This window comes from Nostoc sp. (assembly GCF_036917575.1).
Lineage (GTDB): Bacteria > Cyanobacteriota > Cyanobacteriia > Cyanobacteriales > Nostocaceae > Nostoc.
On record NZ_JBALDC010000030.1, the window covers coordinates 1 to 57,671 of the forward strand.

Sequence of the window (57,671 nt, forward strand, 5' to 3'; positions counted from 1 at the left end):
TTGCTAAATGAAGGAGGTCTTGTTATTAAATGGGAGCGTAAGATTAAAAACAAAGGTAATGCTGTTTATTAAATTTAGCTGCGTAGCAGCTTAGTAATGAGTTGAGTACCCTTAAGATTTTCTTTACGAATCAGCTCTCAGGAGATTAGCGATCGCATCTTATAAACTTGTAAATTATCCCGGTTGATAGTTTAGGCTGCTTTTAATTTACTATAGTAAACAGCATAACCCTTATAAAATAAGGGTTATTGAGAAATAATTAGTTAAAAGGCGGCACCCGGATTTGAACCGGGGGTGGAGGTTTTGCAGACCTCTGCCTTACCACTTGGCTATGCCGCCACAGCAAGAAACCCTGAACTACTTTAATGTTTCTAAACAGATATTTTAGTAGGCATTTAGTAGCCATAGGACGCTAGTTAAACCATGATAGCATAGGATTCTGAGGTAGAGATAGTGGGTTAACTGGATGTTTCTGGTAGTCTTTAGGCGATCGCTAAAAGGTAGCGATTACAAGTTGACCAAACCACAAACTACTCTTGGCAGATTAAAAAAATTTTGGGTTGTAACTCCTCACTCCTCACTTGTTACACCTTTACTTCATCGGCAAAACTACCCCAACGCAGAAAGTGAAATGGGCCGGCGATAGAACCCCAGAGACGTTCATTGGTGTCTAAATCCCTTCCCCGGTCGAGGCTGAAAAATTCTTTAGCGTCAATCTCAAATTCGTTATCTAGATAAGTATTTTTGCCGTCGCGAAACACTATGCAGCCTTTGCCAGGTTCAACTCTGCCTTTGAAGCTTTTACCTGTCCACTCTACAACCATGTTGCAGCCTGACATTTTTTCTAATTGGTCAACAGACAATTCTTTAAGGCGTTCGGGTTCGCGAGATGCACCGTAAAATTTCTCTTCTTGTTTAACGGTATAGTGTTCAATCGCAATGTGGTTTTCTGCCGGAATCAACTTCATTACCCGCATCCGGTAGGGTTGATTGAGTGCAAAATCATAAGCTTGTTCGAGAAATAAACTTACTCCTGAGAACAACTCTAAGGGAAGGGGACGGATACAGACGCGGATATGAGCATAAAAAGGCGGATTTTCAAAAGCTTGTTCTTGATTGCTAAAGTCAGCTGCCATCCAACGGGCTAAAGTGGCGATATCAGTAGAATGAGTCATTACAAAACGATTGACTAGTTACTTAAATATTATCTAGGATTATTTTGACACTCCCCTGACTCAAAAATCCTGGCTGCGATCGCAATTTTGAAATTATATCTACGATAGATGCTCTAACTAAAGAAAATTTGGCTGCTTCAGTACAAGTTAAACTGCTGACATTTTGTACTTAATAACTAAAACTTGTTAGGCATTTATTTTTGCAAAATTTGTACAGTGCTTATTACCTGTGTGCTGAAGCCACATAGCTCTCATGTAGGCTTTTCTTGTAAAGCTGGAGAATAGTTAGTCAATAATAGGGCATGGGGATAATCGCTAATTATCTCATGCAATTCACTCAAGGTAAAGTAAAGTACCCATGCTCAGGCACTTAATTGCGATCGCTACTGCCACTATACTCTTTAACAATTCCTTTGCACTGGCAGAGAGTAAACCGCCGAAACCACCCGATCAATTTCCTCCCAGTCCTTTAGAGATTACCACACCCGATCCGCTGTCACCACGATCGCCCAAGGATAAACAACCGTTAACTCCCCAAGAACGGCAAAAGTTAGAACCAGCGTTAGATGCATTAAATCAAGATGCGGCAGCGAAACTGCAAGCAGGTGAACCGATTGCGGCGTTTGAAATTTGGAACCGAGAATTACGTTTGCGGCGCTTTTTAGGTTCATTAGCAGAGGTGCAAGCATTATCACGAGTTGGGGCGATCGCTTGGAAGCAAAACAACAGCCAAGAAGTACAATATATTACGCAACGATTGCAAGCAATTCAAAAGCAAGCCCAATCTCACAAAAAAACTACCCCAATCGATTTAGAATTGTGGCGATCGCTAGGTGAAGCTTACAAAAATGTGCGCTCGTCTAAACTGGCCATAGAAGCTTACGACCAAGTTTTGCTAGTGGTGCGACAACAACAAGATCAAATAGCGGTATTAGAAACCCTCAAAACAATTGGAGAACTGCATTTGAGTTGGTTTGATTATCGCAAAGCTGCGCCAATTTATGAGGAATTGTTGAGTTTCGCTACATCCCAAGGCGATCGCGTCAACGAGGTAAGATATCTGCAACAGCTGGCTTATATTTACGAGCAGACAGACCAACCGCAGCAGTCTTTGAATGTACTTAACAAACTAACAGAAATTTATGCCAATGAAAATAATCTTACGAAAATATTAGAATTAAAGCTAGCGATCGCTTCAGATTACGAATCTCTAGCCAAGAAAGATCCTAACTTACTGCTAGAAGCTTTTAAAAATTATCAAGAGGCTTATACCACTGCTTGGCAATTAAAGGAATACGTTCGTGCTGGTGATGCTTTGCAGAAGTTAATTGCGCTATATCGTTCCCAAGGACAAACACAGGAGGCTTTGCAGGCTAGCGAAATTTTGGTGCAGATACAGGCGCAAGCCGCCAACTTTTACGGAATGATGCAAGCTTATGACCAAATTGGGCAATTATATGTAGAACGCAAAGAATTTCCTCAAGCACTAACAGCTTTTCAACAAGGGTTAAAACTGGCGCAACAACTCAAACATCAAGAAGCATACTTTACTGGACAAATTGCAAAACTGTCGAAAGCAAATTAACTGAAATTTCTGCGATCGCTTAACATAAAAATACCCGCCACGCTTACCCACAAGGTGAAAAGCTATGTCAGAAACTACCCTAGCTGCACCAGATATTCAACTCCCACCCACCCAAGCAGAATTACCCGATGATGACGGTATCCCGATGGAAAGCGCACGACACAAAGCCCAGATGGATTTGCTGATAGATGCTCTGATACCTTGGTTGGAAGAACGAGAGGATGGGTTTATCGGCGGTAATATGTTTGTTTACTACAGTCTGGCCCAGGTGCGAAACAAAGACTTTAAAGGGCCAGACTTTTTTGCTGTGTTGGGAGTCCCGAAAGGAGAACGTCGCAGTTGGGTGGTTTGGGAAGAGGAGAAAGCACCAGATGTAGTTATTGAGTTGCTTTCTGACAGCACAGCCCAAGCAGACAAAAACTTAAAAAAGCTAATTTATCAAAATCAAATGCGGGTTCCAGAATATTTCTGGTATGACCCTTTTAACGCTAATGATTTGGCTGGTTTCTCTATTGAAAAAGGAGCTTATCAACCGATTGCAATCAATGCTCAAAATCAGTTGGTGAGTCAATCTTTAGGGTTAGCATTGCAGTTGTGGCAGGGAAGTTATAAAGGTATTGATGCTACTTGGTTACGCTGGGCAAATTTGGCAGGGGAATTGCTGCCAACTCCTGAAGAAAAGCAACGCCAAAGGGCAGATAAGGCAGAATCACAGTTATTACAAACTGCACGCAACTTACTTGAGTCTGGGATGACAGTGGAACAAGTAGCGAGGTTAACAGGTTTGAATGTATCTGAGATAAATACTCAAAAGGATGGATGATTTGTGAAATTTGTTTAAGCGATCGCTCCACCAACGCAATCATACAAGCGAGCGCACTGGTCATACTTGCAGTATTTTTCTGAAAGTAGCAGAGTATCAATTGAACAGCGATATCTACGACGAGCTATGACGCTGCGCGAATGCTATCGGTGTCGCATTTTTGTTGATGAAAGAATAGGGATGTTTAACAACAAGTTAAGGAAGCGTCTACGCATCTAATCGGGGACTTGCACAATGTCAGCAATTGCATTTCCCAAACGAGTAAAGTGATTTGGATTCAAAGTAAACAAAGTGTCTACCTGTGCTTTTAAAGCAGCTTGAGCAATTAAAGCATCAAAAATACCGCCACCTGGAAGATTTAAGGTTGCCATCTGAGCGTAGGCGTAGCCCATCGAAGATATCGCAGCCTGATAGTCATTGAAAAGCAGTGGAACTCCCTCTAAATACTGTGACATATCTACAATAATCATCTAGGCTTGTTGGGGACTAATACGCGTAGGATATCTAGATCAATACCAGGCGACTTGTTCTTGAAGGCTTAAAAGTCTTCCTCCTAATTCTTGGGGAATCTCCAAACCAAACTGCAACCGGAAAAACTCTAAAACTTCGGCGGCGAGATTGGTTTCTCTGTCGTTAAACCAGGCAATTCCCCCATAATCTTGTTGATATCGTCTGGCGTATTGGGTGGCTAATTCAGTTTTGCCCACACCACCCATTCTGGCTATTGCTACATAGTCTTTGCGCTGCAAGTCTTCACGCAGTATTGTCAGTTCCGTTTCTCGCCCGACAAAATGAACAGAACCGTGAGGGATAGATTTTGTGGGAGTTAACTTTGTCCGTTCCCCGTCAGACGACTTTAGTCAGTTAAAGGTGACTGGGGCGTTAAATGTGTTGCCCTGAAAGACATTTTTGATTTCATCTGCTAACTTCTGATAGTTGATGACACTTAAGGACTGTTGCAATTTTAGAGAGTCAGCTTGTTGTTGTAAAGATTGAATAAAATTGGTATTTTTTTCAGCTTTGGCTGCTTGTACCAATTCTTGTGCAGCTTGAGCCACTTCCGGGTTAGCTTTAGCTGCTGATTCCACTTCCAGTATAGCTTTGCCATAATCAAGTGGTTGCTCTGGTGCTTTCTCTATAGCAACTACAGTATGGGGAGACTGTTTTTTGAGGGTGACGAGAAACTTACCAGTCTTATCCAATAAAGTTTCTGTTAGCTTTTCGGTTGTTTTTTCTAAGGCTTTGGTGGCTATTATAGTGCCAACAGCGATCGCCGCAGTTTCAAGTATCATAATCCTGCCTTAACTATGTGTATCTTATTTACTTATTAACACACCGCTTTTGTGATAAATTCCGCAGCTAAGTTAAAAAAACTTAGATTTAACCCAGTGTTACAGATTTTGCAGAGTTCCGCATTATTTGCTCAATTCATTGCCTGTGATATCTAGGTTTTTGGAGTTGAAACCAGTTGCGGTTACTAACATTGCTACTAACATCGCGCTTTAAGTTACTAAAATAACCAGTTTAGTTACCACGACGACGATTTTTGTTACAAACATGATTCTTTTCGTTACAATATTGCGAGTTTGTTACTAAAATAACCAGTTTAGTTACCACGACGACGATTTTTGTTATAAACATGATTCTTTTCGTTACAATGTTACGAGTTTAGTTACCACGACGGCGATTTTCGTTACAAATATCATAGTTCTCGTTGATATTGCTGAATCAGTGGTTACACTCGATACCAATATCTGTGGATTTTACCCAACCAAAATTAGGCTTTAGTAGGGCAAGCTAGCTTTAGAACACATAAAAAGAAGATAATTATGCCTCGGCAAAAGCGTACATATCGCGTTCTAGAAAAAGCTGAATTGAGAATCGCCGGACTCAAAGCAATCGATCCTCGCATGGATTTTGGGGATGCTCGGAACTTGCAAAATCTTACACAAATAATTCAGCAGTACCGTAGCAAAATAGATACTTATAATACCACTCTAGCTATGATTGACTCTTACACAAATGAGATGAAAGAGTTAGAAAAAAATTTGAGTGAGTTAAGTGAAAAAATGCTCCTGGGAGTTGCCTTTAAGTACGGCAAGGACAGCCATGAATATGAAATGGCGGGTGGTGTTCGCAAAAGCGATCGCGTCCACAGAAGCTTAGTCAATCGCTTAAAAGCTAGTACAGATGAAGTCTCTAATAATACCCAAACTGTATGATATCATCAATAGACTCTTAACAAAAGTCTTAATTTGACCAAATAATTACTAATTCGTAATTAAGAAAGTCTAATTTAATCTGGCTCCGTGGGTTTGGATCTGTATCATTATTTTTAGGAAATGGTATCAGTCGTGGTTAAAATACGTGTTTGCAATGATTCATATTCTAATTCAGCGACCTTGAATCACTTAGTTTGAAAGATATTTTGTACCATTTTTTTGTCTGTATTCGCCGACGCTTTATCTAACTCTGCAATCTCACCAGCGTCTAATTGCCAACCTAATGCACCAAGATTCTCCTTTGCTTGTTCCACGCTCTTTGCTCCAGGGATGGGAATAGTTCCTTTACAGATGCACCAATTAATTGCTACCTGTGACATAGTTTTGTTTCTGAACTGTGCCACCTCTCGCAAACATTCCAAAAGCGATTTGCTAGCAGAAGCCGCTTTGCCTCTACGCATTCCTGATAACATTTGCTTAAATAACAGACCTCGAATACCTTTAGGCAAAGGGCCTTGCTCAGAGTATTTCCCTGTCAATAGTCCCAAAGCTAGAGGACTGTAAGCAATCAATTTGATGTCTAACTCATCACAAACGTCTTTGAGATGGAGTTGAGTAACAGAATATGTAGACAACAGAGAGTATTGAACTTGCAGAGTTGTAATCGTAACACCTCGTTGGGCAAATTTTTTATGCACTCGCTGAAGCCGTTTCGGCCCATAATTGGATAATCCCACGCCCTTAACCAGTCCTTGCTCATACAAATCGGCAAGACCATCTAAAAGTCCTTCTTCTTGCCAAGGAGCATAGTTTGCTGTTGACCAGTGCATCTGTACCAAATCGACATTTCTTCCCAAGCGTTGGGCAGATGACTGACAAGCCTTTATCATTGATTCACGCGTCCATCTCCACGGGTAAGCAGCAAGCTTAGTTGCAATACAAATATTTTCTTTGCCTAAACCTACATATTCTTGGTTGAATCGTCCTAGTAGTAACTCACTACGACCATTCAATCTCCCAGTACCGTAAGAATCACCTGTATCAAATAAAGTTACACCGTTGCTTACACAAAGGTTAAAGACGGCTTGCAACTGCTCATCCATACTTTCGTCATATCCCCAAAGCAGTTGGTTTCCCCAGGCCCAAGTGCCGCAGCCCATGCTTGGGAGGGATAGTTTTTGGAGAGTCTGCATCTTTGCTGTTTGTAGATTGCCTTATTAATTATCAGGCATATATAGCAGTCCGAAATTATTCATTAAAGAAAGGCAGGGGGCAGGGGCAGGTTTAACCGAAGCACAAAAAAGGCAGACACTTTGTCTGCCCTTAAGACCTTAGAGTTAAATTTTTGGTTTTAGTCTTTAATAACGGCCACCACCACCACCGCCACCATAGTTTCCTCGTCTACCACCAGAGGAACCGCCGTCTGTCTTGGGTTTGGCTTTATTAACTTTTAAGCTTCTACCCATCCATTCAGCATTATCAAGGGCATCAATTGCCGCTTGTTCTTGCGCATCTGATTCCAATTCCACAAAGCCGAAACCTCTCATCCGACCTGTTTCTCGGTCGATAGGCAATTGAACATTTTTTACAGTTCCGTATTCTGCAAAGACTTGCCGGAGGTCATCTTCTTTAACCTCATAAGATAGATTACCGACGTAAATTGACATAGAATGTCTCCAGAATCAAAGGATGTAGAGATTTAGATCGGGAGAGGTCTGTAATACAAGTATATATAAAAACAAACTGTACAGCCGAATTTCATCTTCCACGCATACTTTAACATAAATTGAGAAGTTATGTTATTAAGCAAGAGTATACTTAATCTGTCAATCTAAATACTCGAATAGTTGGCAACACTTGTTTAAAATTAACTTACCAGCGATCGCATGAAATTCGCAGCAATCAAAAAGTTTCCATAACTGAACTTATTTTTCTTCAAAGAAGATTAATTAGTAATTTTTAAATTCCGTTCAATCAAAATTTATAGAGAGAGCAATTTCATAAAAGCAGTGCGATCGCTTGTAACGTAAAATTAATATTCCATCCAGCATTTGCTAACAGCTTGACACCCATGTTTTGCGACTACCTCATCCAAATCCTGACTGCCCGTGTGTATGATGTTGCCCAGGAAACACCACTGGAGTCTGCTCCAAATTTATCTGCGCGGCTGAATAATCAACTTTTGTTGAAACGTGAGGATATGCAGTCAGTGTTTTCTTTTAAACTGCGGGGTGCTTATAACAAGATGGTGCAACTACCAGCAGATATATTGGCACAGGGTGTAATTGCTGCATCTGCGGGAAACCATGCTCAAGGAGTCGCTCTTGCAGCCCAACGCTTGGGAACCAGAGCGATTATTGTTATGCCAGTAACCACACCTCAAGTAAAGGTAGATGCAGTGAGAATGAGGGGCGGAGCTGTGGTGTTATATGGAAACACTTATGACGATGCTTATAGCTATGCGCGTGAATTGGAAGTAGAAAAAGGATTGACTTTTATTCATCCCTTTGACGATCCCCATGTGATTGCTGGACAGGGAACAATCGGGATGGAAATTTTACGGCAATATCAACAACCCATCCATGCAATTTTTGTGGCAATTGGCGGCGGCGGATTAATTTCTGGGATTGGGGCTTATGTAAAACGGTTGCGTCCCGAAATCAAGATTATTGGTGTTGAACCGATTGATGCTGATGCCATGTCTCAATCACTCAAAGCCGGACATCGAGTACGCTTGTCCCAAGTAGGGTTATTTGCTGATGGCGTGGCGGTGCGGGAAGTAGGTGAAGAAACCTTCCGTTTATGTCAGCAGTATGTAGATGAAATTATTTTGGTGGGTACAGACGATACTTGTGCTGCGATTAAAGACGTATTTGAGGATACGCGATCGATTTTAGAACCGGCTGGTGCATTAGCGATCGCAGCTGCCAAAGTCTATGCCGAACGAGAACAAATCGAAGGACAAACTTTAATTGCTGTCGCCTGTGGTGCAAACATGAATTTTGATCGCCTCCGCTTTGTTGCAGAACGCGCAGAGTTGGGCGAACGTCGCGAAGCAATCTTTGCAGTCACAATTCCAGAGCAAAGGGGAAGTATTCGCCAGTTTTGTGAATGTATCGGCAACCGTAATCTTACAGAGTTTAATTATCGCATTGCCGACGAAAAAACAGCCCATATTTTTGTCGGCGTGCAAATTCAAAACCGTGCTGATGCTGTCAAGATGGTAGAAACCTTTGAAGCTCATGGATTTGAAACCCTTGATTTAACGGACGATGAGCTAACTAAACTACATCTGCGGCACATGGTAGGTGGACACTCTCCCCTAGCTAACAATGAATTACTCTACCGTTTTGAGTTTCCCGAACGTCCCGGCGCATTGATGAAGTTTGTTACTTCCATGAGTCCCGACTGGAATATTAGTCTTTTTCACTACCGCAACAACGGGGCAGACTACGGACGAATAGTTGTTGGTATCCAGGTTCCCCCCCATGAGATGAAAGATTGGCAAGCTTTTCTCGACCGCCTGGGCTATCGCTATTGGGATGAGAATAAGAATCCAGCATACAAGCTGTTTTTGGGATAGGTGGGACTGGGGACTGGGGACTGGAGGAGATGGGGGAGAGTGTGGGAGCAGGTAATAGGGAGCAAACAATAAAGGTGCAGAGAGAGGCAAAGGAGTAGAAAAACAATCCCTAATCCCCAATCCCTAATCCCCAATCCCTAATACTCCAATCCCCAATCCCTAATCCCCAATCCCCAGTACGCAATACCCCAATCCCCAATTTAACGAGAATTCCCCTTAGATATCAGATTTGAATCCCAAGTATAGAAGCCGATTTGATTAGGAACCCTAGCGAATCTACCTATCCGATAACCTCTAGATAGTTCATTCAGTACCTTATTTTTGATCTCTCTAATTTGCTCAGAATCTAGTTCTCCATAAATTCCGGTGATGACTTCAGCAACGCTGAAAACTTTACCTGGATTTTGTTTTAACAGAGAGGTAAGGGCATCAATTAAGAATTGACCCTCAAAGGCTTTGAGCATCGGTACTGTTTTTGTCGGGGGGACGAAAGGCTTCTTATTTTTGTTCTTGGTACTCCTAGAAGCACCATTGCGATTACTTGGGGCTACCAAACTTAAATCCAGAGTATAACAACCTGGCTCATCGGGAATAGTTACCCAGTAATTCCTTTCTCTACCTTGAGTGAGAGAAGATTGCACCCTACCTTTAACTACTTTGAATAGATGGTAATCTAACTCTCCATAAAGCGATCGCACGATAAAATCAATATGACAAACAATGCCTATGTGCTCTTGCAACAGCTGTTTTATGGCTTCCATTCGCGAGATAGCGTGCTGATACTGAGGTAGCATCGGGATTTCCCCTACCTTCATTGAACTATCGTTGTTCTCTGGAGCAATGTTTGGATCTGTTGATGTCGTTAGAGATTGATTCTCTTCTGTATCAACAGCAGCAGAAAAGGAATTATTTATCTCAACTCGGTCTGAGTCTTTTTCTACTGACTCTAAAGACTCCACTAAGTTGATTTCGTCGATGTTATTAAGAGGTGATAAAAGCCGCAGAGAACCTTCTGGGGAAAGATTTGAGGTTTCATCAGCCGCCGTCAGACTTGATATCTGCTTACTGTCATCAGAAAAAGACCAGTTAGACAACAACGCTTCTACATGATCGAGCTGCGATCGTGCCTGCACAAAGAGGCGTTCATACTCTTCTGTCTGGCGAGCATAATAGTCTCGTAATTCCAACAGTGGTGAGAGAAAGTTGCCTGGAGGCGGTTCTAATTGTCCATTTTGAATCATAGGGCTTTAATCAATTTAAATCCATGTCACTTTTATAAGACATTGCTCTGGGTTTTGCTTTGTGAGATGCTGGCTGGGATTTCTTAGGCGGTTGGGGAGGGCGACATCTCTCACAATATAAAGGTCGAGGGCCGAAAGTCTCACGTTTTGTCAGATCGTTACACTCTTTACAGACAAACTGGAAAACACGAGTATGAATCTGTCTTTGATGGGCCCTGACAGTATATTCTCTAACATCAATGAATTTACTTGCCATAATCAGGAATTGTGAATTGCCGTCGGATCAATGTCATATCAATATAGCTATTCAAGCAAATCAAACCGCATCAGTGTGTGTTTATGTAGAAGTTTTATTGAAATCAGTGAATCTGACGCCTAGCGTAAAGTGCAGATGAGCAACTTGAAAGTTAGCTATTGACTATATCTCTCAGCATATAATTGGAGATGAGCAAACACTACTATTATTCTTTAGGCGCAGCGATTTACATTGCCCTCATTAGAGAAATTGGGGATATAATAAAGTGTAAAATTATTCACGTTATCGCCAGTGCGTTTAATTTCTCATCATAAAATTACCGCACTCCTAACTCTTCTTCCTCATAGTAGAGGGGTGGTGCTTAACGTGGCTATTTCCATCTAAAAAACAACCGCCTCCTAAAAACAGGAGGCGGCGCTCGTCGCTAATCAAAATATAGGACTCTATTTGATTGTGTAAAAAAACTTGCCCTCAACTTGAAAAGACTGATTCTCTACTCCCTGACGGGAGCAAATAAGTTCAAAAATCAAATAGGACTCCTATATATGATTCTTGTAATAGACTACTGCTGACTAGGAGCAGCAGGCGGTGCAGCAGGTTGCGATTGACGTTGTTGGCGTAAACCGCGCAAAGAGTCCCGCAACTTGCTCTGACTAGTGTTTTCTCTTGGCCGCCGATTTGTGGTTGCTTGTGGTTGTTGTGAAGAATTGGTATCGGCTCGTTCACGCCGGATACGGCGTAGGGACTCTCTGGCACTTCCTTGAGTGCGATTTATCCTCGCTTCAGATGATGAACCGGAAGTAATAATTTCTCGCCTTTGAGGTTCTAACCGTCTACTCAATCCAGATATTGCTGGTCTTGTGGCTGTAGCTTGATTAGATGGGGGTGTCAACTCTCTGCGCCTACGTCTGGGATTTTCTTGTACGGAGTTGGCAGCAGCTGCTACCTGCTGGGTTCTTTCTTCTACTTCTCTTTTTCTTTGTTGTTGGTATTGGCGGTATTGCTGGGAACCTTCTTTATAAGCCGAAGAGTTTACTCGCACCCCTTGTCTGCCACCTTGTGCTGAGTTAAACTTCCATTCACGCGCTTGTCTCACCTGTTCTTCATCCAATTCACGGTTTCCACTGGAGCTGGTTACCCGCACATTAGTGACATTACCTTGATTATCAGTATCGAAAGCCAAACCTGTACGGCCTTCGATTCCTCGCCGTTTAAATGACTCTGGATACTTGAAACCACATTTGCGGCAGGCTGGACTACCATTACCATTATCTGAACTGTTAACTTTTGGAGGTGTTGGAGGTATTGGCGCTGTTGCTACTGTTGGACGGTTTCCTACTCCATTACCTATACCACTGCCAGAGCCAGAACCAATTCCTGAACCTCTACCACTGCCTATCCCTGAGCCTATACCACTGCCGGAGCCAGAACCAATTCCTGAACCTCTACCACTGCCTATCCCTGAGCCAGTACCTGTACCTGTACCTGTACCTGTACCTGAACCTGTACTTAAAGCAACGCCAGAGCCAGAACTACCAGAGTTATCTGTCAGGACTGAACTTCCACCGCCGCCGCCACCACCACCGCCGCTTTGAGGAGCAACAGTTTTCACAGGAACTTCCGGCTTAGGAGCAATTTCCCTATTTGTTGGTTGTGGGTTTTGAGTAGTTTGTTTTGGTTCTTGAACTGGCTGAATTGGAGTAGTTTGTTTTGGTTCTTGAACTGGCTGAATTTTTGGTCTTTCAAGCAATTCTTGTACTGGTTTTTGTACTATTGGAGTTTCTATAGACTGTTTTTCAACAATTTTGGGTTCTTCTGGAATTTTTTCAATTGGTTTTTCTGGTTCTGGAGTCGGAGCATCAATGATTGCCACCTCTATTGGTTCTTCTTCTCCTGTGGGCACTCTTATCAAATAATTACCTATGCCTGAGGATAGTACGCCGATATGCAGCGCCAGTGAACCTATCAGACTGTAAGTCAGAAAAGACTTGAGAGCCTCAACTTCTTTGGAACGTTGATCGACAGTAGTGCCGGAAAAGCTCATAGCTATTGCTACCTATTCTCACTAGTTTAGTCATCTTAGAATGCATGGTTGCAAATATCAAGTAAAATTTAAAATTATTTTGGGCAGTGTTATAAACAGCATACTTAACAAGAAAAATATCTTTGAAACCAGAAATGTTGATTATGATGATTTCTAGATAAAATTAATTATGTTTTGCCTTAATTAAATTAATTTATGTAAAACAAAAAAAGATTAAATAAAAATAATGAGAATTAGGTTTGAAAAAATTACCATTATATTTTAAACTTTCTTGAGAAAAAGTTTCATTTTGCCCTTGATTCTGGTAGTCTGATTTTGTATTGTTGATGACGTTTAGAGGCACTACATGGGAATTCAGCATTTATTTGAAGCAGGCGGTCTGGTCATGTTCCCCCTGCTGGCGTTTTCGGTGTTTGCAGGGGCATTAATGATTGAGCGGGCGAAGTTTTGGATACAGATTGGTAAGCGTCAAAACCGGGTGGTGCGAGAGGTTTTTAATCTTTATCGACTTGATAATCTCGTTAGTGCTGTGGATAAGCTGCAAAAAAATGTAGATTTACCCATAGCACGCATTTTTCTGGCTGGACTACAGCTAGAAAGACCGACTCCAGAAAAATTTCGTTTGGCTTTGAAAAGCGAGGCACAAGCCGAAATCCCTACGCTCAAGCGGTTTCAAGCTGTATTTGACACCATTATTGGTTTAGCGCCTCTGTTAGGACTTCTCGGCACAATTTTAGGATTAATTCGCTCATTTGCTGGATTAAATGTTGGTGATGTCGGAGCTACTAAAACTGGTGCAGTTACTGCTGGTATTAGTGAAGCTTTAGTTGCTACCGCCACAGGATTGATTGTAGCTATCTTCGTGCTTATAGGAGCTAGCATCTTCCGGGGATTATACCAGCGACAGATAACAATGATTCAAGAGTACGGTGGACAGATGGAAATACTGTTCCTTGATCGCTACGAACAACATAATCGCTACGAACAACAGGAGAAGTCCTATGGATCTAGATGATAATGAACCAGATTTACCACCATTTATAAATGTAGTACCTCTGATAGATGTAATGTTTGCCCTTTTGACATTTTTTATCATGTCAACGCTGTTTTTAACACGCTCAGAAGGGTTGCCAGTAAATCTACCGAAGGCAGCGACGGCGAAGGAACAGCAAATTCCCACTAAAGTTACCATCACTGTAGATGAAAAAGGTCAGGTAAGCTTAAATCGCGATCCAATAGCAGTTAATGATTTAGCAGCGCGAGTGCGGACTTTAGTTGGTTCCAACCAAGAGACATTAGTGGTTATTAATGCCGATCAAAAAGTCTTGCACGGTGAAATAGTGGGGATAATGGATCAAGTACGTCAGGTGAAGGGTGCAAGGCTAGCGATCGCTACTCAAAGATAACAAGTATAAATACTATTTATCTCAATATTTTAAGATGTTTAGACCTAGGCTAACATCTTTCCATCCATTAAAATCGCTTGCTTCAAATTCACCAACCATTTCAATAACACTAGCAGCCAGAATTAACGTAACTCTTTATTCTGGCTCTTAACTGCAAACTCCTTCTTTTCTAATACACATTTCCAGCAATCTATTATATGTTGCCCAGAATCTTTGTTATACACAATTCATAAATTTTGCCTATCTGATTTTCACTAGATGTTTAATTTTAACGGCAGTAACTTTTATTAGTGTAGGTTTTGGCAACGTCAAGTTTAAGCCGAATGTTTCCATTTTAGTGTCTACAATCACGACATAATCCAAACTGACTTGATAAATTGCTAATTACACGAACAAAATAAGGCACAGCAAATTTATACAAGTAAGTAGATTATCTGATGACTATTCCAGAGTCTATTAAAAAATTTCATTACATGGATACAAGAGACCTCTTGCAAAAGTCCTAAATGCGTGAGAAATGAGGCGATTGAGCAAGCTAAATTTTATAGTAATCATTCTAAAACACTATTTTTTATTGTCACTATCGGATATTTATTTGGATTATAGAAAATGGGAAAATATCTTTTTCACAAGCTCAGTTAAATGCTGTTAAACAGGCTTTAAGACTACTTTGTGAACAAAGTCGCTTTGAAATGCGCTATATTTATCCAAATCGATAAAGCTACATAATCTGCTGTAAATCCAATACAAATCCAGGTAATACATTTTCTCCTGATAAACTAGCAGGATTGTCTAATACCTCTACATCTTTACCTGGACGATAAATTTCGACTTGCTTATTTTTCCGATCGATTAACCAGCCTAATTGAGTGCCATTTTCGATATACTCCTGCATTTTCTCTTGCAATTCTTTCAAGGAATCAGTATGAGAACGCAACTCTACTGCAAAATCAGGACAAATCGGGGCAAATTTTTCTTGTTGTTCTGGGGTTAAAGCATTCCAGCGCTCAATTTTCACCCAAGAAGCATCAGGAGAACGTTCTGCACCATTGGGTAGGGTGAAGCCAGTTGAAGAGTCAAAAACTTCGCCTAAACTACTCTGAGAGTTCCAAATGTCTAATTGAGTGGTAATTTTAACATTACGTCTGCCAGTGTCACTACCTGTAGGTGGCATAATTAATATTTCCCCTGATGCTGTGCGCTCAAATCTATAATTATTATTTTTCTGACACATCTGGAAAAATTGCTCATCAGTCAAGTCAATTTTCAATTTGACTGTAGAAGGGAAAGTGGTTGTCGTAGCGTTCATAGGCTATTTTAAGCATCTTACTTTTTAGTGTAGTGCTGTGTGGGGTGCGATCGCACTTTATACAACTTGCAACAAAACGTAAGGTACGAACGTATACAGGCGTAGTATGAATAATGGAATTATAGAAATAATTATTGGCAAAAAGTCAATTTTCAGACATAGCATACATATAGTTTTATCTTCTTAAAAACTTTGATCGCTAACCATAAGATAGTGAGAGGGCGATCACCAGTTTTGGCTGTAGAATTAACATCAATGTTACAGACATTCTGCATCCAATCAAAACCTGACTTTTTGCAAGAGCGATCGCAATCAAAGTAACTTCTGGTTAAATGTTACTAATGCTCTATAGCTTGATACTTTAAAGGGTAGAAAAATCTAGATGCTTTGGTTCTCTCAATGGCTAGTGTTAGGAACTATATTTGTTATCTTAACTTTTAGCACACCTTTATTTGCCAGTCAGTCTATGAATCAACAAGATATCCAGATATTAATAGAAAAAGCTAAAGATGCATGGATTGCTCAAGATATCGATGCTCTTGCACAAATGTTTACGGTTGATGGAGAACTAATTGTGCCTGGTCAATACTGGCGTGGGCAAGAAAGAATTCGAGAAGAACTTACCCATTTTAAACAACAGTATTCAGATATTAAAATACAAATCCACCGAATAATCATTGGAGAAAATCAGGCAGCAGTAGAATGGTACTATGAAGATACAGAAAAGGCAACAGGTCTTTGTAATAAAGCAGATGATGTAATTGTTGTAGATTTCAAAGATAGTCAAATTAGTCGTTGGCGTGAATATTTTGACACACAAACGCCAATTAACAGATAGTTGCATTATGCATGACACACCAATATTCTTAATTCAAAATAAATTAAGGATATTGGCATGGCAAAATTGCAAAATTAACTTGTAATGTAAAAAAACATTAGGACGTTTACCACCTCAGACCGCTCTGATAAAGAATTTAACCTCACCTTGGTGATAATGAAGTGGAGGAAGCGACAAAAACTCCACACCGTCAAAGGTTTAGATTTATTTACATTGTTCAAACATCTGCGGTCGCTCTCCTTCGATGTCTGATAAAGGGCCACTGCGGCATAACACCCATACAATGTTGTTTGTTTACATAAACTAGAATAGCTAACAGTTGGATGAAAAACTCTCTCTCCCAAGTATAAACAATAGCTAGCCAAGAGAAAGAGCTATATTATTTATACAAGTTAGTCTAAAGTAAGATTTTAATTCTTTTTAACTTTAGCTACTCATTTTACGTCGTTGGGACTGTGTTTGGTTAAACTGCTTTTGTTGTGGTGTTAATTGGTTGTAATCACTTGAAGATTGCATATCCCATTGTAATTCTGCTAGTAATAGTAAATTAACGGTCATAATTAGACCCGTTGAGAGAAACTGCATCACACCGCAGTACGGCAAAACTAAAATTCCCAGAAAATGAATACACCCCATCAGAATAAATGTGCGTGAACGCATTCCTACCCCGGTGCAAAGGTAGCCAATGGCACTCAATCCTAACCACAGTGGACATAAACGGCTCAATACCTCTCCCCATCCCAAAAAAATGCTCAGATCGGTCAAGATTAAACCTATTATCATTAAAATCGCCCAGCTATAAATAACCCAGCGTAGCTGCTCTACAGTTGCCCAAAACCAAGTTAAACTTACCATACCAACTGTACCGAATAAGGTAAGCACTGACCACAAAATTGCTTGGCTACTCCAGCTAATGGGTAGAAACTGGGCGGTTATAAAAATTCCAGATGAAATTAGTCCCCAGAGAATAAATGCTTGATCGACACGAGTATAAAACTTTGAAAAGAGGATGAAATTTCCAATTTCGTAGTTTAGACAGACTAGACCTTGAATATCTTGAAAATCTAGCTCTTGCTGTTTTTCACGCACGAACGGCTCAGAGGAATTGAGAAAAGTCATCGAAAATCTATTACTCTTAGTAGATGAAGAAATTATTACTCTATCTAAAGATAGATTATTATTGAAATATAAACAAGTAAACAATAGTTGAAATATTCTTGAGCGAAAAAGATTCTAGGAATCAATACTATTTAATATTGGTGATTGAGGGCTAGGGGAAAGGTTACAGAGAATAATCTTTACCCTCTAAGCTATACCCTATTCCCTTGTTCAGTCCCGACTTTAACGCAAACAACGAATAGCTTCTAATAAACCTCTAGCTTTATTCAGCGTCTCTTCGTATTCTTTCTCTGGCTCAGAATCAGCTACCAAACCTGCACCAGCTTGTACGCTAACCGTATTATCATGTACTACCATTGTGCGAATTGCGATCGCAGTATTTAATTGTCCTTCAAAATCGTAATATCCATACACACCTGAATAAACACCCCGACGACTAGACTCTAACTCGTGGATAATTTCCATCGCCCTAATCTTGGGTGCGCCGCTTACCGTACCTGCTGGGAAGGAAGCTTTCAGTAAATCCCATGCTGTTTTACCAAGTGCTAATTTACCCACAACATTGCTAACAATGTGCATCACATGGGAGTAGCGTTCAACCACCATTAATTCATCGACTTTGACGCTACCACTTTGACAAACACGCCCCAAATCATTCCGCCCTAAATCTACAAGCATCACGTGTTCGGCAATTTCTTTGGGGTCTTGGAGTAAATCCTCAGCAAAGTCCGCATCTTCTTTAGTGGTTTTACCCCGTGGACGCGTCCCAGCAATTGGGCGTACCGTTGCTATTACTCCACCATCTGCATCAGTTTCGGCTTTGACCATCACTTCCGGACTAGAACCGATGATTTGCCAATCTTGGAAGTTAAAGTAAGCCATGTAAGGTGAAGGATTTATCTGACGTAGCGACCGATAAAGGGCAAAAGGGTCGCCTGTGTATCCTGTTGATAGTCGCTGGGAAATTACTACTTGAAAAATATCACCTGCTTTAATGTAATCTTTCGCCTTCTCAACGCTGGCACAAAAATCAGGGCGGGTAAAATTACTCTGATACTCCTGATACTCCTCTGCGCCTCTACTCACGCCAGTCACCTCAACGGGGAGAACCCCCGCACGGCGCTCGCTCCCCTGCTCCTCTGCTCCTCTGCTCCCTGGCGGTTTCCATTCCAATCGAGTTTTTTGTGGCGATAGAGGTAGAGATAGCTTTTCCAGCATTTGGGTGACGCGATCGCTAGCTTGTTGATATGCTGCTTTTAAATCTACATTCGGGTCGCGTAAATCAGCATAAGCGACCGCCCAAATTTTCCGCTTCACCTGGTCAAAAATCAACAAGTGGTCTACCTGCATCCACAACCCATCAGGGATATTTCGCTCATCTGGTGGATAAATTGGCACACGCGGCTCAATCCACTGAATCAATTCATAGCCCCAAAACCCAAATAAACCGCCAATCCCTGGCGGTAGCTGTGGTAATTTCACTGGGTGATAAGGTGCTAAACACTCGGCTAAAGCTGTAAAAGGGTCGCCTGCAAAAACCACCTGCGAACCATCGCGGTTTTTTTGAGTCGTGCGATCGCCCCTTGCTTCCAAAACCCACACCGGATCGCAGCCCACTAAACTATAGCGTCCCAGCTTTTCACCACCTTCTATCGATTCCAACAAAAAGCTATAGGGCTGACCTGCACAGACTTTATACCAAGCAGATACGGGCGTATCTAAATCCGCTACCCATTCTTGATATACCGGAATGAAGTTGCCTTGTAGAGCTAGCTGAGAAAATTCGGAGAAATCGGGGAATACCATAAATTGCTTAGGGATGGGGCATTGGGCATTGGGGATTGGGGCATGGGGATTAGGATTGGGTATCAGAAGGATTTCCTAATACCCAGTTTTTAGTTCCCAGTCCCCAGTTCCCAGTCCCCAATCCCTAGTCTCTATACGTCGTGGGTAGCTTTACCACTAAACTTGATTTGTGCTTGACTGGGGTTTTCCCCGATGCTGCGTGGGACATAACGCACTTTTTCACGACCTTCATTCACCTTTTCAGGGAAGACGCCATCAGCTGGGTGAAGCAAGGTAGTTTCTCCGTTGGGTAAAATCCGGTAAATTTTGTAATCTGTGATTTTGAGTTTACGGAGTTGCTGACCGCCCAAAAAGATGCCATATTCTTTACGAGCTATATGCAAGAGGTTTTCACCTTTCCGCATAATAGCAGCACCACCTGTAGGCAATTCAAATACTTGCTCTTTTGGGCTAGTCCAAGTGATAGCGTACTTTTCTTCAACTACTGCTTTGTTTAACAAACCACCAGTGCTGCCAGCAAATAGCGGGGTTTGTCCAGAGAGTGTTTCTGCCATAAAGATGATTCTCTCAACGTTTTTAGGGAATCCTAACACCGCAACCAGGATCATATTGCGATCGCGTCATAGACTGTAACAGTTTTTAGTCATTTGGACTTTGTCATTTGTCCAAAGTCTAATTCTTAAAATTTAATGCTCCATGACGGCAGTTGCTCCACTTGGGGAGCCACCGACGTGGGCGGGTTTCCCAACTTGAGGGGAGTGGCGTGAAACCCCTTGGCGCTAGCCTCTCCCTTTGGGAGAAGACCCCACTGCCTTCCCCATGCTCAATGTCCAATGACAAAGGACTAATACCTATTTACTCTTGACTTTTGTCCGCTTTTCCTCTTGGCTACTCTGAACTATCGGGATAGTGAAGTGAAACTGACTACCCTGATCTTTGCCAGTTGACTGTGCCCAAATTTCTCCACCCCAGGCATTAACAATTTGACGGCAAATTGCTAAACCAAGTCCAGTTCCGCCAGCAGTGCGGCGCAGTGATGCCTCTTCTTGATAGAAGCGGTCAAAAACTACTTCTAAACGATTTGGTTCAATGCCGCGTCCAGTATCAGCGACAGTCACTTCGACCATTTGACGGCTGTTGTCAATCGCTTTAATCGTGATTTCTCCTTGAGGTGGCGTAAATTTCAAAGCATTGTCTATGAGTTTTGCCAGTACCTCAACTAGCCAATCACCGTCAGCTCTGACCAGAGGTAGGTTTTCGGCAATTTGATTCTTGATTTGGGGCGGCTTTTCTGTTGAGGAACGCGTGCGATTTCGGCTGAGGGCTAAATCCACACATTCTTGTAAGGTAAGAGATTCTGGATGCCATTCCACCCGGCCGCTTTCCAAATTGGAAAGTGTAAGGAAATCTTGTACCAGTTTTCGCATCCGTTCCGAGTCGGAAAGAGCGGTGTTGAGCATCACCTGCTGCAACTCCAAGGGCATATCCGGTTCGCTAGCGAGACTTTCCAGGCACACTTGAATTGTGGATAGGGGGGTACGCAGTTCGTGTCCGGTGATAGCTATGAGGTTGCTGCGGGTGCGGTCTAGGGCTTCTAGTTGCTGGTTAAGTTCTTCTAGATTAGCGTAAGCTTCCGCTTGGATAAGAGCTGCTCCGACTTGGGTAGCGATCGCTTCTATCAAATCCAATTCCCCAGGTTGGCACTCGTGCGGTGGCATCCGGCAGTAATGTAACTCCACAATCCCCAATAATCGCCCTTGATAAAATACTGGTTCCATCAACCAAGAACGAATGGCAAACTTTTTGGCGATCGTAGAAAGTCCTGGCGATTTAGTAACGCGAGGGTCACTGAGCGTATCGCTGACACAAACACCTTCGCCTTGTTCCACAATGTCCCGAAATAGAGAATTTTTCTCTAACTCCCAGGTTTGTCCACAAACAGATAAAACACCAGGATTCAAAAACTCGTGTTCAATTATCGCTTGTTTATCTGTAGCTTGAGCGCGGTAAATTAAACACCGACAAGCTTTTAGGTGTTGCCCTAATTCTTGTGCCGCCACCTGGAGAACTTCGTGAGGATCGAGCGATCGCCGAATCGCAGTACTAATTGAGTTGACTAATCGTTCTTTTCGTGCTTGGGCAGCAATAGAACGGTAAGCTTTGTGTAATTTGTATTGACTAGCTTGCAAATAAGTTACTAAGCGCTGCACAAAGGGATCTGTATCAATGTCACAGGCATATTCATTGTACTGTTCTCCTCCAGACTGGTTTCGCGGCTCCCCGATGCCAAACCTCTGACGTGCCTGTTGAATTTTACTTATTAGTTCTGGTCTGTAAACTAAAATTCTATCTAACAGCAATTCGGCTGCTTTGAGGCTAACTCCCCTTTCCGATGTCCAAATTCCCTCAAATCTTCGGGCGGTGTCTATATCCAGATTAGGGCTTAGTTCCGGTAGTTGCTTGTTTTTAGCAATAGAACCAAGATTTTCTCGGCAAACCAGACAAGTGGCATAATTATCAGCAATCACTACCAAATGCCATTCCTGACTTAAACCATCCGTTGGCTCAAAAGCCACTTTTTCGTAATGTTCCGAACTGTTGGTGAAATCCGTTTCTGGAGCAGATAATACGTATATTTGATTGCTTCGTAAAGCAAGTCGCTGGTAGCGATGAGCTTCTTGGCGGTAGAATCGCTCTCGTTGGAAACTAGCAATTACTAGGGGTTGAGCTAAAGTCGCAGCCAAAATTTGATCTTCCATCGCGTGGGAGAGCGCCGTTAGTGAAGCCTTAAAATATAGCTGGGGCCGCAAGTAGGGTAGGGACTTTAGCAGATCACTCAGCACAAAAGTCGAAATGCTCATGAATTATTGTTAAACGCTCAACCTCGATCAGATCCACGTCACAGCTGCATTGTACAAATTCCAAGGGACTCTCAAGTTAAATAGACAGTTGCAATATGTAAAGAACGCTAAAAAGCGCTTTTCGCCAAAGCAGTCGTAACACTTTGTTACCAACTAAGGGGCGTGGGTACAATTTGATTTGTTAATTAACCAAAATTAGGGTGTAGGGTGCAGGGTGTGGGGGAGAAAGAGAAAATTGTATTTTTGTGCATGTTGCTCTTGGAGCCACCTTGGAATAAAAGCCCCCAACAAAATCTCCGATTTAGTGGTCATAAATCTTGTAGTGGGTTCAAGCCTCCACCAATCACCCGAACCTGCAATCCTACACCCCATACCTCATACCCTTCTTGTTGATAACCTATTACGCCCAATATACATTCTCGACACTTGATGCTTTTGCTTGCACAGGTAAAATCTTTCAAAAATAAGTATTAAAACATTAATTATTGTATGGTTTTAACTACTATGTTCGATAATAACCACAGACGATCGATTTACAGTCGATGCGTCGGCCAAATAGCCTGTCGTAGACATCACCTACTTTGCCGACGTTGATTTATACTAACTAAAGAAATTTTCTTACCCAAAAATCATGATTGTGACATTCACATAACTTAATCAATGATTAGTAATTAAACTTAATCATTTAATTATCATAAATTAGTCTAATCAAATACTAAAGATATTTAAGACAAAATCGTATTCTAATAAAGAAGCAAAAACTGTAAGCTTCACATTTTTACTGAGTATACTATATACCTTGTGTCTTTGAAAGTTCAACGGCTAAGAAATTGCCTCAAAACCCTCAGTTTTCAGTCTTGACCTCACACTCATAAAATATAAATTTTATCGACAAAGGCAGTTCTTGCTAAAAGCATGTCTATCTCCTGCCTCTATCAATAAGATTTGCTTATGTTTATATGGATATGAGCGCTGCTATTTTGTCAGCAATATGTCAGGATTATTTTGGCTCAAATAGCTCAAAGGAGTTTTTAAGAGCGTCTTTTTTCGGAAGTTGTGAGGATGAACAAAAAGCAGAGAGAATGGGGCAATGAGAAAACCGTATATTTACGGAGGTTTTCAGGTATTTAGACCAAGACTAAGACAAGGAGTAGGGAGTAGTGTAGTTCAATTACTTGAAAAGCGCTGTAAAAGCAGGGCAAGATTGCTGATCTGACTCTGCACTTTCTATCTTTCTACGATAGGCTGTCCTTTGTTTAAACTACGTGTCTCGACTAAATAAATTTAATTGCTCTGTCTCAAAGCAAAAGGGTATTTATTTTTCCCTCTGCCTCTTGGGTAAGAGACTTCTACTCAAAAGACCACAAAAATATAGACCTGTACACGGAACTTTGTCTAATGACACCGGATACGCTAATCACCCCAGAAAAAATTTTTCTGGATGGAAAAACTTTTATTCCTGCCGAACAATTACCGATCCCGGAGTGGCCTTGTGTTGTGGTTGAAAGATCGCAACCGACACTAACGGTTAAAGATGATGATTTATTTTTTGTGACAGATACTATCGGGAATATTTCTGGCTGTTCCCTCAATGATGGCAATCCCAGTATGGGACTGTTTTGTTGTGATACGAGATTTCTGAATCGTTTAGAGTTGCAAATTGAAGGGCGATCGCCTGTACTCCTCAGTAGTACTGCTGAAAAAGGGTTTTCACTCTCCGTTTTGTGTACCAACCCCAGAATTGACGAACGCCTAAAAGCCGAAACCGTAGGAATTCGTCGAGAAATCGTGCTGAATGGAGCATTATTTGAAGAAATAGAAGTATCTAACTACAGCACAACTACTGTCAATTTTGAACTAACCATCAGCTTTGATGCGGATTTTCTTGATTTATTTGAAGTCCGGGGCTATGACAGAGAAAAACGAGGTCGGCTTTTACGCCTAGTAGAACCGACGACTGAGGAAGGAACATCTTCTCACATCGATGGTGTTGCACCAGTACTTAAAGAGCCATCTCCCTATAAAGAAGAATCCTTAACACTCGCCTATCAAGGTTTGGATGGCTCAGTGATGGAATCCCGGATTCTATTCCAGCATCGGCAACCAGATTATTTTAAGGGTTACACTGCGGTTTGGCAGCTTGAGTTGGCTTCTCATGAAACTCGAAAGCTGGGCTACCGAGTGAATATGTTGAGAAACAACCAGTCCAGTTCAACTGTGAGCGCCGCCACCACATTAGGACAGGCAAAAGCTGCTGAGTGGATGGAGGAGCAACACTGGGTACAACAAATTACCCGCATTAGCTCAGATAAAAGTACTTTCAATCGAGTGATTGAGCGGGCTGAACAAGATATGTATTTGTTGCGCCAGTCTTTTGGGAAGCATAAGACTGTTTCTGCCGGAGTACCTTGGTTTTCAACATTATTTGGGCGAGATTCGCTGATTACAGCTTCCCAAAGCCTGATGTTAAACTCGCAAATCGCTAAGGAAACTCTGATATTACTGGCGACATACCAAGGTAAAATTGACGACGAATGGCGCGAAGAAGAACCAGGTAAGATTTTGCACGAGTTACGTTTGGGAGAAATGGCTCGTTGTGAAGAAATTCCCCATACACCTTACTACGGTACAGTTGATGCTACTCCCTTGTGGCTGATGCTCTATGCCGAACACTATGCTTGGACTTACGATAGAGAACTCCTAGAGCAACTTTGGCCCAATGCTCTAGCTGCAATGGAGTGGATTGATCGCAATACCAAAGAAACCAGCTACCTTAGCTACTTCCGTAGATCCAAACGCGGTCTTGTTAACCAAGGTTGGAAAGATTCCGGCGACTGTATTGTAGACCGCAAGGGAGAATTAGCCAACGGTCCAATTGCCCTTTGTGAGGTACAAGCTTACGTCTATGCTGCAAAAATACGTTTAGCAGAAATAGCTAGGATGAAGAAGCGGCTTGATTTGGCAGATCGTTGGCAAGAAGAGGCCAGAAATCTTAAGGTTCGTTTTAATCGAGATTTTTGGGTAGAAGATCAAGATTTCTGCGCCCTGGCTTTGGATGGAGATGGCAAGCCAGTAGATAGTATTACCTCAAATCCTGGTCATTGCCTGCATTTGGGACTCTTCACAGACGAAAAAGCTCATAGTGTAGCAGAACGATTGCGGGCACCAGATATGTTTAATGGTTGGGGTATTCGGACTCTAAGTAGTTTGTCACCCGCTTATAATCCGATGGGTTATCACATTGGTTCAGTTTGGCCCCATGATAACGCTCTGATTGCAATGGGATTGCGATCGCTCGGTCTTATCGATCAAGCCCTAGAAATATTTCAAGGTTTATTCGATATGACTCAGCAGCAACCCTATCAACGTCCTCCAGAACTTTTCTGCGGCTACGAACGGAACGGTGATAATGCCCCTGTACAGTATCCAGTTGCCTGTACTCCCCAAGCTTGGGCTACAGGTAGTATTTTTCAACTACTGCAAATGATGGTCAACTTAGTGCCTGACGCTCAAAATAACTGCTTGCGAATAATCGACCCTGCTTTGCCAGAATCGATTAATCGCTTGTCATTTTATAATTTACGAGTCGGCCCCACCATCCTCGATTTGGAATTCGAGCGTTCTGGAACTACGACTGCTTGTCGCGTTGCGAAAAAACGCGGCAATCTCCGTGTAGTTATTGAAGCTTAGGAAGAGAGTAGGGAGTAGGAAATTCACCACTCCCTATTTTATGATTGGTGCGTAGGCATAGCCCGTCGTAGACATCCCTCGGTGGCATAATGTCAAAATTGAGCCGCCACAGATAACTTTTGCATCAACTCCAGGGGTTTCCTTCAGTCCGTTTCAACCGAATTGCTAGCCTGCGGCATTACTCTTGCATTTCCCACATGAAATCAACCCCGTAAAAACAACCGAGATCGAGCAGCATACCCCTGGTTTCTTCGGCAGCTATTCTATAGTACTCTGAGATACACTGAAACATATACAAATATTCATCTACTTCCTCATCCCATAATGTTCTGTAAGCATCTGGATTCAGCACACAAGCTTCTTCATATCTCTTAGCAAACTCTTTTTCTGAAATTTGAAGCAGCGCTTCGGAGATTTGCTGAGTTTCTGAGGGAACAAGATATTTTACAGGACCGAAATCTTTGAAACTACCTTTTGTTCCTTCAATTGAGGTTCTGCCCATCACCGCATTGATTAGCAATCGGTTGTTTTCCTTTTTTCGGGCAACAATAAAAGGGATCTGACATTCTTCCCACGAAGATATATCCTCAGTTAGCAAGTAGTGAATCGCCTGCCAAGAATCAATCTCTAGTCTTCCAATTCTCCATTGCTCCTCAGCCATAAGAGCGTCCAGGTTATAATTAATTCCTTTTTTTTAAGTAGTTTTTTTAAGTAGGTAAGCAGATGTTGAACTGCTTCGGTTTTTAAAGCTTCTTTTGCATGAAGATACAAGTCCAACACATACAAATCTTGTTTCGCTATCTCTAAAAGAGGTGCGGATATTTGTTTGAAGTTTCCCTCTATTCCCATACCTTATCTGTAACAGTGTATTTCGTATGTCTGCTCAAATGAGATGTTATACAGTTATAATTCAGACCTACATCTTGATATGTGCTATAATATTGCCTTCTTAACTACTGACTGCGAACAGAGAATTTAAAACTACCGCCCAGTCGCTTCGCTGAGTGCTTCACGAATTATCTCATCACTCACTCCATGCCGTTTCAGACTGGCAATCAATGTAGAAACAGTATCACCCTCAAGTCGCTCAAGATCAGATCGGAGTCCTTGTCCGATGTAAGCGCGAACTAATGGCTGATAACCAGAAAACCCTAATAATGGTGCTACTCGCTTCAAATCCTCAATCACATCTTCGGGAATGCGAATTGTGATTGTCGTCATTGGACGACTTTTATCAAGTCGCTTTTTCAAGAATTCAGCTTTCATAGTATTCACGTTCCTTACGCGTTGCTTTCCAAGCCGAGATGATCCGAATCATGTCGTTTTCATGCTCAATGTAGACAACGTACAGAAGATTCCATCGTTTATCCAAGCCAATCACAGCATCCCGCTCCTCATCATTGCGGTTTGCATCAACCACCACTAGAAACTGATCGAAGCGAAGAAAGCTTCTACGGCTTGCTGAAATGTAATGCCGTCATGATTACTGAGATTAATCCAAGCTTTCTCCTCGTTCCAAAGGAAGGTGACACCATTAAGCATGAAAAATACATCCATACCTCATAGTCTAAACAAGATGTATTTACGTTGTCAATACGTTTTTTTGTAAAAGTTTACAATTACAATTCAAGACTGAATCTTGATGTGTGGCAGAACTTTGCAATGCTTACCTGTTTGTTGTCTTCCTCAACCCAATAAATAATACGATAGGTAGTTTAAGCACTATTACTTATTGACAAATTATCCATGATATTAAATGTCACTCATAGGGTTTGGGAGAATCTTCCAGAGTCAGATATTATCAACACCAAACTTATTGAAATGTAATTAATTTTTCATTTAGATTCAAAATTTTTAATGAGACTTTCTTTCATTAATTCAAATTTTGGTGTAGACTCATTTCTAAAGCTATTGAATAATATTCTCAATAGGGGATAAATGTAAAATGACAATTTCCACAAGTCCGCTGTCGGTGGAGCAAGACCTTACTGACTCGCCTTGGTGGGCAGGTAACGCCAGACTCACCAGCTTATCAGGGAAATTACTAGGCGCTCACGTCGCTCATTCTGGTCTGATCGTTTTCTGGGCCGGAGCTATGACTTTATTTGAGCTAGGCCATTTTAATCCAGCAGAACCGATGTACTTGCAAGGCTTAATTTTGCTACCTCATCTAGCTACTCAAGGTTGGGGTGTAGGTGCAAATGGTGCAGTCGTGGATACTTATCCCTACTTTGTAATTGGAGCTTTGCATCTAATTTCCTCAGCCTTTTTGGGTTTTGGAGGAATCTTTCATTCCCTGCGTGGCCCAGAAAAATTGGAAGGTAAAGTTCCTTTCTTTGGCTACGACTGGTCAGACACGGGTAAAATGACCACAATCCTTGGTATACATCTGGTTTTACTGGGTTGTGGTGCATTCTTGTTAGTCGCCAAAGCAATGTACTTTGGGGGTTTGTACGACCCAAATGTTGAAAATGTGCGGGTAATTACAAATCCAACATTAAACCCAGCTGTCATTTTTGGTTATCTATTTGGCGCAATTAGGAAGTTCTGGATTGCTGGGGTTGACAACCTAGAAGACGTGGTTGGCGGACACATTTGGGTTGGTGCAATATTGATTATTGGTGGACTTTTCCACATTGCGACAAAGCCCTTTACCTGGACGCATCCAATATTTGTTTGGTCTGGAGAAGCTTACCTCTCTTACAGTCTGGGTGCTTTGGCACTGATGGGTTTTATTGCAACTCTCTTTGTATCGGTAAACACGACTGTTTATCCTGAAGTTTTTTATGGACCGGCGCTAGTAGTTAGACAGAATATTGTGCCGTACTTTTCATCGCCTGACCCTGATCTTGTAACTGCTCGGACTTGGTTAGCTAATGCCCATTTTTGGTTAGCTTTCTTCTTTCTCCAAGGTCATATCTGGCACGCCTTGCGGGCACGTGGTTTCGATTTTCGTAAAGGTAGGGTGAGTCAGGAGGCGGTAATTCCGCAACCAATCAGCTAAATTCAATTTAATGCAATGTATTTGCAATTATCTTGAAGTAGAAGCTCAACAAAATTGCTAAAAATTCTCAAGGATTACTAGAAATGACAGCAGTAATAGAAGATAGTCCATATAAGCAACAGATACCTGATGTTGGTTGGTGGGCTGGCAACTTTCGTCTCACTAATTTATCGGGAAAATTACTAGGCGCTCATATTGCCCATTCTGCATTGATTTTGTTATGGGCTGGAGGGATGACGCTGTTTGAATTATCGCGTTTCAATCCGAATGAGCCAATGTATGAGCAAGGGTTAATCATACTGCCTCATCTAGCAACTTTAGGTTTGGGTGTCGGTGCTGGTGGGCAAGTTATTAGCACATATCCCTACTTTGTAATCAGTGTCTTGCATCTGATACCTTCAGTAATTCTGGCTGCTGGTGGTCTTTATCACTCTCTGCTGGGACCAGAGGTGTTACAAGATAATCCCACTTGGGCTGGATTTTTTGGCTATGACTGGGAAGATAAGGACAAGATGACAACCATCTTGGGCATTCACCTAACGCTTTTAGGTTTGGGTGCTTTGACTTTAGTTGCTAAGGCGGTGTTTTGGGGTGGACTGTTTGATCCTTGGGCTGCTGGCGGTGGAGATGTTAGGATAATCAATCACCCGACACTTAACCCATTCCGCATCTTTGGCTACCTATTTGGGGCTTGGGGACCAGAGGGATTAGCTGCTGTTGATAATTTGGAAGATGTTGTTGGCGGTCACATCTGGATTGGTTTGATCTTAATTGGCGGTGGTCTTTTCCACATCTTGACTAAGCCATTTGCTTGGGCACGCCGAATTTTGATTTACTCAGGGGAAGCGTATTTATCTTACAGCATTGGTGCTGTAGCATACATGGGCTTTTTAGCGGCATATTTTGCCTCAGTCAATAACACCGTCTATCCCGAAGTTTTTTATGGTCCAGTTAAAACTATAGAAACTTCTGCTGGTATAGTTTCTGCTCGTGGTTGGTTGGTAACTTTCCATTTTGTCCTAGCGCTGATGTTTCTGTTAGGTCACATTTGGCACGCTCTCCGCGCTCGGGCGATCGCAGGCGGATTTGATTTCAAAAATGGTGATATGGTTCAGCCTCCACGTGTGGAGCGCCAAAGGAGTAATCAAGTAACCGCAGTCAATTCTTCTGATCTGACGCTGAAGTTTCTCAAATACTTGCCAATTTATCGCCCTGGTATATCTGCTTTGTGGCGAGGATTAGAAATTGGCATGGCTCATGGTTACTGGCTAGTTGGCCCCTTTGCGACATTAGGTTCATTAGGTTTATTACGCAATTCTAATGTGGGCAGCTTGGTTGGTTTATTAGCCACAGGCAGTTTCATTATTATCTTGACAATTGGTTTTTCGCTTTATGGCACTACTAGCTACGAAAGACAACAAGAAGTCTATTCACGATCGGTTTCGGTTGCAACAGTTGCCAAAGTGCCACAGAGCATTAATACTGTCGCTGAATGGAGTCAATTTACTGAAGGCTTTTTGATTGGTGGCATTGGTGGAGCAATCTTCGCTTATCTGCTATTGACTAGTATTGCTTTATTCGGTGCGATCGCAATCAACTCGATTTAATTATCTAGTGATTTAGTACCCATGATGTAAAGACGTAGAATGCTACGTCTTTACAAGAAATTAGAGCCAGACTTAGATTGCTCGCTCTCGTCTCACTCTTTGTTTAAACGGCTATACCTGCCGAGCTATCCTGTACCTTTAATGGTTTGTGGTAGCACTGAGGATATCATCGTAGAACGCAAGGTTCTGCAAGGATGGCAACCTTATTTAATGGAAGGCGATTGATCGCTATTAGGAATGTCAACAAAAATAGCATTTTTTTTGCTTTTTTCAACCGACTCTTGTAGCAAAATAGATTTTTTTTGATTTCTGGCAATCTCCACATCACTTAGATTCAGTTTATTCAAGTCAAAAAGTTTAATCTATCTCCACGCATTCTTAACGCTCATTGCCTCAAGTTAATAATTAGATTATTTAGGCAATGACATATTGATTTATGTCTACCTACTGACTCAATTAATTTAGTTTCACTCAACACAAGCTAAATAATGTTTCATGCCTGCGGTTAAAAGCAGTTGACTGTGGGCACTTTTTTCTAATCTTTAGGAGGATGACTTATGCTGGCTACAATTTTTTGTGCTTCATTTGCTTGGGCCACTTTGATTTTCTTTATTTTGAGTATCTCGTTTACCTTAAAACAAGGAATAAATCATTTAAAAAAGCTACATCAAATTCCTTGTCATGCTTGTGCATATTTCACTAACGACCATCGCCTTAAGTGTACTGTACATCCAATGAAAGCTTGTTCTGAGGAAGCGTTTGGCTGTCTTGACTTTGAACCTCAAACGTCTTTCTGTAATGCTTGTCAAAAGGGTCGGCGAAAGCTTTGTTAAAATTTTTCAATTAGATAATTTCTAATCTGCAATACTCTAAATACTTATGAACAGACAATCTGATTGCTATCTGAACTATGTAATTTTCTATATCCTCGTAGTCTATATTATAGGCAATTTGAACCAGAGTATCTAGTATTTAATGCTAATCTTCAAGATTTTGCTCAACGAGTAAATTACATTTGCAGTCTTCAAACTAGTGGTAAACTTTCCCCTGAAGAGACTTACAAACAAATTCACATTCTCTGGAGACAGTTGAAAAATGCCAAAAAAGAATTGAAAATTCGTTAAATAAAAACAGTATTACCCTTAAGTCGCTCAGTATTATCTATGAGTCTTTGATTTCGATCTAAGCACTGACTAATGGCTGATAACCAGAAAATCATAACAAAAATGCTACTCGTTTTAAATCCTCAATCATATTTTCAAGAATGAAAATTGTATCCGCTTGCGATCGCAGTCCTTGCAACGATGAGTTAAATCGTCTACCAATTGAGTATTTTTAATAAAATGATGTAAAAAATCTATATTTACTAGGTTGATTGATATGGAAATAAATTTCTGCTGATAAAAGGGTTTAGGATGTAAAAACAACAATAATTTACACCCAAACTACTGACAGATGCGATTAATCGCGTCTCTACTCCTAATTTGTTATGCTTCTTCAGAATTCTCTCTTTTTTGTCCTGGGGATGCTTCGTAAAGTGCATCAAGATGTTGACGTGCATCTTCAACGTTAATTGAACGCATTACCAAAAGTGGCTCTTTAATTAAGTTGCCTGCATTATCTAATAACTCAGGATGGGGTGCGAACTGTTTCTTTGATGAATAATAACCATAGTTGCCTTGATTATTTATTGGCGAGGAATTTGTCGGGTAAGTTCGCTCCCGATCAAAACTGAACATAATCAGGTTACGAATTAAGTTGCCAACAGCTATAAATGCAAGGATTGTAAAAGCAAGAATGTAAAGCAGATGTAACATTGTATTTTCCTCCAGAACAGTAATTTTAAAACTTTATTTTGTAACGCTTTGTTTCGCCGATACTGTGACTTACAGTTAAGACGAGCATTCTGTGCACTTTTCACGCGCTTACATTTATATGGAGCTATTTGTCAACCGTTATCCCACTTAACGGTAGCATAGGATACATTCTTTTGTTAATCTAGATAATGTTAAGAAATTGTTAAGAATTTTCTACTATCTTTTTAACGACTAATTTACCATCTTGTGTAGACGCTTCTTTGGCTAGTCAAAAGATATCGCTAACTAGTCTATCGAAATTGAGTGCTTACGCTTCGCGTTCTTGACGACGAAAGCGCATTGCAACATTCCAGCATTCTGTTACTAATTCATGCCAAGGCATTAACGTTGCCATATCAACGCCGACTTGTTTATCAGTTGCATTAAATAACATCTTCGCCGTATTTAGTTCATCCTGTGCTTGCTTAACTCGTGAGAGCAAGTCAGATTGCTCTTGGTGACTCATAAATGATAGTTCCTCAGTTTCGAGTAAATGGCGCGATCGCATAAACCAATGCTGAAAATCTTCTAGCAGCGGATCTAAGAGCGTTTTCAGCAACTCTGTCCCTGGTAAATTTGAGTCTGGCATAAATAAGAGGAATATTTCAAACTTGCTTACTAATATTAACGTTATTTACGTTTCTTAACACTTTTTTTATTTCTCTCAGAAATTTCTGTTGTAAAATTTGTAACAAAGATTACAAAATTAATTATATAGTCTCGATATCCGGTTTGTACACTGCCTTTGGAGAGACGACTATAGGTATACATAACACCGAGTTGCAATTCATTAGATAATTTAGCGATCACTTACGGTGGGCGGTTACGCCATCGCAGGCAATCCTGAATTTCACACTTAAGTAAAAAAGCAAAAATTTATCTTTATCTTTGAATTGAAGAAGAATTCAGCACTCAGAATCAAAATAGTGGGGAATTCAAACCCGCCATCTAGAAACATTATTAAAGAAAATCTATTTAGCGGAGTCTTAAACCCCTTTATTTATTACACCAGTCAAATTCCAATTCATTCTGACTTCTGAATTCTGACTTCTGAATTCTTTCTTGATAAAGCTTAACTGGCAAAAACCAAAGTCGTTATAGTTGAATAAGCCTACAGATTTAGATACATCACCTTTTGTAATCACTTCGCCAACGGTTCAGCAGCCAATGTCGCTAAAATCATCGAATCAGTCCGAACACTCAGAACAAGTTGAAAAAATTTATTTACCCCGTACCAGCGAATCGGAGAACTTAAAAAAGATTCGCCACACTGCTTCCCATGTTATGGCAATGGCAGTACAAAAGCTGTTTCCCAAGGCACAAGTTACAATCGGCCCTTGGATTGAAAACGGTTTTTACTATGACTTCGATAATCCAGAACCATTTAGCGAAAATGATCTCAAAGCCATCAAGAAAGAGATGGCGAAGATTATCAATCGCAAGTTGCCAGTAATTCAAGAAGAAGTCAGCCGCGAAGAAGCCGAACGCCGGATTCAAGGAATTAATGAACCTTACAAGCTAGAAATTCTGGCAGATATCAAAAACGAACCAATTACGATTTACCACCTGGGGAATGAATGGTGGGATTTGTGTGCGGGGCCTCATCTGGAAAATACCAGTGAATTAAACCCGAAAGCAGTTGAACTAGAAAGCGTTGCTGGCGCTTATTGGCGTGGGGATGAAACCAAAGCCCAATTACAACGCATCTATGCCACCGCTTGGGAAAGCCCAGAACAACTCGCTGAATATAAGCGACGTAAAGAAGAAGCGCTGCGGCGAGATCACCGGAAACTGGGTAAGGAACTGGGATTATTTATATTTTCTGATCTAGTGGGGCCGGGTTTACCTTTGTGGACACCCAAAGGCACTCTGTTACGGAGTACTTTAGAAGACTTCCTCAAGCAAGAACAGGTAAAACGGGGTTATTTATCTGTAGTAACACCTCACATTGCCAGAGTAGATTTATTTAAAACCTCTGGACATTGGCAGAAATATAAAGAAGATATGTTCCCCTTAATGGCAGATGATCAGGAATCAGCTGCACAGGAACAGGGCTTCGTTATGAAGCCGATGAACTGCCCTTTCCATATCCAAATATATAAGAGTGAGTTACGCTCTTATCGGGAACTACCGATGCGACTGGCGGAATTTGGTACTGTTTACCGCTACGAACAATCAGGGGAATTGGGCGGTTTAACGCGGGTGCGCGGTTTTACTGTGGATGATTCTCACCTGTTTGTCACTCCAGAACAGCTAGATAGTGAATTCCTCAGTGTGGTGGATTTGATTTTGTCGGTGTTCAATAAGCTGCAACTGAAGAACTTTAAAGCTAGACTGAGTTTCCGCGATCCTGCTAGTGATAAGTACATCGGTTCTGATGAAGTTTGGGACAAAGCTGAAGGTGCAATTCGCCGTGCAGTTGAAACTTTGGGGATGGAACACTTTGAAGGGATTGGAGAAGCGGCTTTTTATGGGCCAAAACTTGACTTTATTTTTAGTGATGCCCTAGATCGAGAATGGCAATTAGGAACTGTGCAGGTTGATTACAATTTGCCAGAACGCTTTGAGTTGGAATACGTCGCCGAAGATGGTGTTCGCAAACGTCCAGTGATGATTCACCGTGCGCCTTTTGGTTCACTGGAACGGCTAATTGGAATATTAATTGAAGAATATGCGGGTGATTTTCCTTTGTGGTTAGCACCAGTGCAAGCTAGATTACTGCCGGTGGGTGATACACAGCTAGACTTTGCTAAAGATGTAGTTGCGAAAATGAGAGCGTTGGGCATCCGTGCAGAAGTTGATACCAGTGGCGATCGCTTGGGTAAACAGATTCGCAATGCAGAGAAAGAAAAAATACCCGTGATGGCGGTGGTGGGAGCTAAGGAAGTGGAAACCAATACCTTGAGTATCCGTACCCGCGCCTCTGGGGAATTGGGAGTTATCCTTGTCGATGAGGTGATGGATAAAATGAAGGATGCGATCGCTAAGTTCGAGAATTTCTAAAATCTAACCGCAGACGCACACTAATTATAATTGGTGTGCGTCTGCGGTTAGTGGGGCACTGAGCCTAATTATGATCCGATCGTCGCCTTGGTGGTAGGTTTTGGCAAAGGTGCGATGTCTACAACGAGCTTCTCTAGAAGACGCTACGTATAGCTTGCTTCTCGAAGGGTACACTTACGCAGCGTATTTAATATCAAAGACTTATTAATGGAGTTCAGAGGTAGATTCATCCAGTTCAAATACTCATTTTGATTTTAACTTTTTATAGGATTTGGAAGGTTAGAAAGTATCACAGACAACAAAACATTTCTCGATCGCCGCATTTAAGAAAACTTTTCGAGTTATTCAATACTGTTAGGATTAATTTAAAGACTTGTGGAATCTGCTTTTCCTAAACAGACTGGACTTGCATAAATTACTATCAACAATTTTTGACTCACATCATGAACCGCTTTACCTCTATTTTGCTCGCTGGCTTAATAGCATCTGCTTCAGCTTTGGCTATTTCTCCAAAAGCTGATGCTAATACACCAGTGAATTATCTTGCTGGGTTAGATAACTACGGCTATCAACACAACGATAATAGTAACTACGAACGTCAGAGTCGTCACCACAGAAATGATGATTATGACCGCCAGAACGACCTTCGCAACATTCGTGACAATAACGATCGCTATGAGCGCGATCATAACCGTCGGTATGAACGCGATCATAATCGTCGCTATGAGCGCGATCATAACCGTCGCTATGAGCGTGACAATAACCGCCGCTATGAACGCGAAAATAACCGCCGCTATGAGCGCGGAAATAACCTTCGCTACATTCTTGACAATAATCGCCGTTATGAGCGTGAAAATAATCGCCGCCATGAGCGCGATAATAACCTTCCCAACATTCGTGACAATAACCATCGCTATGAGCGAGATCGCAGCTGGGGTCGTGGTTAATCCTTTTGCCTATTTATTAAGCTTACGGCTATATATTCTCCAGCATGGACTTTTTTAGCATTAGCTGTAAGCATTTGGCTATCTAGCACATCTATATGTTCAGCTTCCCAACTTCTCTAAGAAGCTGGGAATTTTGTTATTCATGTTTGCTGATTTTGCAACTAGTGCGATCGCATGGCTCTTCTTTCCAAAATTGTAAATGTAATTTCTGATGGTGCGATCGCAATGTATTTCAGTTTTCATGTAAATAGCTGTAATATCAAAGACTCATTAATGGAGTTCAAAGGCTCATTAACGGAGTTCAAAGGCTCATTAATGGAGCTAAAATACTCATTTTAATTAAATCAAGAATTTCCCCTAAGACTAAGCGCTGATTCTCCGTCTGCTTACTCGACGGGTAGGAGAATTACCTCAAGAAGTGCTAGACCGTATTAAAACTCTCTCTTTAGCACAATTAGAAAATCTCAGTGAAGCATTGTTAGATTTTCAGACAATCGCGGATTTAGAAACCTGGTTTAGTACATTAGACATAAGAGTGAAAATGACGTAGATACAATTTATGAATTATACTTACCAAGGATTTCGGGCAACGCATAATTAATTTCACTCCTATGTCTATTAGATGAATTTTTCCATTTGAGCCAATGTGTGATGGCGCTAAGGGAAAAAATAGTTTCAGAAGAACGAAAGCGAGTTGAGCTTGTCAGATTGTCACATTAAAGCTCAATTAACTTGAAGCCCCAAGGTTTGAGAGCTGCTAAAGCTATTTCTTCATTTACACCCTCGTAAGCCTCCCATTCCAAGGGATGCTCTTTAGGATGTCCGTCGCCAACATTACCTGCAACTTTGATGATCGGACAGTTGGCGATGCGATCGCGCTCCAGCCCTTTTGGAATTGCTAGTTGGATTTTGTGCCCGATAAACTTTGCTGTACTATCATTAGCTACAGATTCACGGATTAAACAAATATTACCAGCAGTGCCCCAAGTCGTTTGGTAGATATGGAGGAACGATATATAAGTTGCTGGTTTGATGGATTTTTTTAGAACGTGCATTATCTGTAATCCTTATACTATGAGTCAAAAATCATAAATCATACAAGTATTTTCTATCACGTTCGTAGGGAAGAATGTTCTTAACTCACATTTTGTATCTAGCCCAGGCGATTATAAACCGCCTGGTGGAAGATGTGAAGCTCAAAAGACGATAATTGCCCACATACTAACTCCCAAAGCGATCGCTGCTAGGTGTTGCCAAAAAAGCGATCGCACTGGTTGCTTGGCAATTTTTTGTGTTAAGAACATAGTTATCAACACTGAAAAAATTATGGTTGTACCTTGTAAAAAAGCAATCACAGCAGGGTGAGCAACCAATATTGGTAATTGTTCGCCACTCAAACCAAGAGTAGCAAAAGTCACTGGTAAAATCTGCCCACCTTCGCCTAAGCCCAAACGTAGATAGTGAGCCAAATTTCCCCCCAACACCAATGGTAGGTAGCCATAGGCAAGTTCTATAAACGATCGTAGCTTACGGTTAAAGTTGAACACTTGCAGCAAGCCATAAGCTGCAAAGGTAAAAATCGCTGGGATAATTAACACTAGCAGCGATAATCCCAAGTGCTGCCAAAAATCAGTTAAATCCAGTTGTAAGCCCAACCAAGATTGCAATTCTGGCAAGCGATGCAGATATATGCCACCCAACAGCAAAAACAATAATGCTACTTCATAGCTGCGGGGTACATGAGTTGTCCACAGTTCAATACCGGGGGGACGCAAGTTGAACTCAACGGAGCGATGGGGACAGGCTTTGAGGCAAGTCATGCACAGTACGCAATCTCGGTTATCTTCTAACTGGGCTGGGTGTGAGTATAAAGGACATCCATTGGTTTCTAGCCCTTCGCCTTTTTGCGGCCCACCTTTATAACACTGATAAGTGGTGCAGCTGGCAGAACATATCCCTTGCTGTGCCCGGAGTTCCGTCATTGAGAGTTTGGCGAATAAACCATTCATCCCGCCAATGGGGCAGAGATAACGACACCAAAACCGTCGTTCAAAAATAGCCGAGAAAATCATCGCCCCAGCAGTAATTAACAGCAGTAAACAAGCGCTGAGGTAAGCTGTATTTTCTAAATGCCAGAGTTCTTCCCATAAAAAAATTAGGGTAAATAACCCAAACATGAACCATCCGCCCCATTTTTCAGCTTGTTCTCTCGGCCAGCGCTTGAGTTTTCGAGGCCACAGCCATAAAGAGAGCTTTTGGGTGATTTCTCCATAAATCATGAAGGGACAAACAGAACACCAGATACGACCCAAAAAGGGAAAGAGAAATAAGAAGAAAGGCCACCACCAAGCCCAAAATAGATTTAAGACGAAATTGCGATCGCGGGTTTGCGGCCCGATAAATAAGACTGCAACAGTAATCGCAAAAGCCGTTGCAGTCAAACCATAATTAATGCGATCGGGCCACCAGTCACTACGTAAAAACCGCCGTAAACGAGGAGAGGCATTTAACAAATTCACCCGAAATCGTTTTTTCTTAGTTTCGGCTGGCCAGAAAATTTCTTCTGTTAATTCATTCGCATCCTCAGCTTGCACGATCGCTCTTTCTACCAAATTTTTCAATTCCCTGAGATTGCCAGGAAAATCATAAGATTGGAGGCGACGCAAAGCTTCTGGGGTAATGTGCGGTTTAGAAATACCTCTAGAGCGAGTGTAAAGATTGGTATAATATTCAACTTGTGTCTGAATATCAGTTTTCCGCACCCGTAGCGGTGGTACTTTAATAACGTGACCAACAGAACGTTCAACTGTTGGCTGAGTCTTTTCTGAAACAATCAGAATTCTGGCTTGACTGGGACGAGGTTGGGCGGCTGAATCTTCAGAACGATTAATGGGGGTATATTTACCAGTTTTGAGCAATTCCGTCACAGCAGGTAATAATTCTTCGGGCAATTCTTGGATGTTGTTAAGAACTAAAGTGCCTTCCCCTAACCATTCCAACAGTCCTGGTTTGCCGCCAGCACGACCAAATAAATCTGCACCGCTAGTTTGGAGAATACCACAATTTACTTTAATAATTGGTTCTCGCCGTTTGGGAGAACCAAAGTGGATTAGGGCTGCTATATTGTCTTTTTCTAACCCTGGTTCTCCAAAAATATCCACTGATTTACGGTCAGCAGTCGCTCCTCGAATTTGCTCCCGCAGCCGCACAGCATAGCGACTTGTACCGACAATTCCCCGTTGCGCCTTGGTGACTAAATATGGCCGCAAGGCAATAGAACGTTCTTGTTCATAGCCAAGTGCAGATGTTACCTGAGCTAATTCTTGAGCCAATTGACGCGAAAAAGCCTGAGCAATTTCGGGGTATTGGTTGACTAATTCCCGAAATTTAGCAGCAGGTATAACCCATAAGCGACATTCGGTTACTGTAGTAATTGTGAATGCAGTTAATTCTTCCAACAGTAATTCTTTGAGTTCAATCACTGCACCAGGGAGAAAGCCACAAGCTAAAGCTGGGTTGCTTTGCTCGGTAGTATTGCTTTCTAGTTGACCTTCTACAAGAATATAAAGGGCTTCTGGAGAATTGCCTTCGCTAACTAAGTCAGTTTCGGCACTCACTACTTGTTCTTCAATTACTTGAGCGATCGCATTTAACACTTCAGGTGAGAGTATTCCTAAACTCGTCCGTTCTTGTAGCCATATAACCGTTTCTGGAGATGTCATATTTAGTTCTCCCTGTAGGCTGCTGTATAACAAGAATTATCGCTGAAAGGGTATGTTATACCAATTCAAAATTCACGCATTCAAAATTCACACATTAAGAATCTAGACAGGACAAGGTTTTGGAGATGTGTATCTCTCACATTCTTTTTTCAAATTGGTATCAAAATATCTATAGCAATCCGAATGAGTTATGAACAAAAAGATCCCCGACTTATTGAATAAGTCGGGGATCTGAGCCTCTTGGTGTTTGCGACTCAAATAAGATTGCTATATTTGTCTTTTTAGTGAACAATAATATTCCTTGCCCAAGCAGACTTTATTTAAGTCCACCAAAAAGTGAATGGGCAAACAACGCGGCTTGAGTGCGATCGCGCAAACTCAACCGACTGAGAATATTGGTAACATAATTCTTAACAGTGTTTTCTGAAAGAAACAGCGATTCAGCAATTTCCCGGTTATTGGCTCCACAAGCAATCAACCGCAATACATCTAATTCTCTAGGTGTGAGTTGGGCCAATTCTGGAGGGGGTTGCACAGACGGTACAGGTGCAGCAATCGGCGTGAGTGCTTTCTCAAACAATCCCGGGCCGAGTAGGGTTTGTCCCTTGTAGACGGATAGAATTGCCAACATTAATTCATCTGGTTCGGTGTCCTTGAGCAAATAGCCCTTAGCACCCAGCCGCATCGCCTGGAAAACATACTCATCATCATCGAAGGTGGTGAGGACAAGAACCTTAATGTCAGGATATTGTTGAGCGATCGCTTTTGTAGTGGCAACTCCATCCATCACAGGCATCCGAATATCCATTAGCACAATATCGGGTTTTAGTGCGGCAATCTGTTCAAGTGCCCGTTGCCCATTCTCCGCCTCACCGATTACCTGCATCTCTGCATTCGACTCAAGCATACTCTTAAGTCCCTGGCGAATAAGATGCTGATCGTCAACTAATAAAATCCGAATCATAAATATTGGTTTACAGCAATTTTTAGGTATTTAAACGACATTGGGATAAGGCAGAAGGCAGAAGGTTTTAGCCTGATTCATTTTTGCTAAGATAGTTTGGCTTTATTCTGCCGACCTACTTAACAAAAGCTTTGAGAGTGGCAAAGAAACAGAAATACAACAACCTGTTCCTAGTTGACTGTGGAGATTTAATTGACCGCCTAGTGCAACCGACCGTTCTCGCATCCCTTGTAGTCCAAAGCCGGTTGTATTTTGAGTAGGGTTAAACCCTTTTCCATTGTCTTCGATTGACAGATGAATCATCCCAGCGTGAGCCAGAAGTTTAACAGTGACACTCGTAGCCTCGGCGTGTTTACAAATATTTGTCAGCGATTCTTGCACAATCCGGTAAAGGGCTGTGTTTACTTCTGTTGGTAAAGTGTCGAGTACATTAATTTGACAGGAAGGTTCAATACCAGTGGTTTGTTGAAAATCTATCAACAGCTTTTCAATAGCTGATTTGAGAGATTGCCCTTGCAAAGGATTTGAACGCAAAACCGAAAGCGATCGCCGAATTTCTAACAGCGCCTCAGCCCCCAGTTCTTTTGCCTGTTTGATAAATGTCAATGCTTTGTCATTATTTGATTGCCAAAACAAGAGAGTATTATTAATCTGAATGGTTTGGGCGGCGAGAGTGTGTCCTAACCCATCATGAATTTCGCGGGCAATTCGGTTGCGTTCCTGCAAGGTTGCCTGATCTTCAATCCGTAGCGCATACTGACACAGTTGTTGATTGGTAATCTCTAATTGCTGATGAGCAATTTCTAACTGCTCTCGACTTTGGCGTTCTGCAAGCAGGGCATTAATTAACAATAAAGCGAATATTAACGTTAAGCTAAACAATAATATATTACTTAATCGCCAATCCCAGGACATGGCAATCAGCTTATCTGGCATAAAATTCTCAGGTACAATCGGTCTTGATAAAAGCAGTGTTCCATAAACAAGCAAAGATAAAATCAAGACAGCTAACTGTCCCGATCGCTTAAATATGAGACAACTCCGCATCACCAGTACCAGACATAGCAGGAAAACCGAGCGAGTCGATAAAGTATGTTGAGTTGCTGGTAGCAAAATTAAACCGAATTCCAGGGCTGTATAAATTAATTTGCTTTCCAACTTCACCATTGGTAGCCTCAAACCCATCAAGCTGAAAGTGGCGATCGCCAGAACTCCTAGCGGCAAAGACCAGGACAACTGAAACGGCAGCAGAACTTCCATAAACACTGCCGTGGCTAATAACAGCCACTCTAGGTAAAGCAACAGACGGAAAGATGGGTAGGTCAAGCTAACCATAGAACTGTTCCAACTCAATGGTCTTTGTAACAAAACCATAGGTATTTTCACTATTTTAGATGGGAATATTGGACTGGGGACTGGGGATTAGGGACTAGGGACTGGGGATTGGGAAGATTTGAATCGGAATTCAGACCCCAACCAAATCTTACTCATAATTTCTTCCCCAGTACCCAGTACCCAGTCCCTAGTACCTAGTACCCATTCCTCTATATAACGAATCTGTCTCTAGTATTGGTAGAGCCGTTCCGACTAATTAATTATTTCTAGATTAGGAAAAAAGTCACAATAAATTGAGTACTTTTTTACTGGTCAGGTTAGGAATTCTAGCTCATGTGCAAACTTCATTTGAACTTTTAAGATTAGCTGGTGTGAGTAAAGCAGCAACTTTTTAAACATCTTCTCACCGAAATTGAGTTAAAACAGTCCGATTACACACAGCAAAAACCAGAGAAGTAAATGATTAGAAAACAGATAATTTTACCAACCCTACTCTTTGCAACTATCTTAATTGCAGGAATTACAGGTTGCAGCAGTTCTAAATCTCCAGATGTCTCTCAAGGGAATGATTCTGGCACAAAGGTATCTGATACTTCTACGACGAACTCTCCAGCAGCAAATACGCCAGAACGCGCTCACAAACGCGAAGAAATTCGCAAGCAAGTTGAGGCAGTTCTCACCCCCGATCAGGTAAAGGAATTGTCAACAAAATTACAACAAGGCGAGAAAATGCGTAAAGCAGTGTTCAGTCTAAATCTTACTGCTGAACAAAAGACTAAAATTCAGGATATATTTAAGACTGCTTATCCCCATCGCAAAGGAAAATCTCAAGATAATTCTTAGCAGTTTTATCGAAATAGAATTCAGAAGTAATTATCTGTTACTGAGGTATTCAACCTTTCATTGATGGGATTCTGAATTCTGGATTATTCTTCAATAATTAAAGTATGTTTAAACAAAAATTGCTCGTCAAGATAGAATTGGCTGTTATAACAGCAATCCTTGTAGGAACTAGTTTATACACTTCCAAAGCTATAGGTAAACCACAACCTAGCTCTCAAAAACTGGTGGATGAGGTATGGCAAATCCTAAATAAAAATTATGTTGATGTCAGCTTTAACCATCAAGACTGGCAAGCAGTTCGCCAGCAATATATTAGCCGTTCCTATAGTTCCAAAAAACAGGCTTATGGAGCGATTCAAGAAATGGTGGCAAAATTAGGCGATCGCTATACCGAGTTTTTTGACCCCCAAGAATTTAAAGCCCTAAATAACGATATTTCTGGCAATCTCAGTGGTGTAGGGCTGGAACTGGCAGAGAATCAAAAAACTAAAGCCTTAACCGTTGTCGCCCCAATTCAAGGAACTCCTGCTTTTAAAGCGGGTATTTTGCCGGACGATGTAATTGTCCAAATTGACGGTCAAAAAACTCAGGGGATGAAAATTGAGGATGCGGTGAAGCGGATTCTCGGCCCGGTGGGAACCAAGGTAGTACTCACAATTCAACGCGGTAGCCAATTGCAAACTTTCAAGCTTACTCGCGCCAATATTGCTATCCATCCTGTAACTTACAACACGCAAACAACAGCAGCCGGTAAGATTGGTTATATTCGTTTGCCAGAGTTTACGCAAAGTGCCCCCGCCGAGATGCATCAGGCAATTCAAGCATTAGAAAAACAACAGGTGCAGGGTTACGTTTTAGATTTGCGTTCCGATCCAGGTGGACTGCTGGATGCAAGTTTGCAAATTGCCAGTATGTGGTTGAAGCAAGGGGCGATCGTGTCTTTGGTAAATCGAGACCAAGTTAAAGAAAGTTACAATGCGTCGGGACATCCTCTTACCGACAAACCTTTAGTGATACTGGTTGATAAGGGATCTGCTAGCGCCAGCGAAATTCTTTCGGGAGCGCTGCAAGATGATAATCGCGCCACCTTAGTAGGGACTCGCACTTTTGGTAAAGGTTTAGTTCAAGCCGTAGAGCCATTAGAAGATGGTTCCGGGCTGAAATTAACGATCGCCAAATACTACACACCGAAAGGTCGAGATATCAATCATGTTGGCATTGCCCCAGATATTAACGTGGCATTAACCGAAGCACAACAAAAAGCTTTAGTGCAAAACCAAACCGTAGGAACATTAGCCGATCCTCAGTATGCTAGCGCTGTTGCTGACCTGAGTAAATTGATTCAGTCTGGGGCCAATCATCTGAGTTTGCAAGGTGGGAAATAAGTACTATGGTCAAACAGTTATCGTAATTCGTAATTGAATTATAATTACAACTTTGAATTAATTGAATCACGAATTATTCTGTTAGGAACTGTAGTTTTCTATCATGCCAACCCGCAAAGCCCAACGACTTGAAATTTGTGAACCAGTTCCAGGTCTGCAAATCCTGGTGCAACTTAGTAACACTCCTTTAGTACGGACAGTCATAGCTATTGTTACGCACCATCAGCTAGCGATCGTTGGGTTTGTATTTGTTACCACCTTGGTTTTTTCGATCCGCGAAAACGCCCCTTGGCTGACAGTACCTAAACAGGTAGCGATTGAATTCTTTTCTGCTGTATCCCAGTCTCTAGCTGCTTTATTAGGGGTATTAATTGTTTTCCTTACCTTTACTAGTCAGTTGATCGCTCAAAGGAGGTATGAGGACTACTATACACTTCAGATTCAGATTGACCAACTTATTCGTCTAACTCAGTCTCTTCCCCCGGAACTCAGTAATTTTGATAAAACTCTGATCGCACTGATTAACTATTTAGTTCCTTTGCATTTAAAGGATTTACCAGTCTGGTCAACTGGCTCTCAGGTGCTACCTTGGGACGAACTTTTAGATAATTTCAAGAATGAATATGAATTGACGCAAGTGCAGCAACAATACTCTTTAGCTACCCATCTGCACCAACAACAAATTTTATTGGTCATCAATAACATGGAGGAAATTCTGGAAAGATTTTCCAGGCTTTACAATCGCATCCTAGAGATGAGCCGTTTCATTCTCGCAATTGTCAAGTTGTCCTTTCTCCTGGGAGTTTCTCTTGTCTTTTTGCTGTTATTTGGCATTATCGATTTGCAAAGGAAGCTTCCCGATCTCAGCCTACCTGTAATTGTTTCTCTAGCAGTTTGGGTATTGATTGCTCTTTTGGAGTTAGTACTTGATACCTGGTTTTTATATAAAAATATCTATGGCTCGTCGAGTCACTATCTGCATTTCTTCCCAAATAAAAAATATCCTAATTAATAGGTAGCTAATTCACCATGAGTAACTTAACATTCTTAGACACCAAATCTAGTAATACAAGCAAAGCATCTCAATTTACAACTGATACAGTACGTGCTTATCTTCAAGAAATCGGGCGAATACCTCTATTAACCCAGGAGCAAGAAGTTTTTTTGCCTAACAAGGACGAGCAATTACATTACCCATTCATATCAATGAAAAATTAAACAAAATTAAGCGCGTTTAGCGAGAGTTATCCCAACAGATGGGTCGCATTCCTACCACTACGGAAATTGCTCATGCACTTTCTTTAGAGCCTAGCCAAATTCGAGAATTTATACTTTTGGCTCGTCAACCTATCTCTTTAGATATTCGATTCGGCTCAGAAAAAGATGTAAATTTAGAAGATATAATCGAAGATTATAAATATTTTAAAAATAGTTATAAAGCTGAACAATCTCTTAATCAGTACGTTGAAAGCTTGTTGTCAAGCTTGTCTAGACAACAATAAATATTAAAATTACACTTTGGTTTGATAGATGGAAATGAACTTTCTTTAGAACAAATTTATCAGCGCATGGGTATTAGTCGTAAACGAGTTAGACAGATAGAAAAACAAGCTCTCCAACTTTTATATGGACAGCTAGCTAAAAAATCATCAATACTAGTAAAAAACAAAGTATTTAAAAAAATTATTTATTTCATTTGGAATTGACAAAATTATCATTATTTAACAAGGTATGTCGAGCAAACCGGAAAAAATTAATTATTCAAATATGCCTTTTCAAATGAAATTAGTATCAGTTAGAGTTGAAGTATAAAAGATTTTACGGTTTTTAATTAACTAAAATGCATTGGGGGTTCTGATGAACCATGATATTTCTAACGATTTGACCGAGAATAGTATAAAACCAGAGCTACAGCGATCGCCAAAAAAGAAAAAGATTCGTTTGATATTTTTGGGAATGATATTGCTGGCTGGGTTGGGTTTTTTGGGTATTTATACAGGTGCAGCTAAATCAGACAAAGCTGAAAAATCTGGGCGTAATAAACAGCAAGTGACACCTGTAACTGTGGCAATGGTGACACAAAAAACGGTTCCGATACAATTGCAGGCGATCGGTAATGTGCAATCGGGGTCTACAGTATCGATTACGCCTCAAGCTAGCGGACGGATCATTGGAGTTTATTTTAAGAAAGGTCAAGATGTGAAAAAGGGGCAACTTTTATTTACCTTGGATGACCGATCGCAAACTGCTGCGATCCAGCAAGCTCAAGGAACTGTAGCAAAAGACCAAGCCTCTGTACAACAAGCTAGAGCTACATTAGCTAGAGACTTGGGTCAGGTAGACCAAGCCAGAGCGACTTTAATCAAAGACCAAGCCTTGGTACGACAAGCCCAAGCGAATTTGGCTAAGGATCAAGCGCAAGCACAATTTGCTCAAGGACAGAGCGATCGCTATAGTGCATTGTATAAGAAAGGCGCAATTAGTTTAGATCAAGCACAGCAATACGTTTCTAACAGCAAATCGGCAACAGCGACACTACAAGCAGATCGAGAAGCGATCGCAAATGCTCAGGCTGTTTTGAAAAGCGATCGAGTGGCGCTGACTAATGCCGGAGCAGTTGTCAAGGGCGATCAAGCTGCGATCGCAAATGCTCAGGCTGTTGTCGTTTCAGACCAGGGAGCATTAGACAATGCCAAAGTGCAATTGTCTTACGCCAAAATTTATGCCCCAATTGATGGTCGCGCGGGGAATGTTTCGGTGACTCAGGGGAATGTGGTGCAAGCCAACAGCAGTGCTTCGCTGACTCAGGGGAACGCCTTAGAAAGCAACAGTACGTCTGGTACGACTAGCAGCACAACTTCACTTGTTACTATCACCCAAATTCGCCCGATTGAAGTTGCTTTTTCCATTCCCGAAACAAATCTAGCCCAGGTGCAAAAGTATATGCACGATGGCAAGCTGAAGGTAGATGTCACATTCCCCAATAGTCAAGGTCATCCGACACCAGGTGTTTTGACATCTGTCAATAATACGGTTGATAACACTACGGGAACAATTCAACTGATTGGCCAATTTGACAACGTTCAGGGAGATTTGTTTCCCGGTCAATTTGTGAACGCAACGCTAACGCTGACCGAAGAACCGAATGCAACAGTTGTTCCCTCCCAAGCCGTGCAGAATGGCCCCGATGGACAGTTTGTCTTTGTAGTTAAGCCAGACATGACAGTACAAAACGTCCCAGTTACAGTTAGCAGCACCATTGATGGACTAGATGTAATTCAGAAAGGGCCGCAACCAGGCGATAAAATTGTTACCGACGGTCAAGCGAATCTCGTTTCGGGTAGCAAAATCCGCATCAAAACGGCTGGCAATGATTCAAATGCAGGTGAAAATTCCTCGAAATCAAGAAGAGGCAGGGGGGTAAGAGGTAGAGAGCAGGGGGGAGGTGAATCATGAACCTTTCAGAACCATTTATCCGCCGCCCAATCATGACAACTTTGGTGATGGCGGCGATTTTAATCTTCGGTTTCATGAGTTATCGCTTGCTGCCAATTAGCGATTTACCAAGTGTGGATTATCCCACAATTCAGGTAAGTGCCGCCCGACCGGGAGCCAGCCCCGAAACGATGGCAGCATCGGTTGCCCGTCCTTTAGAAAAGCAATTTTCCAGTATTGCTGGACTCGATTCGCTTAACTCAACTAGCACTCTGGGACAGACTCAAATTACCCTGCAATTTAACCTGAGTCGGAATATTGATGACGCAGCGCAGGATGTGCAAGCCGCAATATCGGGAGCATCGGGGCAAATTGCTGACGATTTACCCAATCCTCCGACTTACAGTAAGGTTAACCCCGCAGATCAACCGATTCTCTACCTTTACCTAGACTCTCCTACACTGCCCCTTTCCCAGGTAGATAATTATGCTGAGACTTATCTGGCGCAAAAGCTATCTACAATCAATGGGGTGGCACAGGTAGCCGTCTATGGTTCCCAAAAGTATGCGGCTAGAATTCAACTCGATCCGCAGCAATTGGCAACGCGGCAAATTGGGCTAGATCAGGTAGCGACGGCGATTCAAGAGGGTAACGTCAATTTACCCACCGGCAGTCTTTCGGGAAATCATAAGAATTTTACAGTCCAAACTAACGGGCAACTTGAAGATGCGGCTGCTTATCGCCAGTTGATTGTGTCTTATAAAGATGGAATGCCCATCTATCTCAATCAACTGGGTCGGATTATTGACAGTGTAGAAAATGACAAGATAGCAAGCTGGTATAACAATACCCGTGCGATTATTCTCACCATTCAAAGACAGCCCGGAACCAATACGGTACAAGTCGTAGACACGATCAAGAAATTACTTCCGAATTTGAGCGACCAGATTCCAAAATCCGTGGAAATTGGGATTCTCTATGATGCGTCTCAGTCAATTCGGGATTCAGTGGATGATGTCAGATTTACGTTGATTCTGACGATCGCTCTAGTTATCTTAGTAATTTTCCTGTTTTTGCGGAACCTCTCAGCGACGGTGATTCCTAGTTTGGCGTTACCCGTTTCGCTGATTGGAACGTTTGCCGTGATGTATTTGCTGCACTACTCACTAGATAATCTGTCACTGATGGCGTTAACCCTTTCCGTGGGCTTCGTCGTGGATGATGCGATCGTCATGCTAGAGAATATCGTCCGTCATATCGAAATGGGGGAACGTCCCTTAGAAGCGGCGTTAAATGGGTCGAGAGAAATTGGTTTCACAATTTTATCGATGACCCTTTCTTTGGTTGCAGTCTTCATCCCCATGTTGTTCATGAGTGAAGTGCTGGGACGATTATTTCATGAATTTGCTGTAACGATCGCAGTTGCAATTCTCGTATCTGGTTTTGTGTCTTTGACTTTGACTCCGATGTTGTGCAGTCGTTTTCTGCGTCCTGTAGATCACGCTAATCAAAGTCGGTTATATCAAGCTTCCGAATATGTATTCGATCGCTTGCTGGGTCTGTACGATTGGAGTTTGAAAAAAGTCTTAAAATATCACTTTACGACGATGATTTTATCTGTCGTTTTATTGGCGGTGACAGTTGGGTTGTTGGTGGTGGTTCCCAAAGGCTTTATTCCTAGCGAAGATACCGGACAAATTACAGGCATTACCCAAGCAGCCCAGGATGCATCCTTTGATAATCTTGTCCAGCATCAGCAGACAGTTGCTAACCTAATCCGCCAAGACCCGAACGTAGATGCAGTCAACTCCAATATTGGGGCGGGAGCGAGTGCTAGTGGCAGTGGGGCAGCAGTTGCAGCCAATTCCGGGAGTTTATTTATTCGGTTAAAACCGCGATCGCAGCGCCAGCTTGGTGCTGACGAAATCGTGCAAAATTTGCGAACCAAACTCGCCACTGTTCCAGGCATCCAAGTATTCTTACAAAATCCCCCAGCGATTCCCATTGGCGCTCAACAAAGCACAGGACTTTATCAAGTTGCACTTCAGAGTTCTGATGTCAAACCCTTACAAGAATATGTTCCCCAACTTGTTCTTAAGATGAAGGAAATGACAGAACTCCAGGATGTCAACAGCGATTTACAATTTGCTTCCCAGATTCAAATTGACATTGACCGCGATAAAGCCTCAACTTATGGGATTACCGCCGAGCAGATCGAAAATACCCTGAGAAATGCCTACGGTTCCTACCAAGTGTCAACCATCTATGCAGCGACCAATGAGTATCAGGTGATTTTGGAATTAGCACCCCAGTTTCAGCAAGATATCAACGCTCTGTTGACTTTATACATTAACTCCAGCACCGGAGTAGCAGTTCCTCTGAATACATTCGCCAAACTATCTCAGGGAGTCAGTCCGTTAATGGTCAATCATAACGGTCGGATGAACGCCGCTACTATTTCCTTTAACCTCGCTCCCGGTGTTTCCTTGGGAAATGCCAACCAAGAGATTGAAAAACTGATCGAGCAGGTAATTCCTGCCAGCATTAGTACCAGCTTTCAGGGCGCAAGCCAGGTATTTCAAAGTTCACTGCCGAGTTTGGGTTTATTATTAGCGATCGCCATCTTAGTAATTTATCTGATTTTGGGCGTTCTCTATGAGGATTTCATTCACCCAATTACGATTCTTTCCGGTTTGCCTTCAGCAGGTTTTGGGGCATTGTTAACCCTGATATTATTCCATGTCGAACTGAATGTTTATTCCTTCATCGGCATAATTCTTTTAGTGGGCATTGTCAAGAAAAACGGGATCATGATGGTGGACTTTGCAATCATTGCCCAGCGAGAAGAATTGAAAAAACCTTCTGAAGCAATTTATCAAGCCTGCTTGGTGCGCTTCCGCCCAATTATGATGACGACGATGGCAGCATTAATGGGAACCTTACCGATAGCGATCGGATTTGGCGCTGGTTCGGAATCCCGCCGTCCTCTAGGTATTGCAGTTGTCGGCGGACTGGTGTTTTCTCAAATATTGACTTTATATTTAACACCCGTGTTCTATATCTACATGGAATCATGGCGGAAAAAGCTCAGTCAAGTTAAATTCCGGCGGGTATTTTCATTTTCAGATGAGCGATCGTGATGTTTAACAAGTAACACCAATCTTTCACATATACTCGATTTAACATTAATTATCAAAAAGAAGTCTACAGCTTCAAATAATTCGTAATTACGAAATAGCACCACACTAAAATTTAGATACTAGCATTTTGGAAATAATTAGACTATGACTTTAGCAATAGAACAAGAAAATCCTCCCTTAAGTGAAGATGCAACAGGTGCAATTCGGGTAGGTAATACAAGGGTTTTGCTAGAACTAGTGATTCGTAACTTTCAAGATGGTGCGTCCCCTGAATCTATTATTGGACGATACTCATCCTTATCATTATCTGATGTATACCTGACAATTGGCTACTATCTTCGACATCGAGATGCTGTCGAATTATACCTCGAACAACGCGAACAATTAGCTGAATCTGTTCATCAACGTCTATCAAATGTTCAACCTGATTTGAGCCTAATTCGCTCTCGCTTATTAGCCCAGCAATAATTTTAAAAAATGTCAATGCTGAAGTTATTGAGCGATGAGAATTTCAATGGCGATATCGTGCGAGGACTATTTCTGCGTCAACCGAATCTTGACTTACTTCGCGTTCAGGATGTTGGTTTGCAGAAAGTCGATGACCCAGCAATCTTAAATTGGGCAGCAGAAAGCGATCGCATAATCCTCACTCACGATCGGGCAACGATGCCAGATTTCGCTTACGAACGATTGTTAAAGGGAGAGCAAATGTTGGGTTTGTTCGTAGTCAATGATCGGATGCCAATTAGACAGGCAATTGACGAATTAGTGCTGCTGGTTAATTACAGCGATCAGTCGGAGTGGAATGGGATTGTTTTATATTTACCCTTATGAAATATAAAGCTAAAACAATACAGACTGAGCGATTTCATTGCACATACCAATAATATTTCTGGGAGAACAAAACTCATGAACCTTTCAGAACTTTTCATCCGTCGTCCAGTCATGACCACCTTGGTAATGATGGGTATCCTCATTTTCGGTCTCATGAGTTATCTACTGTTACCCATTAGTGCGCTACCCAACGTTGAATATCCTTTTATATCTGTCTCTGCTAGTCTCCCTGGTGCTACCCCAGAAACAATGGCATCTTCAGTCGCCGCACCGCTAGAAAGACAGTTTACCGAAATTGCCGGACTCAATTCATTCAATTCCAGCAGTTCCACAGGTAGCACCAACATCTCCCTACAATTTGACTTTAGCCGCAGAGTGGAAGATGCCGCCAAAGATGTACAGGCCGCCATCTCAGCCGCAGCCGGACAACTGCCAGCCGGAATGCCTCACCCACCAACATACCGCAAAGTCAACCCGTCTGTTTCACCAGTTATTTACCTCTATATGTATTCTGAGACACAGCCAATCTCGACAGTAGATGAGTACGCAGAGGTAACAGTTGGTCAGCCAATTTCGATGATTGATGGTGTTGCTCAAGTACAGGTCTATGGTCAACAGCAATATGCAGTCCGCGTTCAGCTCGATCCGCGAGAGTTGGCATCGCGGGGAATTGGTCTAAATCAAGTAAAAACTGCAATTCAACAGGGAAATGTCAACTTGCCAATCGGCAGTCTCTCTAACACTTACAAAAGTTATACGCTTCAAGCGAACGGTCAACTCACGGATGCCGCCAGCTATCGCCAGTTGATTGTAACTTACAAAAATGGTGCGCCTGTGCGCCTCCAGGATTTGGGGCAGGTGATTGACAGCGAACAAAACGTCAAAGTCTCCAATTTGTATAGCGATCAGAAAGTGACAAACCGCCATTCCATTGTTCTGGCTGTACAGCCGCAGCCGGGAGCTAATACTGTAAATATTGTTGATGGCATTCAGAAACTTTTACCGACACTCCGCGAACAAGTTCCCAAATCCATTGAGATGGGGATTATGTACGATCGCTCCCAAACAATCCGAGCTTCTGTGAATGATGTGAAATTTACCTTAGTTCTCTCGGTTTGTTTAGTTGTCTTGGTGATTTTCTTCTTCTTGCGTGACATCACTGCTACCCTAATTCCCAGTTTGGCGCTACCTATAGCGATTATTGGCACTTTTGCTGTCATGTATCTATCAGGTTTTTCCCTAGACAACCTTTCACTCATGGCGTTGACCCTCTCCGTGGGTTTTGTCGTGGATGATGCGATCGTTGTATTAGAAAATATCGTCCGTTATCGAGAAATGGGCGAATCTCCCCTAAACGCGGCATTGAAAGGATCGAGGGAAATCAGCTTCACAATTTTGTCAATGACCCTCTCCTTAGTGGCGGTGTTCATCCCGATCATGTTTATGAGTGGAATAATCGGTAAATTATTTCATGAATTTGCTGTGACGATCGCTGTGGCAATTTTGGTTTCGGGTTTTGTCTCCCTCAGTCTCACTCCCATGTTGTGCAGTCGCTTTCTAAGTTCACATCAGCAAACACCAAATCTGCTGTATCGAGTCTCAGAAGGGGCATTTGATTTACTACTGCGGGGATATGATTGGACGCTCAAGCCCATTTTAAAATACCGCTTGATGACACTTATTGGTTCTGGCATTTTGTTGGTAATGACCGTTTATTTGTTTGTCATCGTTCCCAAAGGATTTATTCCAACCGAAGACACCGGACAACTAATGGGAAACACGAAAGCCGCGCAAGATATTTCTTTTGATGATATGCTGCGTCACCAGCAAACGGTTGTTGACATTATTCGTAAAGATCCCAACATTGAAGCAGTTGATTCAATTGTGGGTGCAAGTGGCCCCAACGGTTCAGTCAACGGTGGGCGAATTACGATTCGGCTCAAACCACGTTCTCAACGTAAACTCAGTGCTGACCAAATCATTCAAGAACTAACCCCCAAGTTGAGACGTACAACTGGGATTAAGACATTTATCCGCTCTCCGTCAGCCATTCCCATTGGTGGTCAACAAACCAATTCTACTTATCAGTTCACGTTGCAGAGCTTGAATTTACAAGACCTGCGCCAATACGTTCCGAAACTTGTAGATAAAGTCAAAACTCTACCAGGACTCCGGGACGTTGACAGCGATTTACAACTTAGCACTCCTCAAATCCAAGTCCAAGTTGACCACAACAAAGCCGCAACCCTTGGCATTAGCGCCCAACAAGTTGAACAAACCCTCAGCGCTGCCTATGGTTCTAGCCAGGTTTCCACTATTTATACTCCAAATGACCAATTCTATGTAATCTTAGAAGTAAAACCGGAATTTCAACGAGATCCCAGCGCCTTATCGCTACTATATGTGCAATCGAGTACTGGGAAACTGGTTCCTTTGAATGCGATCGCTAATATAACTCAAAATGTCGGCCCTCTCACTGTTACTCACGTTGCTCAACTCCCCTCTGCAACTATCTCTTTTGATACGCTCCCAGGAACGTCTCTAAGTCAAGCTACAGATGCTATCAAACAAGCAGCCAGTCAAGTGTTACCCTCAACAATTACCCCCAGCTTTCAGGGTTCAGCCCAGACTTTTCAACAGTCCTTCAACGATTTAGGCGTGCTGTTGTTGGTGTCTATTGTAGTCATCTATCTGATTCTCGGTATCCTCTATGAGGATTTCATTCACCCAATCACCATTCTTTCTGGTCTGCCTTCGGCAGGTTTTGGCGCATTATTGACGCTGCTGATTTTTCAGGTTGATTTAAATCTTTACTCTTTCATTGGCATTATCCTGCTAGTGGGCATCGTCAAGAAAAACGGGATTATGCTGGTGGATTTCGCCATTGAAGCGCAGCGAAAGGAAGGGAAAAATTCTTTTGATGCCATCTATGCCGCTTGCTTGATTCGCTTCCGTCCGATTATGATGACGACGATGGCAGCTTTAATTGGGACGTTACCTATTGCTTTGGGAACAGGAGTAGGTTCAGAAGCGCGTCGTCCTTTAGGGATTGCGATCGTTGGGGGATTGGTGTTCTCTCAGATATTAACTCTCTATTTGACTCCAGTGTTTTACATTTACATGGAGACATTGCGGAAAAAGCTGAGTATGCGAAATCAGAAACCTAAAAAAAAGCATCTGCCAGCAGTTAAAAGTTAATCATAGTTTCTGGTAAAACCAAGTATGAGTATAGCGATCGTTTTGCTCGACTTTATCCATTTACCTTTTGAGCGATCGCCTGTGTGGTTTTTACTAGGCTGCGCGTGTCAATGTATTGTATTTAAACAAGAATTGTTAGAAGTTGCTAGAATTACAAACGCAGACATGATCCAACTTAGCCAAGAACATTTGCAAACCATCCGCACCCATGCCGAAAGCACCTACCCAGATGAGTGCTGTGGTATAATTTTGGGCTATCTGGCTAATGAGGGCAAAACTGTGGTAGAAATCATGCCATCAGAAAATGCTTGGAATACACAAACGGCTGCTGAGTTTCCAGGAGAACGCACAACAGAAAGTAAAAGACGGCAATATACGATCGCACCCGAAGTTATGTTAAAAACACAAAGGGAAGCACGCGATCGCTCACTCAACATTATTGGCATTTTTCACTCCCACCCAGATCATCCTGCTATACCCTCAGAATGCGATCGCCTATACGCTTGGCAGGGATACTCGTATATAATAGTTTGCGTCCAAAACGGCAAAGCTGGAGAACTTCAAAGTTGGAGCCTTGATGATACTCATCAGTTTCAAGTAGAGGAAATTGAAAATATAAAATAACTGGCTTAGTTTAAAGATAGTCACTCATAGCGGTTTTCGCCGCGATCGCAGATTAAAATTCGTCTTTCCCACTCTTAATAAGATCCAGTTTTTCGATAGGATTAATATTCCGCTTTCCCACATCATAACTGCTATGCTCAATCCTAATCTGGACGAAATCCAGTTGACCAAAGACGATTACGAACGCTACTCCCGACACTTGATTTTGCCGGAAGTGGGACTAGAAGGACAGAAGCGCCTGAAAGCCGCTAGTGTAATGTGTATCGGTACAGGTGGATTAGGTTCACCACTACTTTTATATTTGGCGGCGGCGGGTATTGGACGCATCGGGATTGTCGATTTTGATATTGTCGATACTTCCAATCTGCAACGCCAAGTAATTCACGGAACATCCTGGGTGGGTAAACCCAAAATTGAATCGGCAAAAAACCGCATTCACGAAATTAACCCCTATTGTCAGGTTGATTTATACGAAACTCGTCTAAGTTCCGAAAACGCCTTGGAGCTGATTCAACCTTACGATATTGTAGTGGATGGTACTGATAACTTCCCCACCAGATATCTAGTTAACGACGCCTGTGTATTGTCGAACAAGCCCAACGTCTACGGTTCAATTTTACGCTTTGAAGGGCAAGCGACTGTATTTAATTACGCAGGTGGCCCGAATTATCGTGACCTTTTCCCAGAACCACCACCACCAGGAATGGTTCCTTCTTGTGCAGAAGGTGGCGTTTTGGGAATTTTACCAGGAATTATTGGTTTAATCCAGGCAACCGAAACTGTTAAAATTATTTTGGGGCAAGGCAACACTCTTAGCGGGCGATTGCTGCTATACAACGCCTTGGATATGAAATTTCGGGAATTAAAACTGCGTCCGAACCCGATTCGCCCAGTGATTGAAAAGCTGATAGACTACGAAGAATTCTGCGGGATTCCACAAGCTAAGGCAGAGGAGGCAAAACAGCAGATGGAAAGTCAAGAAATGACCGTTAAGGATTTGAAAGAGTTGTTGGATAGCGGTGCGAAGGATTTTGTACTGCTGGATGTCCGCAACCCCCATGAGTACGACATTGCCAAGATTCCGGGTTCAGTGTTGGTGCCCTTACCAGACATTGAAAATGGCAATGGCGTTGCTAAAGTGAAGGAAATATTAAACGGTCATCGTTTAATTGCTCATTGTAAAATGGGTGGACGATCGGCAAAAGCCCTCGCCATTCTCAAGGAAGCTGGAATTGTCGGGACAAATGTCAAAGGCGGAATTACCGCTTGGAGTAAAGAAATTGATCCTTCAGTTCCAGAGTATTAAAAACGCACCGCTTTCTCTAAAGAGTAGATGAGGGAATGAGGAAGACAAGGGGGATAAGGGGGACAAGGTAAAATTCTCTCTCTTTCTCCCTTATCTCCCATTCCCTATTCCCCAATTCCCATCTCCTTATGACTACCTCGAAATCTCATTTCAATATTTTATGGGTGCAAGTTTGGGTGTTGGCAGGGGTGCAGGGAGCAATTACCCTCTCGTGGTTAATTTATAATATCTATTTGCCGCAACTTCTGACTCAGTTTGGTTTTCTGCCCTCATTGGCAGTTGGTTTGGTGCTAGTCGAAAATGCTTTGGGTGCGGTGCTGGAACCGGTGATGGGCGGACTTTCAGACCAAGCTAGACGCTGGGTAGGAACTCGGTTTCCTTTTATCTCAGTAGGTATGATTCTTGCATCGGCTTTGTTTATTGCCATACCATGCGTTGTAAGTTTAATCCCGCCTGCTACCATGATGCAATCGCTTTTACCTATAGTATTGGTAGCCTGGGCATTGGCAA

54 protein-coding genes, 1 tRNA gene and 1 pseudogene (1 of these 56 running past the window's edge) are annotated in these 57,671 nt (G+C 42.0%); 30 read left to right on the top strand and 26 right to left on the bottom strand.

Features of this window, described 5'->3' with window-relative positions:
• Positions 1-268 precede the first annotated feature (268 nt).
• Both V7K79_RS07225 and V7K79_RS07230 read right to left on the bottom strand, forming a co-directional pair.
• A tRNA-Cys gene (locus V7K79_RS07225) sits at positions 269-339 on the bottom strand.
• A 245-nt stretch (positions 340-584) separates the two neighbouring features.
• Positions 585-1,175: a chromophore lyase CpcT/CpeT gene (locus V7K79_RS07230; RefSeq protein ID WP_335046078.1), complete on the bottom strand. Its 591-nt coding sequence runs from the start codon at positions 1,173-1,175 to the stop codon at positions 585-587.
• Between the two features lie 358 nt (positions 1,176-1,533).
• On the opposite strand from V7K79_RS07230, the gene V7K79_RS07235 reads away from it, so the two are divergent.
• Positions 1,534-2,760: a tetratricopeptide repeat protein gene (locus V7K79_RS07235; protein ID WP_335046080.1), complete on the top strand. Its 1,227-nt coding sequence runs from the start codon at positions 1,534-1,536 to the stop codon at positions 2,758-2,760.
• Positions 2,761-2,824: 64 nt separating this feature from the next.
• Positions 2,825-3,583, top strand: coding sequence for a Uma2 family endonuclease (locus V7K79_RS07240; RefSeq protein ID WP_335046081.1), 759 nt, complete (start codon positions 2,825-2,827; stop codon positions 3,581-3,583).
• A gap of 215 nt (positions 3,584-3,798) precedes the next feature.
• On the opposite strand, the gene V7K79_RS07245 is transcribed toward V7K79_RS07240, so the two are convergent.
• From V7K79_RS07245 to V7K79_RS07255, 3 genes are all read right to left on the bottom strand, one after another.
• Positions 3,799-4,038, bottom strand: a complete 240-nt coding sequence (locus V7K79_RS07245) for a hypothetical protein (RefSeq protein ID WP_335046083.1) — start codon at positions 4,036-4,038, stop codon at positions 3,799-3,801.
• Between the two features lie 54 nt (positions 4,039-4,092).
• Positions 4,093-4,332, bottom strand: a complete 240-nt coding sequence (locus tag V7K79_RS07250) for a hypothetical protein (RefSeq protein ID WP_335046085.1) — start codon at positions 4,330-4,332, stop codon at positions 4,093-4,095.
• A gap of 111 nt (positions 4,333-4,443) precedes the next feature.
• Complete coding sequence (locus V7K79_RS07255) at positions 4,444-4,875, bottom strand: hypothetical protein (protein WP_335046088.1); 432 nt, start codon at positions 4,873-4,875, stop codon at positions 4,444-4,446.
• 537 nt (positions 4,876-5,412) lie between these two features.
• Between V7K79_RS07255 and V7K79_RS07260 the strand changes: the two genes are divergently transcribed.
• Positions 5,413-5,805: a hypothetical protein gene (locus V7K79_RS07260; RefSeq protein ID WP_335046091.1), complete on the top strand. Its 393-nt coding sequence runs from the start codon at positions 5,413-5,415 to the stop codon at positions 5,803-5,805.
• A gap of 185 nt (positions 5,806-5,990) precedes the next feature.
• Here V7K79_RS07260 and V7K79_RS07265 read toward each other — a convergent pair whose 3' ends face one another.
• Together V7K79_RS07265 and V7K79_RS07270 are read right to left on the bottom strand one after the other, a co-directional pair.
• On the bottom strand, positions 5,991-6,998 hold the full coding sequence (locus tag V7K79_RS07265) for an aldo/keto reductase (RefSeq protein WP_335046093.1): 1,008 nt from the start codon (positions 6,996-6,998) through the stop codon (positions 5,991-5,993).
• A gap of 165 nt (positions 6,999-7,163) precedes the next feature.
• Positions 7,164-7,472 carry an RNA recognition motif domain-containing protein gene (locus V7K79_RS07270; RefSeq protein WP_292748621.1) on the bottom strand — a complete coding sequence of 103 codons (309 nt, stop codon included), beginning with the start codon at positions 7,470-7,472 and terminating at the stop codon, positions 7,164-7,166.
• A gap of 404 nt (positions 7,473-7,876) precedes the next feature.
• Between V7K79_RS07270 and ilvA the strand changes: the two genes are divergently transcribed.
• On the top strand, positions 7,877-9,388 hold the full coding sequence (gene ilvA, locus V7K79_RS07275) for a threonine ammonia-lyase, biosynthetic (protein ID WP_335046095.1): 1,512 nt from the start codon (positions 7,877-7,879) through the stop codon (positions 9,386-9,388).
• 200 nt (positions 9,389-9,588) lie between these two features.
• On the opposite strand, the gene V7K79_RS07280 is transcribed toward ilvA, so the two are convergent.
• The 3 genes from V7K79_RS07280 to V7K79_RS07290 form a co-directional block, all read right to left on the bottom strand.
• Entirely contained in the window at positions 9,589-10,629 is a 1,041-nt protein-coding gene (locus V7K79_RS07280; RefSeq protein ID WP_335046097.1) for a hypothetical protein, read from the bottom strand.
• A gap of 10 nt (positions 10,630-10,639) precedes the next feature.
• Positions 10,640-10,885, bottom strand: coding sequence for a hypothetical protein (locus V7K79_RS07285; RefSeq protein ID WP_335046099.1), 246 nt, complete (start codon positions 10,883-10,885; stop codon positions 10,640-10,642).
• A 562-nt stretch (positions 10,886-11,447) separates the two neighbouring features.
• Positions 11,448-12,929 (bottom strand): energy transducer TonB, encoded by a 1,482-nt coding sequence (locus V7K79_RS07290; RefSeq protein ID WP_335046101.1) that lies wholly within the window; start codon positions 12,927-12,929, stop codon positions 11,448-11,450.
• A gap of 346 nt (positions 12,930-13,275) precedes the next feature.
• Here V7K79_RS07290 and V7K79_RS07295 point away from each other — a divergent pair, with 346 nt between their 5' ends.
• Together V7K79_RS07295 and V7K79_RS07300 are read left to right on the top strand one after the other, a co-directional pair.
• Entirely contained in the window at positions 13,276-13,944 is a 669-nt protein-coding gene (locus V7K79_RS07295; protein WP_335046104.1) for a MotA/TolQ/ExbB proton channel family protein, read from the top strand.
• Positions 13,931-14,335 (top strand): ExbD/TolR family protein, encoded by a 405-nt coding sequence (locus V7K79_RS07300; RefSeq protein WP_335046107.1) that lies wholly within the window; start codon positions 13,931-13,933, stop codon positions 14,333-14,335. The genes V7K79_RS07295 and V7K79_RS07300 overlap by 14 nt, the downstream gene beginning before the upstream one ends.
• Before the next feature lie 721 nt (positions 14,336-15,056).
• On the opposite strand, the gene V7K79_RS07305 is transcribed toward V7K79_RS07300, so the two are convergent.
• Positions 15,057-15,644 carry a Uma2 family endonuclease gene (locus V7K79_RS07305; RefSeq protein WP_335046109.1) on the bottom strand — a complete coding sequence of 196 codons (588 nt, stop codon included), beginning with the start codon at positions 15,642-15,644 and terminating at the stop codon, positions 15,057-15,059.
• Positions 15,645-16,026: 382 nt separating this feature from the next.
• Here V7K79_RS07305 and V7K79_RS07310 point away from each other — a divergent pair, with 382 nt between their 5' ends.
• Positions 16,027-16,482, top strand: a complete 456-nt coding sequence (locus V7K79_RS07310) for a nuclear transport factor 2 family protein (RefSeq protein ID WP_335046111.1) — start codon at positions 16,027-16,029, stop codon at positions 16,480-16,482.
• Between the two features lie 426 nt (positions 16,483-16,908).
• On the opposite strand, the gene V7K79_RS07315 is transcribed toward V7K79_RS07310, so the two are convergent.
• The 5 genes from V7K79_RS07315 to V7K79_RS07335 form a co-directional block, all read right to left on the bottom strand.
• On the bottom strand, positions 16,909-17,601 hold the full coding sequence (locus V7K79_RS07315; protein WP_335046114.1) for a hypothetical protein: 693 nt from the start codon (positions 17,599-17,601) through the stop codon (positions 16,909-16,911).
• A gap of 222 nt (positions 17,602-17,823) precedes the next feature.
• Positions 17,824-19,407, bottom strand: a complete 1,584-nt coding sequence (gene trpE, locus V7K79_RS07320; protein ID WP_335046115.1) for an anthranilate synthase component I — start codon at positions 19,405-19,407, stop codon at positions 17,824-17,826.
• A 131-nt stretch (positions 19,408-19,538) separates the two neighbouring features.
• Positions 19,539-19,961, bottom strand: coding sequence for a photosystem I reaction center subunit II PsaD (locus V7K79_RS07325; RefSeq protein ID WP_335046118.1), 423 nt, complete (start codon positions 19,959-19,961; stop codon positions 19,539-19,541).
• 297 nt (positions 19,962-20,258) lie between these two features.
• Positions 20,259-22,268 (bottom strand): DICT sensory domain-containing protein, encoded by a 2,010-nt coding sequence (locus V7K79_RS07330; protein ID WP_335046120.1) that lies wholly within the window; start codon positions 22,266-22,268, stop codon positions 20,259-20,261.
• A 308-nt stretch (positions 22,269-22,576) separates the two neighbouring features.
• Positions 22,577-22,729, bottom strand: coding sequence for a hypothetical protein (locus tag V7K79_RS07335; RefSeq protein ID WP_335046122.1), 153 nt, complete (start codon positions 22,727-22,729; stop codon positions 22,577-22,579).
• Positions 22,730-23,666: 937 nt separating this feature from the next.
• Here V7K79_RS07335 and V7K79_RS07340 point away from each other — a divergent pair.
• Complete coding sequence (locus V7K79_RS07340; RefSeq protein WP_335046124.1) at positions 23,667-25,958, top strand: amylo-alpha-1,6-glucosidase; 2,292 nt, start codon at positions 23,667-23,669, stop codon at positions 25,956-25,958.
• Between the two features lie 178 nt (positions 25,959-26,136).
• Here V7K79_RS07340 and V7K79_RS07345 read toward each other — a convergent pair whose 3' ends face one another.
• From V7K79_RS07345 to V7K79_RS07355, 3 genes are all read right to left on the bottom strand, one after another.
• Positions 26,137-26,619 (bottom strand): DUF1877 family protein, encoded by a 483-nt coding sequence (locus tag V7K79_RS07345; protein WP_335046126.1) that lies wholly within the window; start codon positions 26,617-26,619, stop codon positions 26,137-26,139.
• Positions 26,620-26,939: 320 nt separating this feature from the next.
• Positions 26,940-27,224: a hypothetical protein gene (locus V7K79_RS07350; protein ID WP_335046128.1), complete on the bottom strand. Its 285-nt coding sequence runs from the start codon at positions 27,222-27,224 to the stop codon at positions 26,940-26,942.
• Positions 27,214-27,381: a BrnT family toxin gene (locus V7K79_RS07355; RefSeq protein ID WP_335046131.1), complete on the bottom strand. Its 168-nt coding sequence runs from the start codon at positions 27,379-27,381 to the stop codon at positions 27,214-27,216. The genes V7K79_RS07350 and V7K79_RS07355 overlap by 11 nt, the downstream gene beginning before the upstream one ends.
• Positions 27,382-27,903: 522 nt before the next feature.
• Between V7K79_RS07355 and V7K79_RS07360 the strand changes: the two genes are divergently transcribed.
• The 5 genes from V7K79_RS07360 to V7K79_RS07380 all read left to right on the top strand — a co-directional run bounded on the left by V7K79_RS07360 (position 27,904) and on the right by V7K79_RS07380 (position 31,693).
• Positions 27,904-28,962 (top strand): chlorophyll a/b binding light-harvesting protein, encoded by a 1,059-nt coding sequence (locus tag V7K79_RS07360; protein ID WP_335046133.1) that lies wholly within the window; start codon positions 27,904-27,906, stop codon positions 28,960-28,962.
• Between the two features lie 83 nt (positions 28,963-29,045).
• Complete coding sequence (locus V7K79_RS07365) at positions 29,046-30,569, top strand: chlorophyll a/b binding light-harvesting protein (protein ID WP_335046134.1); 1,524 nt, start codon at positions 29,046-29,048, stop codon at positions 30,567-30,569.
• A gap of 39 nt (positions 30,570-30,608) precedes the next feature.
• On the top strand, positions 30,609-30,794 hold the full coding sequence (locus tag V7K79_RS07370) for a hypothetical protein (protein ID WP_335046136.1): 186 nt from the start codon (positions 30,609-30,611) through the stop codon (positions 30,792-30,794).
• 332 nt (positions 30,795-31,126) lie between these two features.
• Positions 31,127-31,402, top strand: coding sequence for a hypothetical protein (locus V7K79_RS07375; RefSeq protein ID WP_335046138.1), 276 nt, complete (start codon positions 31,127-31,129; stop codon positions 31,400-31,402).
• 63 nt (positions 31,403-31,465) lie between these two features.
• Positions 31,466-31,693 carry a DUF7219 family protein gene (locus V7K79_RS07380; RefSeq protein ID WP_335046139.1) on the top strand — a complete coding sequence of 76 codons (228 nt, stop codon included), beginning with the start codon at positions 31,466-31,468 and terminating at the stop codon, positions 31,691-31,693.
• Positions 31,694-32,056: 363 nt separating this feature from the next.
• On the opposite strand, the gene V7K79_RS07385 is transcribed toward V7K79_RS07380, so the two are convergent.
• A complete protein-coding gene (locus V7K79_RS07385) occupies positions 32,057-32,386 on the bottom strand; it encodes a DUF2973 domain-containing protein (RefSeq protein WP_335046142.1) in 330 nt (109 codons plus the stop codon).
• Between the two features lie 307 nt (positions 32,387-32,693).
• On the bottom strand, positions 32,694-33,014 hold the full coding sequence (locus tag V7K79_RS07390) for a DUF2605 domain-containing protein (protein ID WP_335046144.1): 321 nt from the start codon (positions 33,012-33,014) through the stop codon (positions 32,694-32,696).
• 578 nt (positions 33,015-33,592) lie between these two features.
• Between V7K79_RS07390 and thrS the strand changes: the two genes are divergently transcribed.
• Together thrS and V7K79_RS07400 are read left to right on the top strand one after the other, a co-directional pair.
• Positions 33,593-35,428, top strand: a complete 1,836-nt coding sequence (gene thrS, locus V7K79_RS07395) for a threonine--tRNA ligase (protein ID WP_335046190.1) — start codon at positions 33,593-33,595, stop codon at positions 35,426-35,428.
• Between the two features lie 443 nt (positions 35,429-35,871).
• Entirely contained in the window at positions 35,872-36,375 is a 504-nt protein-coding gene (locus V7K79_RS07400; protein WP_335046146.1) for a hypothetical protein, read from the top strand.
• 99 nt (positions 36,376-36,474) lie between these two features.
• On the opposite strand, the gene V7K79_RS07405 is transcribed toward V7K79_RS07400, so the two are convergent.
• Positions 36,475-36,618, bottom strand: a complete 144-nt coding sequence (locus tag V7K79_RS07405; RefSeq protein WP_335046149.1) for a hypothetical protein — start codon at positions 36,616-36,618, stop codon at positions 36,475-36,477.
• A 124-nt stretch (positions 36,619-36,742) separates the two neighbouring features.
• On the opposite strand from V7K79_RS07405, the pseudogene V7K79_RS07410 reads away from it, so the two are divergent.
• Positions 36,743-36,925 (top strand): annotated as a pseudogene (locus V7K79_RS07410) (DUF4351 domain-containing protein); the annotation flags it as partial.
• 166 nt (positions 36,926-37,091) lie between these two features.
• Here V7K79_RS07410 and V7K79_RS07415 read toward each other — a convergent pair.
• The 4 genes from V7K79_RS07415 to V7K79_RS07430 form a co-directional block, all read right to left on the bottom strand.
• Entirely contained in the window at positions 37,092-37,430 is a 339-nt protein-coding gene (locus V7K79_RS07415) for a hypothetical protein (protein ID WP_335046151.1), read from the bottom strand.
• Between the two features lie 141 nt (positions 37,431-37,571).
• Positions 37,572-40,097 (bottom strand): cyclic nucleotide-binding domain-containing protein, encoded by a 2,526-nt coding sequence (locus V7K79_RS07420; protein ID WP_335046153.1) that lies wholly within the window; start codon positions 40,095-40,097, stop codon positions 37,572-37,574.
• 316 nt (positions 40,098-40,413) lie between these two features.
• A complete protein-coding gene (locus tag V7K79_RS07425) occupies positions 40,414-41,061 on the bottom strand; it encodes a response regulator transcription factor (protein WP_335046155.1) in 648 nt (215 codons plus the stop codon).
• A 102-nt stretch (positions 41,062-41,163) separates the two neighbouring features.
• Entirely contained in the window at positions 41,164-42,396 is a 1,233-nt protein-coding gene (locus V7K79_RS07430) for a sensor histidine kinase (protein ID WP_335046157.1), read from the bottom strand.
• Between the two features lie 459 nt (positions 42,397-42,855).
• Between V7K79_RS07430 and V7K79_RS07435 the strand changes: the two genes are divergently transcribed.
• The 14 genes from V7K79_RS07435 to V7K79_RS07500 all read left to right on the top strand — a co-directional run.
• The gene (locus tag V7K79_RS07435) at positions 42,856-43,239 is read left to right on the top strand and encodes a hypothetical protein (protein ID WP_335046159.1); all 384 of its coding nucleotides are present in this window, start codon (positions 42,856-42,858) and stop codon (positions 43,237-43,239) included.
• A gap of 104 nt (positions 43,240-43,343) precedes the next feature.
• Positions 43,344-44,624, top strand: a complete 1,281-nt coding sequence (locus V7K79_RS07440) for a S41 family peptidase (RefSeq protein WP_335046161.1) — start codon at positions 43,344-43,346, stop codon at positions 44,622-44,624.
• Between the two features lie 103 nt (positions 44,625-44,727).
• Complete coding sequence (locus V7K79_RS07445) at positions 44,728-45,636, top strand: hypothetical protein (RefSeq protein WP_335046162.1); 909 nt, start codon at positions 44,728-44,730, stop codon at positions 45,634-45,636.
• Positions 45,637-45,653: 17 nt separating this feature from the next.
• Complete coding sequence (locus V7K79_RS07450; protein ID WP_335046164.1) at positions 45,654-45,842, top strand: sigma-70 factor domain-containing protein; 189 nt, start codon at positions 45,654-45,656, stop codon at positions 45,840-45,842.
• 38 nt (positions 45,843-45,880) lie between these two features.
• A complete protein-coding gene (locus V7K79_RS07455; RefSeq protein WP_335046166.1) occupies positions 45,881-46,126 on the top strand; it encodes a sigma-70 domain-containing protein in 246 nt (81 codons plus the stop codon).
• 21 nt (positions 46,127-46,147) lie between these two features.
• A complete protein-coding gene (locus V7K79_RS07460; protein ID WP_335046168.1) occupies positions 46,148-46,330 on the top strand; it encodes a sigma factor-like helix-turn-helix DNA-binding protein in 183 nt (60 codons plus the stop codon).
• Positions 46,331-46,481: 151 nt separating this feature from the next.
• Positions 46,482-48,080, top strand: coding sequence for an efflux RND transporter periplasmic adaptor subunit (locus tag V7K79_RS07465; RefSeq protein WP_335046170.1), 1,599 nt, complete (start codon positions 46,482-46,484; stop codon positions 48,078-48,080).
• Entirely contained in the window at positions 48,077-51,199 is a 3,123-nt protein-coding gene (locus tag V7K79_RS07470; RefSeq protein WP_335046172.1) for an efflux RND transporter permease subunit, read from the top strand. The genes V7K79_RS07465 and V7K79_RS07470 overlap by 4 nt, the downstream gene beginning before the upstream one ends.
• Before the next feature lie 144 nt (positions 51,200-51,343).
• Positions 51,344-51,667, top strand: a complete 324-nt coding sequence (locus V7K79_RS07475; protein ID WP_335046174.1) for a DUF433 domain-containing protein — start codon at positions 51,344-51,346, stop codon at positions 51,665-51,667.
• Between the two features lie 9 nt (positions 51,668-51,676).
• Positions 51,677-52,033, top strand: coding sequence for a DUF5615 family PIN-like protein (locus tag V7K79_RS07480; protein ID WP_335046176.1), 357 nt, complete (start codon positions 51,677-51,679; stop codon positions 52,031-52,033).
• A gap of 75 nt (positions 52,034-52,108) precedes the next feature.
• The gene (locus V7K79_RS07485; protein ID WP_335046178.1) at positions 52,109-55,231 is read left to right on the top strand and encodes an efflux RND transporter permease subunit; all 3,123 of its coding nucleotides are present in this window, start codon (positions 52,109-52,111) and stop codon (positions 55,229-55,231) included.
• Positions 55,232-55,396: 165 nt separating this feature from the next.
• Positions 55,397-55,855, top strand: coding sequence for a M67 family metallopeptidase (locus tag V7K79_RS07490; protein ID WP_335046191.1), 459 nt, complete (start codon positions 55,397-55,399; stop codon positions 55,853-55,855).
• A 133-nt stretch (positions 55,856-55,988) separates the two neighbouring features.
• The gene (gene moeB / locus V7K79_RS07495; RefSeq protein ID WP_335046181.1) at positions 55,989-57,161 is read left to right on the top strand and encodes a molybdopterin-synthase adenylyltransferase MoeB; all 1,173 of its coding nucleotides are present in this window, start codon (positions 55,989-55,991) and stop codon (positions 57,159-57,161) included.
• Between the two features lie 128 nt (positions 57,162-57,289).
• Positions 57,290-57,671: the 5' end (the start) of an MFS transporter gene (locus V7K79_RS07500; RefSeq protein WP_335046182.1), read on the top strand. The gene runs 818 nt beyond the window's last position; the window shows 382 of its 1,200 coding nt (coding positions 1-382); it begins with the start codon at positions 57,290-57,292; its stop codon lies off the right edge, out of view.

Coding starts and splice junctions, on each gene's coding strand:
- V7K79_RS07230 (WP_335046078.1), bottom strand. CDS start 1,175: ATGACTCATTCTACTGATATCGCCACTTTAGCCCGTTGGATGGCAGCT.
- V7K79_RS07235 (WP_335046080.1), top strand. CDS start 1,534: ATGCTCAGGCACTTAATTGCGATCGCTACTGCCACTATACTCTTTAAC.
- V7K79_RS07240 (WP_335046081.1), top strand. CDS start 2,825: ATGTCAGAAACTACCCTAGCTGCACCAGATATTCAACTCCCACCCACC.
- V7K79_RS07245 (WP_335046083.1), bottom strand. CDS start 4,038: ATGTCACAGTATTTAGAGGGAGTTCCACTGCTTTTCAATGACTATCAG.
- V7K79_RS07255 (WP_335046088.1), bottom strand. CDS start 4,875: ATGATACTTGAAACTGCGGCGATCGCTGTTGGCACTATAATAGCCACC.
- V7K79_RS07260 (WP_335046091.1), top strand. CDS start 5,413: ATGCCTCGGCAAAAGCGTACATATCGCGTTCTAGAAAAAGCTGAATTG.
- V7K79_RS07265 (WP_335046093.1), bottom strand. CDS start 6,998: ATGCAGACTCTCCAAAAACTATCCCTCCCAAGCATGGGCTGCGGCACT.
- V7K79_RS07270 (WP_292748621.1), bottom strand. CDS start 7,472: ATGTCAATTTACGTCGGTAATCTATCTTATGAGGTTAAAGAAGATGAC.
- ilvA (WP_335046095.1), top strand. CDS start 7,877: ATGTTTTGCGACTACCTCATCCAAATCCTGACTGCCCGTGTGTATGAT.
- V7K79_RS07280 (WP_335046097.1), bottom strand. CDS start 10,629: ATGATTCAAAATGGACAATTAGAACCGCCTCCAGGCAACTTTCTCTCA.
- V7K79_RS07285 (WP_335046099.1), bottom strand. CDS start 10,885: ATGGCAAGTAAATTCATTGATGTTAGAGAATATACTGTCAGGGCCCAT.
- V7K79_RS07290 (WP_335046101.1), bottom strand. CDS start 12,929: ATGAGCTTTTCCGGCACTACTGTCGATCAACGTTCCAAAGAAGTTGAG.
- V7K79_RS07295 (WP_335046104.1), top strand. CDS start 13,276: ATGGGAATTCAGCATTTATTTGAAGCAGGCGGTCTGGTCATGTTCCCC.
- V7K79_RS07300 (WP_335046107.1), top strand. CDS start 13,931: ATGGATCTAGATGATAATGAACCAGATTTACCACCATTTATAAATGTA.
- V7K79_RS07305 (WP_335046109.1), bottom strand. CDS start 15,644: ATGAACGCTACGACAACCACTTTCCCTTCTACAGTCAAATTGAAAATT.
- V7K79_RS07310 (WP_335046111.1), top strand. CDS start 16,027: ATGCTTTGGTTCTCTCAATGGCTAGTGTTAGGAACTATATTTGTTATC.
- V7K79_RS07315 (WP_335046114.1), bottom strand. CDS start 17,601: ATGACTTTTCTCAATTCCTCTGAGCCGTTCGTGCGTGAAAAACAGCAA.
- trpE (WP_335046115.1), bottom strand. CDS start 19,407: ATGGTATTCCCCGATTTCTCCGAATTTTCTCAGCTAGCTCTACAAGGC.
- V7K79_RS07325 (WP_335046118.1), bottom strand. CDS start 19,961: ATGGCAGAAACACTCTCTGGACAAACCCCGCTATTTGCTGGCAGCACT.
- V7K79_RS07330 (WP_335046120.1), bottom strand. CDS start 22,268: ATGAGCATTTCGACTTTTGTGCTGAGTGATCTGCTAAAGTCCCTACCC.
- V7K79_RS07340 (WP_335046124.1), top strand. CDS start 23,667: ATGACACCGGATACGCTAATCACCCCAGAAAAAATTTTTCTGGATGGA.
- V7K79_RS07345 (WP_335046126.1), bottom strand. CDS start 26,619: ATGGCTGAGGAGCAATGGAGAATTGGAAGACTAGAGATTGATTCTTGG.
- V7K79_RS07350 (WP_335046128.1), bottom strand. CDS start 27,224: ATGAAAGCTGAATTCTTGAAAAAGCGACTTGATAAAAGTCGTCCAATG.
- V7K79_RS07360 (WP_335046133.1), top strand. CDS start 27,904: ATGACAATTTCCACAAGTCCGCTGTCGGTGGAGCAAGACCTTACTGAC.
- V7K79_RS07365 (WP_335046134.1), top strand. CDS start 29,046: ATGACAGCAGTAATAGAAGATAGTCCATATAAGCAACAGATACCTGAT.
- V7K79_RS07370 (WP_335046136.1), top strand. CDS start 30,609: ATGCTACGTCTTTACAAGAAATTAGAGCCAGACTTAGATTGCTCGCTC.
- V7K79_RS07375 (WP_335046138.1), top strand. CDS start 31,127: ATGCTGGCTACAATTTTTTGTGCTTCATTTGCTTGGGCCACTTTGATT.
- V7K79_RS07385 (WP_335046142.1), bottom strand. CDS start 32,386: ATGTTACATCTGCTTTACATTCTTGCTTTTACAATCCTTGCATTTATA.
- V7K79_RS07390 (WP_335046144.1), bottom strand. CDS start 33,014: ATGCCAGACTCAAATTTACCAGGGACAGAGTTGCTGAAAACGCTCTTA.
- thrS (WP_335046190.1), top strand. CDS start 33,593: ATGTCGCTAAAATCATCGAATCAGTCCGAACACTCAGAACAAGTTGAA.
- V7K79_RS07400 (WP_335046146.1), top strand. CDS start 35,872: ATGAACCGCTTTACCTCTATTTTGCTCGCTGGCTTAATAGCATCTGCT.
- V7K79_RS07405 (WP_335046149.1), bottom strand. CDS start 36,618: ATGAAAACTGAAATACATTGCGATCGCACCATCAGAAATTACATTTAC.
- V7K79_RS07415 (WP_335046151.1), bottom strand. CDS start 37,430: ATGCACGTTCTAAAAAAATCCATCAAACCAGCAACTTATATATCGTTC.
- V7K79_RS07420 (WP_335046153.1), bottom strand. CDS start 40,097: ATGACATCTCCAGAAACGGTTATATGGCTACAAGAACGGACGAGTTTA.
- V7K79_RS07425 (WP_335046155.1), bottom strand. CDS start 41,061: ATGATTCGGATTTTATTAGTTGACGATCAGCATCTTATTCGCCAGGGA.
- V7K79_RS07430 (WP_335046157.1), bottom strand. CDS start 42,396: ATGGTTAGCTTGACCTACCCATCTTTCCGTCTGTTGCTTTACCTAGAG.
- V7K79_RS07435 (WP_335046159.1), top strand. CDS start 42,856: ATGATTAGAAAACAGATAATTTTACCAACCCTACTCTTTGCAACTATC.
- V7K79_RS07440 (WP_335046161.1), top strand. CDS start 43,344: ATGTTTAAACAAAAATTGCTCGTCAAGATAGAATTGGCTGTTATAACA.
- V7K79_RS07445 (WP_335046162.1), top strand. CDS start 44,728: ATGCCAACCCGCAAAGCCCAACGACTTGAAATTTGTGAACCAGTTCCA.
- V7K79_RS07450 (WP_335046164.1), top strand. CDS start 45,654: ATGAGTAACTTAACATTCTTAGACACCAAATCTAGTAATACAAGCAAA.
- V7K79_RS07455 (WP_335046166.1), top strand. CDS start 45,881: ATGGGTCGCATTCCTACCACTACGGAAATTGCTCATGCACTTTCTTTA.
- V7K79_RS07465 (WP_335046170.1), top strand. CDS start 46,482: ATGAACCATGATATTTCTAACGATTTGACCGAGAATAGTATAAAACCA.
- V7K79_RS07470 (WP_335046172.1), top strand. CDS start 48,077: ATGAACCTTTCAGAACCATTTATCCGCCGCCCAATCATGACAACTTTG.
- V7K79_RS07475 (WP_335046174.1), top strand. CDS start 51,344: ATGACTTTAGCAATAGAACAAGAAAATCCTCCCTTAAGTGAAGATGCA.
- V7K79_RS07480 (WP_335046176.1), top strand. CDS start 51,677: ATGTCAATGCTGAAGTTATTGAGCGATGAGAATTTCAATGGCGATATC.
- V7K79_RS07485 (WP_335046178.1), top strand. CDS start 52,109: ATGAACCTTTCAGAACTTTTCATCCGTCGTCCAGTCATGACCACCTTG.
- V7K79_RS07490 (WP_335046191.1), top strand. CDS start 55,397: ATGATCCAACTTAGCCAAGAACATTTGCAAACCATCCGCACCCATGCC.
- moeB (WP_335046181.1), top strand. CDS start 55,989: ATGCTCAATCCTAATCTGGACGAAATCCAGTTGACCAAAGACGATTAC.